This window comes from Pseudomonas laurylsulfatiphila, assembly GCF_002934665.1.
In the GTDB taxonomy this organism is placed as follows: Bacteria; Pseudomonadota; Gammaproteobacteria; order Pseudomonadales; family Pseudomonadaceae; genus Aquipseudomonas; species Aquipseudomonas laurylsulfatiphila.
The window spans coordinates 453,944-508,871 of record NZ_NIRS01000005.1 but is presented as its reverse complement, the minus strand read 5'-3'; the positions used below and the strand labels follow the sequence as shown (position 1 = coordinate 508,871).

The following is a 54,928-nucleotide window of genomic DNA, read 5'->3' as shown; positions in this document are numbered from 1 at the left end:
ATTATTTCCCGGGCATGCGGATCGAAGACGCGATCAACGGCAGAAAGGCCCAGGCCATGCTGGCCAAGGAAGCATTCGACCTGGTTCTGTGCGACTGGGAAATGCCGGAAATGTCCGGCCTGGAACTGCTGACCTGGTGTCGTGAGCAAGACAGCCTCAAAGCCATGCCCTTCGTGATGGTGACCAGCCGTGGCGACAAGGAGAACGTCGTCCAGGCTATCCAGGCCGGAGTATCCGGTTATGTCAGCAAACCGTTCACCAACGAACAGCTGATCACCAAGGTCAAGCAGGCGCTGCACAAGGTCGGCAAACTCGATGCCTTGATCAGCGTAGCTGCGACCAAAACCAGCCCTGCATTCGCCAACGACTCCCTGGCCGCCTTGACCGCTGGCAAGGCGCCTGTCACCACGCCAACAGCCGCGCCCGCACCGTCCAAAGGCTTGCTCAACAGCCCGCCGGTCAAGGCGCCTGCGGCCTCTTCGGCACCTGCCAGCGGACGTGGCCAGGGGCAGCTGCGTTTGCCGAACGGCATCCAGCAGTGCGTGATCAAGGCCCTGAGCCTTAAGGAAGCCCTGTTGGTGGTCAAGCGCACCGAGACCCTGCCGCAGATCCTCGACAGCGCCGTGCTGGACCTGGAGCAGGGTGACAATGCCGAAATCGCCCGCCTCAACGGCTATCTGCATGCCGTCGTGGCCCACGAACCGAAGCCCGACAGCGACTGGCTGCAACTGACCTTCCGCTTTGTCGATCAGGATGCGCAGAAGCTCGATTACATCTCGCGCCTGATTGCGCGGGGGACGGCGCAGAAGCACTTCATTCCTGGCGCTTGATATAGGGTCGCCTGACAGTCCGCTTTCGCGAGCAGGCTCGCTCCCACATTTGTAATGCGTTCTCATGTGGGAGCGAGCCTGCTCGCGAAGGGGCCGACACTGCTACCGCAAATCTGCTGAACACCTTTTCTGAAACATCTGCCGACTACCCGGGTCCATAGCAGCTGCTAGGCTCCATCTCAGTTCCCACTCGACAGATTCCTTGCCCATGTTCACGCGCCTGCTGTTTTTCTGTGGCCTGTTCATGCTCGCCACCTCGGCCGTGGCCATGACCATCTACAAGTCCAAAGACGCCAATGGCGTGGTTTCCTACAGCGACCGCCCCAGCAAAGGCGCCCATGTGTTCGTTTTTCGCGATGGCATGGACGAGCACCTTGAGCGCCAGGTGCGCCTCATCATCACGAAAAAGAACGGCGTGCACAGCGTGTACGTGCGCAATGACCTGTATGCGCCGGTAGAAGTCGAATTGAGTTTTGCCGGGGTGAAGAACGCCAGCGGTGTGCCGGGCAGGACGATTCGGCGCGTGATACCGCTGCGCAGCAGCGTTCGCCTGGCGCAGCTCACGGCGACCAAAGATGGAAGGCCCCTCGCGTACGTCCCGAAGTTCAAGTATTCCCTGGGCGACCCCTCAGGACCCACGGTGGGCTATCGGTACCCGTTGCCCTGGCGTGGCGGCCCGTTCCGGATAAGTCAGGGCGCCAATGGCCCCTATAGCCACTTCGGGCCCAAGAGCCGTTACGCCATGGACATCGCGATGCCCGAGGGCACGCCGATCATTGCCGCGCGAGGCGGGGTGGTGGTGAAGACCGAGAACAGACAGAGCGGGCGTGGTACCGATGCCTCCGGCAATTTCGTGCGGGTGCTGCACGATGACGGGACCATGGGTGTTTACCTGCACCTGAAGAAAGGTTCGGTCTGCGTTCGGGAAGGTCAGCGGGTAACGGTAGGGAGTGCTTTGGCGTTGTCCGGCAACACCGGCAACAGCACCGGGCCGCATTTGCACTTCGTGGTGCAGCGCAACACCGGGCTGGGGCTGGTGTCGATTCCGTATCAGTTCAACCAGCCAGTGGGTGCTTTGCCCAACTTTGTGTTGGGCAAGCAATAAAAGATCGCAGCCTTGGGCAGCTCCTACAGGTGTTCACATCGCCCTGTAGGAGCTGCCGAAGGCTGCGATTTTTCAGGTCAATACGGTTTAATCGAGCATCAACACCTTGGCCAGGACGATCTTCGGCCCCTTCATTTTCTTGATGATGATCCGCAGGCCTTCGACTTCCAGCACTTCTTCCTCTTCCGGAACGCGCTTGAGGCTCTCATAGACCAGCCCGGCAAGGGTTTCGGCTTCGACGTGGTCGAGGTCGATGCCCAGCAGTCGTTCAACCTTGAACAGCGGCGTATCGCCCCGTACCAGCAGCTTGCCCGGCTGGTACGCGAGGATCCCGCGCTCGGCCTTGCGGTGTTCGTCCTGGATGTCGCCCACCAGCACTTCCAGCACGTCTTCCATGGTCAGGTAGCCGATGATGTTGCCGTCGGCCTCTTCGACCACGGCGAAGTGCGAACCGCCCTTGCGGAACTGCTCCAGCAACTGCGACAGCGGCATGTGCCGCGACACGCGCTCCAGCGGGCGGGTCAGTTCGGCGAGGTTGAACGACTCGGGAATGTGGTCCAGCGCCGCCAGTTCCAGCAGCAGATCCTTGATGTGCAGCAGGCCGACGAACTCCTGGCGTTCGCTGTCGTACACCGGATAGCGGCTGAACTTGTGGCGACGGAACATCGCCAGGATCTGCTTGAGCGGTGCGTTGAACTCCAGGGTCACCAGGTCTTCGCGGGAGTTGGCCCAGTCGACCACTTCCAGTTCGCCCATTTCCACCGCCGAGGCCAGCACGCGCATGCCTTGGTCGCTCGGGTCCTGGCCACGGCTGGAATGCAGGATCAGTTTCAGCTCTTCACGGCTGTAGTGATGCTCGTGATGCGGGCCGGGTTCACCTTGCCCTGCAATGCGCAGGATGGTGTTGGCGCTGGCGTTGAGCAGGTAGATGGCCGGGTACATGGCCCAATAGAACAGGTACAGCGGCACGGCGGTCCACAGAGACAGCAATTCGGGTTTGCGGATCGCCCAGGATTTCGGGGCGAGCTCACCGACCACGATGTGCAGGTACGAAATGATGAAGAACGCGGTAAAGAACGAGATGCCTTTGACCACTTCGGCCGATTCAACGCCGACCGCGCTCAACAGCGGCTCAAGAATGTGGGCAAACGCGGGTTCACCGACCCAACCCAGGCCCAGGGAGGCGAGGGTGATACCGAGCTGGCAGGCCGAGAGGTACGCATCGAGCTGACTGTGCACGGTGCGCAGGATGTGCCCGCGCCAGCCGTTTTTGTCCGCGATGGCCTCGACCCGGGTCGAGCGCAATTTGACCATGGCAAATTCTGCCGCAACGAAAAATCCGTTGAGCAAAACCAGGATCAGAGCAAAAAGAATCATGCCGAAGTCGGCGAAAATTGTAGCGAGGGTCAAGCCAGGGGAAGGGTCCATGATGGAGTTTTGCGGGTTCCGTGTATTCGAAAGGGAAGAAAAATCCGCGCCTGAAGCGCAGGCACAAGTCAGCCAATGTAGCGGCTGACTGGTCAGTTGCCTAGTGGCGCGTGCTGGCCGGTATCAGTCGGCGGTGCTGATAGCCCGTGATTGGGTGACCTGAGCCGGCGCAAAGTGGCAGGTAAAGGTACTGCCGTGGCCCGGTACGCTGCTGATTTCCATGCGTGCGCGATGACGTAACAAAACGTGTTTTACGATCGCCAGCCCGAGGCCGGTGCCACCGGTATTGGAATTGCGGCTGGAGTCGACGCGGTAGAAACGTTCGGTCAGGCGTGGCAGGTGTTTGTTATCGATGCCGATCCCGGAATCCTGCACGCTCAGGTGCGCCCCCTGGTCATCGCCCCACCAGCGAATGCGGATGTTGCCTTCGGCCGGGGTGTATTTCACCGCGTTGAACACCAGGTTGGAAAACGCGCTGCGCAACTCCGCCTCGCTGCCCTTGAGCAGAATCGTCGGGTCGGCTTCCAGGGTGATTTTCTGGTTTTTCTGGCCGGACAACTGCTGCGCGTCGCTCTTGATCGATTGCAGCAAGCCGTCGATAGGCACCGGCTGGTTGTCCGACGGGTAGTCGGTGGCTTCCAGCTTGGCCAGCAACAGCAAGTCGTTGAGCAGGGTCTGCATGCGCCCGCCTTGTTGCTGCATCTGCTGCAAGGCACGGCTCCAGCGCGGGTTCACCTCGTCGACGTTATCGAGCAAGGTTTCCAGGTAGCCGCAGATCACCGTCAACGGCGTGCGCAGTTCATGGGACACGTTGGCGATGAAATCTTTGCGCATTTGCTCAAGCTGATGGATGCGCGTCACATCGCGCACCAGCATCAAGTGTTCGTTGTTGCCGTAACGGGTGATGTACAGCTGAATGCGCACGCGGTCGTTGGTCGGTGAAGGAATTTCCAGCGGCTCGGCGTAGCTGTCTTGCTCGAAGTATTCCTTGAAGCGCGGATGGCGCACCAGGTTGGTCACCGGTTGGCCGCTGTCCTGTGGCGTCTTGAGGCCCAGCAGAGTTTCGGCGGCGCGGTTCCACCATTCCAGGTTACCGTCGGTGTCGAGCATGATCACCGCGTCTTTCAGCGCGGCGGTGGATTCCTGAACCCGGTCGATCACTGCTTGCAGGCGCCCGCGTACCCGTTGGTCGCGGCGCTGCAGGTGGTAGATGCTGTCGAACACCTCGCCCCACAGGCCGTAGCCGTCGGGCGGCGCTTCATCGGGTTTGTGCAGGCGCAGCCACTCGTGCAGACGCAGCAATTGCTTGAGGGTCCAGGCCAGGTAAAGACCCAGGCCTGCGGCGAGGCTCCAGCCGTAATAGCCGGTGATCAGGCCGATCACCAGGCAGGCGGTGACCAGTAGCAGCATGTGGCGAATCAGGGTGCCATGCCAGTTTTGGTTCACGTGACGCGCGTCCTTGTCAGCTTGTCGGGCGGTAAGGGTCCGGGTCAGGCTTTGGTAGAAAAGCGGTAACCGGTGCCGCGCACGGTTTGTACCAGATTTTCGTAAGCATCGCCGAGGGCTTTGCGCAGGCGTCGAATGTGCACGTCGACGGTACGCTCTTCGACATAGACGTTGCCGCCCCAGACCTGATCCAGCAACTGGCCGCGCGTGTAGGCGCGCTCCTGGTGGGTCATGAAGAATTGCAGCAGGCGGTATTCGGTCGGGCCCATCTCGGCGGGACGGCCGTCGATGGTCACGCGGTGGCTGATCGGGTCCAGCAGCAGGCCGCCGACTTCGATTGGCGCTTCGCCATCGGTCGGGCCGGCACGGCGCAGCACGGCCTTCAGGCGCGCCACCAGCTCACGGGGGGAAAACGGCTTGGTGATGTAGTCGTCGGCGCCGACTTCCAGGCCCTGGATCTTGTTGTCCTCTTCACCCTTGGCGGTGAGCATGATGATCGGGATGTCCCCGGTCAGTTCATCACGCTTGAGGCGACGGGCCAGCTCGATGCCGGACGTGCCGGGCAGCATCCAGTCGAGCAGGATCAGGTCCGGTTTGCGGTCGACGATAATGGCGTGGGCCTGCTGGGAGTTTTCAGCCTCCAGGCAGTCATAGCCGGCCATTTCCAACGCAACGGCGATCATTTCGCGAATAGGCGCTTCGTCGTCGACGATCAGAATGCTCCTGCCAACCATGCCTTAATCCTCTTGTCATTTAACTGTCTTGCGCCGCATTAGATAACGGAATTATTGCAGTCGTGTGACAGTATTTTAGTTGACCGGCGATTGGCTGGATCCTGGGCTAAGCTCTAATTCCGAATCCTGACAACCACAAAAGGAAGGTTTCCATGAACTACATTGCTCAATCCTGGAAGGCTTTGCTGGTCACTGCTGCGTTAACGCTGCCGACACTGGCCTTTGCCGCCGACCCGGCGATGATGAAAGACGGCATGATGGTCGATCACAAAGGCATGACGGTCTACACGTTCGACAAGGACGCGGGCGGCAAGTCAATGTGCAACGGCGACTGCGCCAAATACTGGCCGCCAATGATGGCGCCGGCGGGTGCCAAGGCCGAAGGTAAATGGACAGTCATCAAGCGTGACGATGGCAAGATGCAATGGGCCTATGACGGCAAGCCGCTGTACTACTACGAGGACGACAAAAAACCCGGAGACATGACGGGTGACAAGAAAAAAGATGTCTGGCACGTCGTTCGCGAGCATATGTAACACCGCCAAAGGATCGCAGCTTTCGGGTAGGAACTGCCGAAGGCTGCGATCTTTTCAACGGTCAACGCAACGCGTAATCCAGCACAATCCCGACGAAAATCGCCAAGCCCGCCCAGTGATTGTGCAAAAACGCCTTGAAGCAACGCATCCGGTCCTTGTCGCGGGTGTACCAGAATTCCCACGCAAAGCAGCCCGCCGCAACCAGTAATCCGAGGTGGAACCAGCCACCCAGGTCGAACTTCGAACCCGCCAGCAACAGGCAACCCAGCGCCAGTCCTTGCAGGGTCAGGATGATCGCCCGGTCCGCGTCACCGAACAGGATTGCCGTGGATTTCACACCGATCTTCAGGTCGTCATCGCGGTCGGTCATCGCGTAATACGTGTCGTAACCCACGGTCCACATCAGGTTGGCGATCCACAGCAGCCACGCGGCAGCCGGCAATTCACCGGTTTCTGCGGTGAACGCCATCGGCATCCCCCACGAAAATGCGGCACCCAGCACCACTTGCGGGTAATAGGTGTAGCGCTTCATGAAGGGGTAACTGAACGCCAACGCCAGGCCGCCCAGCGACAGCCAGACGGTCGCGGCGTTGGTGCACAGCACCAGCAGGAAACTGATGCCCATCAGCAATGCGAAGAACACCAGCGCCTCTTTCGAGCTGATCTTGCCGCTCACCAGCGGGCGCTGCTCGGTACGCTTTACATGACCATCGACCTTGCGGTCCGCCCAGTCGTTGATCACGCAGCCACCGGCGCGGGTCAGCACTACGCCCAGGACGAAAATCACAATGTTGGACAGGGACGGCGAGCCCTTGCCGGCAATCCACAGCGCCCACAGCGTCGGCCAGAGCAGCAGGTAAATGCCGATCGGCTTGTCCATGCGCGTCAGCTGAATGAAGTCCCAGGCCCGAGGGTTCACGCGGTTCAAGGACTGAAGCAGGCTTTGGTACATCAGAGGTTCTCCGATTGGGCGCGTGCGGCGTCCCACAGGGAAGGCAGGAAGATTTCGGCCACCAGTACACTCAACGCACCGCGGTCAAAACGTGAACGGCGGCCCCATAGATCCGACGCCCGCACCTCGCTCGGCAACCATTCTTGGGGATAATGACAAACCTCGATGGCCCGGCGCTGAAAGGCCTGATCGCAGAACAGCAATTCGCCCAGGGAGCGGCTGCCCAATTCGTCCATGTGCAAGCCGTCGCCTTGCAATGCACTGCGTGCCGCGACGCTGCGGGCGAACACCCAGGCTTCACCATGACCGCGCAGATACACCTCGCGCACCCAACCTTCACTACCGTCGGCCAGGTCCAGCGCTGCGCATTCGTCGGCGCGCAGGGTTTGCCAGCCTTCGAACATTGGCGAGACGCTGAAGGCATCATTCGACAGATGAATCAGGCGTCGGGTGAGCGAGCCTTCGTCGAACAGCCAGTCCAGGATGGAAGCACCGGGGAGGGGCGCCAGTTCGCTGCGCGAGAGCCAGAGGGGAGCTGGAGAGGGGGATTCTGTGTGTTGCACAATGAGTCATTATTGGCAGCAAATGAGGCGGCGAGCTTAACATGTCAGCCGCCGATATCGATTGAATTGGCCTGCCGTTGCGCCGAACAGGCTTGCATCCGGCGGCACCGATCAGTACAAAACGCGCTGAGCTGGACGGCAGTGCTACAACCATCGACCGTCCGGCCGACAAAACGCCTGAACCCTGAGGAAGTACCTGATGAAAAAGTGGCAATGTATCGTCTGCGGCCTGATCTACAACGAAGCCGACGGTTGGCCGGATGACGGCATTGCGCCGGGCACCCGTTGGGAAGACGTGCCGGAAGACTGGCTGTGCCCGGACTGCGGTGTGGGCAAAATGGATTTTGAAATGATCGAAATCGCTGCCTGAATAATTGAGGAGTAAGGAATGAACGCACCTGTCGTCATCATTGGCACCGGTCTGGCTGGCTACAACGTCGCCCGCGAGTTTCGCAAGCTCGACAGCGAAACCCCGCTGCTTTTGATTACCGCCGATGACGGGCGCTCCTACTCCAAGCCGATGCTCTCCACCGGCTTCGGTAAAAACAAGGACGCCGACGGCCTAAGCATGGCCGAACCCGGCGCCATGGCCGAACAACTCAAGGCCGAAATACGCACCCACACGCGCATCAGCGGCATTGACCCGGGCCACAAGCGCCTGTGGATCGGTGAAGAAGCGGTGATGTACCGCGACCTGATCCTGGCCTGGGGCGCCGAAACCGTGCGCGTGCCCATTGAAGGTGACGCGGCGGATTGCGTATTCCCCATCAACGACCTGGAAGATTACGCACGTTTCCGTGCCGCAGCCGCTGGCAAGCGCCGCGTGCTGCTGCTCGGCGCCGGCCTGATCGGCTGCGAGTTCGCCAACGACCTGACCCTGGGCGGCTACGAAGTGCAACTGGTTGCACCGTGCGAGCAAGTCATGCCGACCCTGCTGCACCCGGCGGCTGCGGCAGCGGTGCAGGCTGGCCTGGAAAGCCTCGGTGCACGTTTCCACCTCGGGCCGGTGCTCAACCGCCTGCAACGCGTGGCGGACGGTCTCGAAGCTCACCTGTCCGATGGTCAGGTGATCCCGTGCGACGTGGTGGTCTCGGCCATTGGCCTGCGCCCTCGCGTCGACCTCGCGGCTGCGGCCGGCCTGCAGGTCAACCGCGGCATCATGGTCGACCGGCACCTGAAGACCTCCCACGCCAACATCTACGCCCTGGGCGATTGTGCCGAGGTCGATGGGCTGAACCTGCTGTACGTGATGCCCCTGATGAGCTGTGCGCGAGCGCTGGCGCAAACCCTGGCCGGCAACCCGACCGCCGTCACCTATGGCCCGATGCCGATCACCGTCAAAACGCCGGTGTGCCCGCTGGTGGTGTCCCCGCCGCCACGGGGTGCAGAAGGCATCTGGACAGTCGAAGGGCAGGGCGCCGACATCAAGGTTTTATGCCGCGATGCCGCAGGCAAACTGCTCGGTTATGCCCTCACAGGCGCCGCCGTGATGGAAAAACTGGCCCTGAACAAAGAGCTTCCAGCCCTGTTGGCATAAATACCGGTCGTTCTGTCGGAATCACCCCCCTTTTGCCCTAACAATGGCCGCGCCGATACTGGCGCGGGGCCTCACTGCATGCCATCCTCACTCCCGTCTGCCGCAGAGTAGAGCACCTGCGGCGCTTTTGGCGCTGCTCCACAGAGAGCAGCACGGACATAACAACAACAAACCGTCAAAGGGGCTTCACTCACATGCGTAAACCAGACCTCGCTGCAGCCATTGCTGAAAAAGCAGACCTCACCAAAGAACAAGCCAACCGCGTTCTCAACGCCGTTCTTGAAGAAATCACCGGTGCCCTGCACCGCAAAGACAGCGTGACGCTGGTGGGCTTCGGCACCTTCCTGCAACGCCATCGCGGTGCCCGCACCGGCAAAAACCCGCAAACCGGTGAACCCGTCAAAATCAAGGCCAGCAACACCGTTGCGTTCAAGCCAGGCAAATCGTTGAAAGACAGCGTCAATCCGTAAGCCGTTTTCGCCTCTCGCGTAGCGGGGGGTGGAATAAAAAATGGGCACGCCAACCAGGGTTGGGTGCCCATTTTTTGTGGGGTTAACAGAGATTGTTGAAATCCGTCCCCTGAAATCTGGCTTATAGGTCTGAAAAACTGTAGGGCTGAAGCTCGGTTATCTGAGACAGCAGGATCAGATGCTCCACTGCTTTCACCTTCTCTAGATGATCGAGGGTGTCGGGGCCGCCGAACATCAGCGCTGGAACAAAGCCGTACATCTCGTCGTGACGCAGGGTGCCGAGCTTTTTCTTTGCGGGTTGGAACAGGTCGCCATAATCGTTGGAGTCCACATTCCTGGAAAGCAGAAAACCTTGTAGTTCTCTGTCCATCTCTTCACTCGTAATTTCGAAATCATCAAAAACACTTCGAGAAAGCACACTGGTTATTTTAAGTGAGGCACCCGTTTTTTCGCCCCACAGGTACAAGTCACCGAAGGCGCTACGAGCAATCAGGTGGTAAGCATCACGCTCTTCATATTTCGTCCCTTCAAGCCAAGACGCCACTACCCCATCGTATTCCTGGGGATTCACTATCCAAAAAATGCCGTCACCGTATCCGCACCAGCCGTGTTCGGCCCAGTATTCCAGCAACTGATTGGGTAGCTTGCCCCTATAGCGTTCGATACTTGAAACCGGTACCTCTTGACGATCAATGGGGCCGCCAAACGTCTCCAGAAAAATCGAAAATATCTCGTCCATTTAATATCTCCTTAAGAGTTGTGAGGGCACTAGGAGAGTAACCCTGCTCGGAGCGCGGCCTAGGGGGGAAACTACATCCTTTACAAGTCTGAAAAACTATAGGGCTGAAGCTCGGTGATCTGAGACAGCAGAATCAGATGCTCCACCGCCTTCACCTTCTCTAGATGATCGAGAGTATCCGGGCCGCCGAACATCAGCGCTGGAACAAAGCCGTACATCTCGTCGTGACGCAGGGTGCCGAGCTTTTTCCTCGCGGGTTTGAACAGGTCATCGAAATCGTTGTACTCCACCTCCGTAGACAATAAAAAGTTATGAAGTCTCCTATCCATTTGCTCTTTTGGAAGTATGGATGTGTGTGTTATGTAGCGAGAAACGATACTGGTTATTTTTAGTGAGGCACCCGTTTCTTCCCCCCAGAAGTACAGATCGCCAAAGGCGCTGCGAGCAATCAGGTGGTAAGTGTCAAATGCTTCAAGTTTCGTCCCTTCAATCCAGGACGCCACTACTCCGTCGTATTCCTGAGGATTCACTATCCAAAAAATTCCATCACCATATCCGCACCAGCCGTGTTCAGCCCAGTACTCCAATAACTGATTAGGCAGCTTTCCCTTATATCTTTCGATACTTGATGCCGGCACTTCCTGTCGATCAACAGGCCCACCAAACTTCTCTATAAATCTAGCAAATACTCTGTCCATGCAATGCCTTCTTAATTAACATTTGTGTAATTTTACGTTGAGAAAAGTTGATTTTCGCATTGGTGATGGGACATTTTCAGCGGCAGCCTTCAAATTTGTGATCTTCGGTCCCCACTGAGGACCGATACTGGAGTTCACTTGTCGATCACCAAAGTCTGCAATGATGTCCTTGCCGCCAGCGCGCAAATCAGGATTATGCAACCCCGCAAGGTTTGACATCGTTTCCTTGGCTTTTTTAATGGCAGCGACTTCAGCGTCGAGTGTGTCCATGGTTTGTGAGAGTTCATCTTGAAACCGTGTTCGCAACTTGATTTGTAAATCTTTACGAGCCAGCCTGGCCGCCGCCGGACTACGCTTCACCGGATTAGCAATATTCTCCAGATACTCATCAACCGTCAGCCGATTCAGCCCGTCCTCTTGCCCCTTCAACTGCCGCTCGAACTCTCCGATTTTAGACGCCGGCATCTTGTCCGCTTTAAAACATTCGACTTTATGAAGCGGCATGGCGTTCGGTTTGACACGAGACGAGTCCTTGTCTTTTCCAGGTGGGCGATTTGCTGGAGGCGCAGGCTCCTGCGGGCCAAGTGCACCTCTGCGCGGCTCTGCGGTTTGCAGGTCTGGTCGTTTTTTCAGTGCCTCCTCATGCTTGAGCATCCATTCGCCAAGCCGTGCCCCTTTGGGGCTTGCTCGCATTTCCTGGGCGAGGACATTTGCATTACCTCGACCACGCGTAATGTAAGCGACGATGGCTCCCAGCAGCAGGACGACAACCTCCACATGCCCCAGTGCGATGTGATGGGAGGCTCTTTTTTCGGCAAAAGGCTGAACGGGTTCAACCCTCTCTCGCCACGAGGGCCACTCCACGCGATGTTGATGCCCGTCAGGTAATACTCGCCAATGCGCGGCAATCCCTCGACGAAAAACTCGGCGATGGTCGTCAGGCCAAGTATCCCTAATATCCAGGTGCTGACTTGCAATCCCATTGCGGCGCCAGCGGCTCCCATGGGAATGGCACCTGCCCCTCCGAGGAATGCGCCCACTCCCGCGCCAATTGCCCCTCCGGTCAGCACACTGCCGGCGACGATCATTGCCATTTGAGTAACGACTTCGATCAACTCGTTGAGGATGCTGGAGATGTCGAGGTCAGAGAACCGTTGCCTCAATAGGCGGCCGGCTTCCCACTCGGCTTGGTTGAATGCGTAGCGGACACTGTTGATCCGTCGGATGTTCAGAGAAATGGAGGGGGCAGGTTCGTTGAAATGCGTTCGAAAGCTGGCTCCTCCCTGGTAACCCATTTCATGGGTTATGCGTTTTTCAATCTCGTGCCACGTGGGCACGATTTGCCATAAAAACATTCGAGTGTCTCCCTGACAGTTCGCCCGTTCGTGGACTGGTAACTCCGGTGTCCATGACCGAAATACGCTAACAAGAAGTTGGAGGAGGTGATGTAGGAAGACTCTCCTTCAGCGATCAGAAACTTCCTGCATTTCAGAATGTTGCATGTCTCAAAGCGGAACGACCCAAGCTGGCACCTGGATTTTTGCCTGGAGCCGTGGCGTGGGTGAATTTGATGGCGAACAACGTGATACGCAGTCAGAGAAGCCCCCGAATGTGCGTTGCGAAGGAAATGTCCAAGAAGTCTGCTGGGTGCAAGATCAAAAGATCGCAGCCTGCGGCAGCTCCTACAGGAATGTGTTTCTGCAGGTGTTGTTGCTTGGCGATCATTGCCGGCATTTCCGGTTCGCTGAAATGGTCGCGGCGTTCTTTCTCACGATGGCTTCTCGAAAAATGATCGTTTTCGAGAGCGTCAGCGCGTGCCAATGGTTTAGCGTGATTGAATTCCGTTTTCTAAGGCGACCTCAGGTTTTGCTAGTGAATTTTACGGTGCGCCGCATACCGTTCTCTCCGTCAACCGGCTCAGGATTATTCTAAATGGGTCTTACCAACTGTCAGTTATGACAGTTAAAAGGGGGCGGTCGATTTTTTATAAAAGAGTCTCCTTAAATACTGGCAAGGTGACCGACATGACCTCGTACACGGCAACTGCAAAGGCTTTTACCCCTGTGAAAATCCCGGCGCCGATCAAGACTCTCTTTGACGACATTTCATTTGCGCGCGTGGCGGCCGAGCATATTTCAAAAGCCACGGGCACGCCGGTGACTATCGAAGACACGGTGACACAGGACACGCTGGATAAAGTGACGGCGTTGAGAGTGTTGAGCGGGGAACCGCTAAAAATCACCAACTTGCGAGGCATTGGGCATTTGCGCAACTTGGAGGATGTGATGATAGAGCGCCAACTTATCACCCGTCTGCCTGAAGACTTCGGGACGTTGGCAAAGTTGAAGTCGGCGTACTTCATCAACTGCTCACTCAAATCAATTCCAGACTGGATCTGCAAACTCGAAAGCCTGATTAGCCTGAACCTGAGTTCTCAATCACCGCTGGGCATTTTGAGGGGCAGTATTCCGGAGTCGATTGGCAATCTGATAAAACTGGAACGCTTCGACGTGGGTAACAACAATAACCTGTGCGGAAAGCTGCCGGATTCCTTTGCCAGGCTGACCGCCCTCAAAAACCTGTTGGTTCAGAGCAACGGGTTTGAAGACCTGACCGTCCTGAATGCCATGCCTTCGACCACCACCATCAATGCCCGCAATCAAGCCTTGGGCATTTTTGAGCTGGGCAATGTGGCGCAAAACAGTTTGCTGCCCATCAGGCTGCCCGAAGTATTTGTGCAGGCCCAGACACCGGGTGACGTCCTGTATGAACCGGGCGGTGTCCAAATCGTGGGCAGTCCGGATGCTTATCTGGATGAAAACCTGCGCTATGTGCATTTGCCGACCCGCACACCTGGCACGTTCGAGGTGATGCTGGCTATTCATGGGCGGCTGACCAATGTGAGTTATCGCTATACGGTGACCGCGTAACGGCCAGCCATCAGATGAATTGACCTGATATAAGCCGTGCGCTGGAACGCGACAGCGTTATCCGCGCACGGCTCATTAACCTGGAAAGGGGGGCGGCGGGCAGGTGTGTGGGCACGCCCAATTCGATTTTTGTCATTGCGACTGACATCCACAACGAAACGCTATTTTGGGTCAGACTGACTCGGGTTCTGGATAATAGCGGGTTCCTGATAATGCGTAATCGAGTAGAAAAACACCGCCTGCCGAAGTCTCTTGTGCAGAAGGATCGTCAATGACTTGGTAGTCATCGGCGTCAAAATTGGCACCATCTTCTCCAAAACCCAGCAGATGCTGGCGTTCTATGTTTTAGCCGTTACACTGCCCCCGCCGTTCATTTTCCTTCTGAGGCTGTGCGCATGAAATTTCGTTTTCTGCTGTGGATGCTGGGTTTGTTGATGGGTAAGGCCAGCCGGACCAATCCGGCGTTTCAGCAGCAGTTGGGTGACAAGGACCTAGTGTTCCAGCTGCAGACACTGGACGGGAAAGTGGCGCGGCATTTCCGCGTGAAGGACCAGCGCATCACCAGCCAATCGGGTGTGCATGCCGAGCCTGCGTTTGCGATTGCCTTCAAAGACGCCGCGTATGGCTTTGCCACGATGCAGGCGAAGAACAAGCAACTGGCGTTCATGACCGGGATTCAGGACAAATCGATTCAGATCAAGGGCAACCCGGCGCTGGTGATCTGGTTCCAGGGGCTGACCAAGTATTTGAAGCCGAAGAAGGCGAAGCCCAAGGCTTGAGGTTTTTCAGTTAGACCGAGTGATATTCATCGCGGGCAAGCCCGTTCCCACAGGATTTAAGCGATCCCTGTGGGAGCGGGCTTGCCCGCGATGCTGTTCAGCTTTGGCTGAATTGCGACGCCAGTTCACGCAGCAGCACTTCAGCTTCCAGCACTTTGCTGACCACGTCTTCGGCTTTGGCGCGGCTCAGGCCGAGGCGTTCCAGCAGGGCGTCGGGGATGTCTTCGTCGGGGCCGGAGCCGATGCCTCGGCTGCGTAGCAGGCGCACCGACAGGCAGACCAGGTTCGGGTATTCGGCGTAGGTACTGTCGTAGGCCGGGTCGTGCTGGAAGCGCAGGGCGGTAGACAGCTCTTCGGGCATGTCCCAGTAGCGCATCAACCACGAGCCGATCTGTTCACGGCTGATGCCCAGCAGGTGTTGTTCCACGAAACTGTGGCACAGATGCGGGTTGACCTCCAGGTGGCGGCAGATCAGCGAGAAGTGTGGCGGGAACACGTGGGCCAGCAGCAGGTAGCCAAAGTTGTGCAGCAGGCCGGCCAGGTAGGTTAGGCCTGCTTCCGGGCGCTGGGCGCGCGGCATGGCGCGGGTCAGGCCTTCGATGACGGCGGCGGTGTAGATGGATTGCTGCCAGTACGGCGTGGTTTGTTGCGGGTGGTCCTTGGGCAGGCTCAGGGTTTTACCCAGGGCCAGGCCCAGCGCCAGGTTGATCACCAGGTCGAAGCCCAGCACGCGCACGATGGCGTCTTCCACGGAGCGGATCTTGCCCGGTGAGGCGTAGTACGGCGACGCCGCCCAGCTCACGACTTGCGCGGCCAGCGCCGGGTCGGTTTCGACCACGCCGGTAATGTCGTCGATGGTGGCGTTGGGGTCGACACGCAGCTTGATGATCTTTTGCGCGGTTTCGGCCAGCGGCGGAATCTCGATGGTCTCTTCCAGGCGCTGCTGGATGCGCCGCGCGGTAAATGCCTGGACGGCCTGGGTGATTTCCTCGCGGTCGTCATCGGGGCGGTCGAGGTTCGGACGGATGCTGGTCAGGTTTTCGCCGAAGTTGGCGGCGCTGGCCTTGGTCAGCATGGTCTTGAAGTCTTCGCTGGAGACTTCCAGCAGCACGCCCGGCTCGCCAGAGTTGATCAGCAACTTCGGCTCACGCAGCAGGCTTTCGTCGTACAGGCAGGGTGAACTGGTCAGCGCCGGCAGACCAGGCAGCAAGCTGAGGTTGTGCTTGCCGAGCATTTTTGTCAGGCGTTCGGTGGGTACGGCAGTGAGGCGGCGACCGGTGAGTTCGGTCAGGCGATTGAGGTCCAGCAACTGGCTCTGCGGGAACAACACCATCAATGCGCCGACGCTGTCATCGAGCAGAACGGCCTGTACTTTGCGTGCGGCATTGAGGCCGTGATGGTCCAGCACTTCTTCGTAGGCAATGCCCAACTTGCCCAGCATCAGCCGAATAACCGACGGAGCGTGCGGGGTATCGGGTGCGAAGGCAACTTCGGTCATGGTCTGTATCCGTGATTAAACAATTGCAGGAGTATAACCAGCTTGCCTAAAGCCACGCCTCAGAAACTGTGACGGTTGTCACACTTGGCCGTATTGTTGGCCATGACGCAGCCAACGGTCGAGTAGCGGGCTGACATGGGTCGGCCAGCGTTCGAGCAATGCCTGGGCCGCATCCCGTACGGCAGGCAGCAAATCGGCATCGCGCATCAGGTCGGCGACCTTGAATTGAAGCAGGCCGGTTTGGCGGGTGCCGAGCATTTCGCCGGGGCCGCGCAATTCCAGGTCCTTTTCGGCGATGACAAAACCATCGTTGGTTTCGCGCATAATGCCCAGGCGCTGGCGGCCGATCTGCGACAGCGGCGGATGGTAGAGCAGCACGCAATGGCTGACGGCGCTGCCCCGACCGACGCGGCCGCGCAACTGGTGCAATTGCGCCAGGCCCAGGCGCTCGGGGTTCTCGATGATCATCAGGCTGGCGTTGGGCACGTCCACGCCCACTTCGATCACCGTGGTCGCGACCAGCAGTTGCAGGTTACCGGCCTTGAACTCGGCCATCACCGCGGCTTTTTCCGCAGGTTTCATGCGGCCGTGAATCAGGCCGACCTTCAGCTCGCCGAGGGCGGCGGTCAGGTCTTCGTATGTGGTTTCGGCGGCCTGGCAGGTCAGCTCTTCCGACTCTTCGATTAGCGTGCACACCCAATAGGCCTGACGCCCTTCGGCGCAAGCGCTACGCACCCGCTCGATGACTTCGACCCGCCGGGTGTCGGTGATCAGCACGGTGTTGACCGGGGTTCGGCCGGGGGGTAGCTCGTCGAGGATCGAGGTGTCGAGATCGGCGTAGGCGCTCATGGCCAGCGTGCGCGGAATCGGCGTGGCGGTCATGATCAGCTGGTGCGGACACATGCGTCCGCCGACGCCTTTCTGCCGCAGGGCCAGACGCTGCTGCACGCCGAAACGGTGCTGTTCGTCGATGATCACCAGCGCCAGGTTCTTGAATTGCACTTCGTCCTGGAACAGCGCGTGAGTGCCGACCACCATGGGCGTGCCATTGGCGATTTGCTCCAGCGCGGCGGTGCGGTTCTTGCCCTTGAGCTTGCCGGCGAGCCACGCGACTTCGATGCCGAGCGGTTCGAGCCAGCGCTTGAACGTGATGAAGTGCTGCTCGGCGAGAATCTCGGTGGGTGCCATCAGTGCGACCTGATAACCGGCTTCCAGCGCTTGCAGCGCGGCAAGGGCGGCGACCACGGTTTTGCCGGCGCCGACGTCGCCCTGGATCAGCCGCAGCATCGGTTCGTGCTGGCTGAGGTCGTAGGCGATTTCGTTGCCGACCCGTTGCTGGGCGCCGGTCGGGTTGAAACCGAGATTGGCCAGGTATTTGGCCGGCAGTTGGGTGGCTTTGGGCATCGCCGGCGCGCGCAGGGCGCGCATGCTCTCTCGAAGGCGCTGTTGCGACAGTTGATGGGTCAGCAGTTCTTCGAAAGCCAGGCGGTGCTGCGCCCAGTGATGGCCGAGGGCGAGTTCATCGACGTCGGCATCGGCGGGCGGGTTGTGCAGGTAGCGGATTGCGTCGGCCAGCGGTGCCAGTTGGTAGTCGCGGGCCAGCTCGTTGGGCAACCAGTCGGGCAAGCTGCTGGGGCCGAGCAGGGTGAGGGTCTGCATACACAACTGGCGCAGGCGCTGTTGGGTCAGGCCTTCGGTGAGCGGGTAGACCGGAGTCAGGGTTTCATCCACTGGCGGTGGTTCGTCGCCAGTGATGGCGCGATATTCCGGGTGGTAGATTTCCAGCCCCGAGGCACCGGGCCGTGCCTCGCCGTAGCAGCGAATCCGCGTGCCGCGTTTGAGGCCTTCCTTCTGCGCATTGCTGAAATGGTAGAAGCGCAGGCTGAGTCCGCCAGTGCCGTCCTGCAAGCGCACCACGAGGCTGCGCCGACGGCCCATGACCACATCGGCGCCGCTGACCGTGCCTTCGATGACCGCATCCTGCCCAGGTCGCAGCGCACCAATCGGGACCACGCGGGTGCGGTCCTGATAGCGCAGGGGCAAGTGAAACAACACGTCCTGGAGGTTTTCCAGGCCGACCTTGGCCAGTTTCTCGGCCATGGCTTCACCGACACCCTTGAGTGCCGTCACCGACACTTGCGACAACTCGCTCATGACCGTCGCTTAGCCCGCAGCGACCTGCGCCGCTGGCTTGGCCACCGAGCACAGGCGAATGGAGTCGGCGAGTATTTCAATCGCCTTCGGACGCGGGAAGCTGGCTCGCCAGGCAATGGCCACGGTGCGGAACGGTACGGGTGCCGACAACGGACGCACTTCGATCACGCCGGGGGCGTAGTGGTGGCTGTCCACCGCGGACAACGGCAGGATCGAAATCCCCAGGCCGGAAGCGACCATGTGCCGAATGGTTTCCAGGGAGCTGGATTCCACCGTGGTGTGCTTGGCGCCGTCGTTGCCTTTGGTCAGGGTCGGGCAGGCTTCCAGTACCTGATCGCGGAAGCAGTGGCCTTCGCCGAGCAGCAGCAGGCTCTTGTCGTTGAGCAGGCTGGCGTCGATGGATTCTTTTTGCGTCCACGGGTGCTGGGCTGGCATCAGCACGTAGAACGGCTCGTCGTAGAGCTGCAGGGTCAGCACGTCGGCTTCGCTGAACGGCAGGGCGATGATGATCGCGTCGAGTTCACCGTTGCGCAGTTTGTCGCGCAGCACGTGGGTGAAGTTTTCTTCGATGTACAACGGCATCTGCGGGGCGACCCGGTGCAGTTGTGGAATCAGGTGCGGGAACAGGTATGGCCCGACGGTGTAGATCGCGCCGACTTTGAGCGGGGCCGTCAGCTGGTTCTTGCCGGCCTGGGCCAGTTCGCGGATGCCCTGGGCCTGTTCCAGTACCTTTTGCGCCTGGGCCACGATGCCTTCGCCGACCGGCGTCAGGCGCACGGCGCTTTTGCTGCGCTCGAAAATCAGCACACCGAGTTCGTCTTCAAGCTTTTTCACGCCCACCGAAAGGGTCGGCTGGCTGACGTGGCAACGCTCGGCCGCGTGGCCGAAGTGCTGCTCTTGGGCGAGGGTAACGATGTAGCGTAATTCTGTGAGGGTCATAGCAAGCGTCCATGAAGTTGCGGGCCAAGCATACCGGCTGCAATCGATAGACGCACGTTATCAGACTGAACGTGTCGGGTGACACCGGGCAATGCCGGTTTGCCGCTGGCAGATAAGACAAAGGCACCTTTCGGTGTCTTCTTGGCTTGGAACGCGACCTTCCTGCTGGCAGAAATCTCTGTGGGAGCGAGCTTGCTCGCGATGAGGGCCCAACATTCGACATCTACGTTGAATGTTAGACCGCTATCGCGAGCAAGCTCGCTCCCACATAGGGCGGTGGTGCGTTTACCGACGGCGTTTTTCCAGCGAATACACAAAGGGTGCAACGATTTCGATGGAGCCATTGGTCAGCATGTCGGTCGGCGGCTTGGGCAGCGGTTGGGCGCGGCGGATCATTTCCAGGGTGGCCCGGTCCAGATCGGCAGTGCCCGAGGCGCCTACCAGCTCAAACGACAACACATTGCCTTCGGCATCCACGACGAAACGCAGGCGGTTCATGCCTTCCTTGCCCCGCGCCTGTGCACTGGCAGGGTACTTTTTGTACTTCTGCAAATGCGCCAGCAGCGTGCCTTGCCAGCTGGCCTTGGCCGCCAGTTGAGCCGGCGAAGGACCCGGCGCAGGCTGAGCGGATTTCTCCGTAGGCGCCTGAGTCTGTTGCGTTTCGGCAGGCTTTTCTTCGGCCGGTTTTTCCTTCGGCGGTTCGGGTTTCTTCTCTACCGGCTTGGGCGGCTGTGGCTTCGGCTTCGGCTTGACGGGCTTGGGCACGGCAATTTCAGCTTTCGGCGCTTCGGCGAGCTTGGGGATCGGCAGTTCTTCAACCGGAGCCGGTGGCTGCGGTGGGGTGACGACCTTCGGCGGAGCAGGCGGTGGCGGGGCAGGGACCGGTGCCAGTTCGACCATCATTGCCTGGGGCGGCAATTCGATGGGCGGGCGGGCGGACCAGTTCAGCGCCAGCGCGATGGCCAGCGCGTGAACGCCCAGCACCACAGCCAGGCTACCGCTGTAACGCGTCAGCTTATGGCGCGTCGTGATCATTTCTTGGCTGCCGTCTCGAGTCCGACCAGACCTACCTTCAGGTAACCGGCCGATCGCAGGTTGTCCATCACGCTCATCAGGTCGCCGTAATCCACGCCTTTGTCGGCCTGGAAGAAGATCGTCGTGTCCTTCTTGCCCTGGGTCCTGGCGTCAAGCGTGGCGCCGAGTGCTTCGGCTTTCACTTCGTCTTCACCGAGGAACAGGCGCTGGTCCGCCTTGACGCTGAGGAACACCGGTTTCTCTGGCCGCGGCGCCGGTTTGGCGGTGGAAGCGGGCAGGTCGACCTTGATGTCCACGGTGGCCAGCGGGGCCGCCACCATGAAGATGATCAACAGCACCAGCATCACGTCAATAAACGGCGTGACGTTGATTTCGTGGTTTTCGGACAGATCGTCGTCTGCCCCTTCTTTCAAATGCAGGCCCATGGCCGATTACCCCACTTTCACCATGTGCGGTTGCGAGCTGCGCTCAGGCTGGTGGTCGAGGTCGCGGCTGACCAGCAGCAGGACCTGTGCCGACGCATCGGACACCTGAGCCTTGTAACCGGCGATGGAGCGGGCGAAGACGTTGTAGATCACGACCGCAGGGATCGCGGCAACCAGGCCCAGTGCGGTGGCCAGCAGGGCTTCGGCGATGCCGGGAGCGACGACGGCGAGGTTGGTGGTCTGGGTCTTGGCGATGCCGATGAAGCTGTTCATGATGCCCCACACGGTACCGAACAGACCGACGAAGGGCGCGGTGGAACCGATGGTCGCCAGCACGCCGGTGCCGCTGCTCATGTTGCGACCGCAGGCCGCGACCAGGCGCTCAAGGCGGAAGCTGACACGCTCCTTGATGCCTTCTTTCTCGCGGCTGTTGACCGACAGGCGCATCTCTTCGAGAGCATCGTGCACCAGCAGGTTGGCGAGGGTGCCGTCCTTCGCCGCCGTGGCGCTGGCTTCCTTGAGGGAGGCGGATTTTTTCAGTTGGGCGATTTCACCGCGCAGGCGACGCTTGGCGCCCATCAGCTCAAGACCCTTGGCGATCCAGATGGTCCAGGTGATGATCGAGGCGATGGCCAGGCCGATCATCACGATTTTCACGATGATGTCGGCATTCTTGTACATGCCCCACGGCGACAGGTCATGGGCCATGCCCAGGGTATTGTCGGCTTCGAGGACTTCAGGAACGTCTTCACCCAGGGTTTCTGTCGGCGCTGCCTGGGCAGGATCGGTCGCGGCGGGAGCAACGGCCGGGGCGGCGTGATCAGCCGGTGCAGGGGCTGCGGCGGCGGCCGGAGTAGCGGGCGCCTGGGCATCGGCGAAAGCGGCGACTGGCGCGAGCATCAGGCTGAGGAGCAGGGCGGCCACCGCGCTCCAGGCGCGAGGTCGTTTGGTTGGCGAAGCGGAGAGTTGATTACGTGTCATGCTGGCCGGACCTGAGAGAAAAAACGGGTGATGTTCTTCCAGGCCTCGAAGGGCCGAGAACAAAAGTGGGGCGTATTATTGCAAGTAATTCTTGTTAACAGAAGTAATAGCGTCTCTTTTTTTCCTGCATTGCTAGCCGCCTGTCTGTTGCCGGCGCTAGTCTGTGGCTTTGCGATGGGAGTTTTCTGATGTCTGCGCCTACTGTTTTGATCGCCGGCTGCGGTGATGTTGGCAGCCGCCTGGCCACACAACTGCTGGCGGCGGGATGGGAGGTTCATGGCCTGCGGCGGGATGTTGCTCGCCTGCCCGCGGGCGTCATCGGCGTTGCCGGTGATTTGTTCAACAAGGACTGCCCGGCCACTTGGCCGATCGGTGCCGTGGATTACCTGGTGTATTGCGCGGCAGCCACCGATCACGACGAGGCCGGCTACCGTGCTGCCTATGTCCAGGGGCTGGAGCATGTGCTGGAGTGGCTGAACGACTACGGTCAGGTGCCCAATCGCCTGTTATTTGTGTCCAGCAGCAGTGTTTACGAGCAGCAGGATGGGGAGTGGGTCGATGAGCGTTCGTCTGCGGTGGCGTCCGGTTATTCTGGGCGTGTGATGCTTGAGGCCGAGCAGATCGCGCTCAAGAGCGGTATCCCGGCCAGTGTCGTGCGCCTGACCGGCATCTACGGCCCGGGACGTGAGAGGTTGCTGACTCAGGTCCGCCAGGGTTATCGCGTGGCGGTCGAACCACCGTTGTATGCCAACCGGATACATGCGGACGATGCCGCAGGGTTGATGGCGTGCCTGCTTGAGGCGGACCGGCGTGGTGTGGCGCTGGAGGATGTCTACATCGGCGTCGATGACGAACCTGCAGCGCTGGCCGATGTGGTGGACTGGTTGCGCGGGTATCTGGGCGTGACCGAATGGGACGAGGATTCAAGCGTGCGGCGCACCGGCAGCAAGCGTTGCAGTAATGCGCGGGCCAAGGCCTTGGGCTGGACGCCGAAGTATCCGAGTTTTCGTGAGGGGTATGCGGCGATTCTCGAGGGGTGCTGCTGAGTCACAGTCAGCCGAAAACCTGTAGGAGCCGGCTTGCCGGCGATAGCGGTGTCAAATTCAACGTGGATGTTGAATGTGACGGCCCTATCGCCGGCAAGCCGGCTCCTACAGAGGGTGGCGCTTTTATGGATTGGCTACTGTTTTTCCAGCAGCCACTTGCGATCACCGGGCGTGTACTGAGGCATCTCGTCCGCCTGCGCCGTGTTCACGGTCTGGAAAATCTCCAGCTCTTTGCCCTTGCGCGCAAAGATCCAGGCATTTCCTTGCCCATTGAGTTGCAGCCACATGTTGTCGTTGCCACCACTCATCGAGGCGCAGTCGCCGGCCAGGCACAGTGCATAACGGTCAGTACCCGGCAGACCGGTTACCTGGCCGTCGGCCTGGAATTGAACCGTGTTGCCTTCGCCGGTACCGCTGACGATTGTCCAGTTGCCGCCCATGTAGGCTGAATACAGCGCACGTTCGAAGCTGGCGCCGATTGGGGCGCCGTCCGGCACCGGAATAAGGGCGCGGTCGAAAACCTGCTCGGGCTCGTTGTCGCTGGCGGACTGGCTGAGTTGCTTGCCGTCACGCTTCAGCTCGCTAGCCGAGCTGCCATAAAAGTCGATTTTCCAGGCGCCGGATTCTTCACCCAACAGCTTGCCGTCGACATTTTCAAAACCATTGGTGTAGCGGGCCTGGCCGGCCTTGGTGTTGATGTCCCATTCCAGGTTCGGGCCATAGGCCTGGAGCGCTTCACGCAGGGGGACGCCTTTGGCGGCAGCATCGATCGCCACCTGATTGATCCAGGTGCCGCTGATATCGCGATCGGCAGGGTTGCTGGCACATCCGCCCAGGAGCAGGGCGAGCAGCGAGAGAGCAAGCGCATTGCGCATGGTGGAATCCTTTCAAACTTTCTTTACAGCAGAGCAGTCGGCGCAGCCCCAGGCTGCGCCGTGCACATTACTCGATGACCAGGATGGCATCCATTTCAACCTGCGAACCCTTTGGCAGGGCTGCAACGCCGATGGCGGCGCGGGCTGGGTAAGGCTGGTCGAAGTACTTGCCCATGATCTCGTTGACCTTGGCGAAGTGGCTCAGGTCGGTGAGGAAGATGTTCAGCTTGACGATGTCCTTGAACGAACCACCGGCCGCTTCGGCTACGGCCTTGAGGTTCTCGAACACCTGGACGGTCTGGGCTTCGAAGCCTTCGACCAGTTCCATGGTTTTCGGGTCCAGGGGAATCTGGCCCGACATGTAGACGGTGTTGCCAGCCTTGATCGCCTGGGAGTAAGTACCGATGGCGGCCGGGGCCTTGTCGCTGGTGATAACAGTCTTGGTCATGAATGACTCCTTGTAAGTGGGCTTAAGCGCGCATGCGGGTGATGCGGATCACCCCGGTCAAGGCGCGCAGTTTTTTGATCACGCGGGCCAGGTGCACGCGGTCGTGCACGCTGACCACCAACTGGACCACGCTGATGCGACCATCACGTTCGTCCATGCTGATTTTCTCGATGTTGCCGTCGGCGGCATTGACGCTGCTGGCCAGCAGGGCAATCAGGCCGCGCTGGTGTTCCAGTTCGACGCGCAGTTCGACGTTGAATTCGCCGGTGACATCCTTGGCCCACGAGAGCTGGATGCATTTTTCCGGGTTGTGGCGGATTTCGCTGATGTTGCGGCAGTTGTCCAGGTGCACGACCATGCCTTTGCCCGCGGACAGGTGTCCGACAATCGGGTCGCCCGGGATCGGCGTGCAGCACTTGGCGTAGCTGAGTACCAGGCCTTCGGTACCGCGAATCGCCAGCGGGCCTTCCGGACTTGGCAGCTGTTCGCCTTCGCCGAGGAGTCGGCGAGCCACCACATAGGCCATGCGATTGCCCAGGCCGATATCCTCGAGCAAATCCTCGATCAGTTCGAGGCGGTACTCGGCGAGCATCGCCTTGACGCGTTCGGCCGGGATTTTCTCCAGCGCGCTGTCGAATCCGTTGAGGACCTTGTTCAGCAGGCGTTCGCCCAGGCTGATGGATTCGGAGCGGCGTTGCAGCTTCAGGGCATGGCGGATGTGCGTGCGCGCCTTGCCGGTGACCACGAAGTTGAGCCACGCCGGGTTCGGCCGTGCGCCAGGAGCGCTGACGATCTCGACCGTGGAGCCGCTTTGCAGCGGTTCGGACAGCGGTGCGAGACGACGGTTGATCCGGCAGGCAATGCAGCTGTTGCCCACGTCGGTATGCACCGCGTAAGCGAAGTCGACCGCCGTGGAGCCCTTGGGCAGCTCCATGATCCGGCCCTTCGGCGTGAACACGTAGACCTCGTCCGGGAACAGGTCGATCTTCACGCTTTCGATGAATTCCAGCGAGTTGCCGGCGCGTTGCTGCATTTCCAGCACGCCCTTGACCCACTGGCGGGCGCGGGCATGGGTGCCTTTTGGCTGCTCGTCGCCGCTGGATTTGTACAGCCAATGGGCGGCGATGCCGTTGTTGGCCATCTCCTCCATTTCACGGGTGCGGATCTGGATCTCGATCGGAACACCGTGCATGCCGAACAGCGTGGTGTGCAGCGACTGGTAGCCGTTGGCCTTGGGGATCGCGATGTAATCCTTGAAGCGCCCCGGCAGTGGTTTGTACAAGTTATGTACAGCACCCAGCACGCGGTAGCAGGTATCGACCTTGTCGACGATGATCCGGAACGCATAGACGTCCATGATCTCGTTGAAGGCCCGACGCTTGCCGCGCATTTTCGTGTAGATGCCGTAGAGGTGTTTCTGGCGACCGCTGACCTCGCCCTGGATGCCATCGATGGCCAGGCAGTGGCTTAAGGATTCTTCGATTTTGTTGACGATTTCCTTGCGGTTGCCCCGGGCGCGTTTGACCGCCTGGTAGATCCGCGCGGAACGCATCGGGTGCATGGCCTTGAAGCCGAGGTCTTCGAATTCTATGCGGATGGCGTGCATGCCCAGCCGGTTGGCGATGGGCGCATAGATTTCCAGGGTTTCCTTGGCGATGCGCCGGCGCTTTTCGCCTGACAGCACTTCCAGGGTGCGCATGTTGTGCAGGCGGTCGGCCAGCTTGACCAGGATCACGCGAATGTCGCGGGCCATGGCCATGGCCATTTTCTGGAAGTTTTCGGCCTGGGCTTCGGCCTTGGTCTCGAAGTTCATCTGGGTCAGCTTGCTGACCCCGTCGACCAGTTCGGCCACGGTTTCACCGAACTGCGCTTGCAGCGCTTCCTTGGCAATACCGGTGTCTTCGATCACGTCATGCAGCATGGCCGCCATCAGGCTCTGATGGTCCATGTGCATGTCGGCAAGAATATTCGCCACCGCGAGTGGGTGCGTGACGTACGCCTCTCCGCTACGGCGGCGTTGGCCGTCGTGGGCTTGTTCGGCGTAGAAATACGCTCGGCGGACCAGGTTGACCTGGTCCTTGCCGAGGTAGGTCGATAAGCGATCGGCGAGGGCGTCTATGCTCGGCATGATGTCTCCTGCCGTAAGCTGTGTTCCCGCGCCGTGCTACGTCGACCAGGCATAGGCTTAGACGGCCTCGTTGGACTCGTCCTCGAATGCAGCAAAAAGCGGTTCATCTTCAACGATTTCGGCTTCGGCGATAGCTGCGTAGTCGATCAGGCCTTCAGCGATTTCGCGCAGGGCGACGACGGTAGGCTTGTCGTTTTCCCATGCTACTTTCGGCTCTTTGCCGCCGGTGGCCAGTTGACGGGCACGCTTGGTAGAGAGCATGACCAGCTCAAAGCGGTTATCCACGTGTTCTAGGCAGTCTTCAACGGTTACGCGGGCCATGGTCTTCCTCGTAGCAAATGCAATATGCGCGCTGCCCGGATGGGCGAGCGGACTCAACAGTTTAAAAAATCACCAGCGATTAGGGAAGCGCTGATTTTTTGACCAAGCCCTTCAACGCGCTGCAAGTGCCAATGTAAAGCCCTTGCAGCGGTTTTGGGAAGAGCTGATTAACCGAGCAATTCAGCCAGCAATTTGCCGTGACGCTGCTGCTGACGCTTCTGAATCAGCTGATTGGCGCGGAAAATCGCCTTCAGGTCGTGCAGTGCGTGGGCGAAATCGTCGTTGATGATCAGGTAATCGTAGTCGACGTAATGGCTCATTTCGCTGACGGCTTCGCGCATGCGGCCATCAATGATCTCGTCGCTGTCCTGGCCACGGTTGGTCAGACGCTGGTGAAGGGCCTGCAATGATGGCGGCAGAATGAAGACCGAACGGGCCTGAGGCATCAGCTTGCGCACTTGCTCGGCACCTTGCCAGTCGATTTCCAGGATCAGGTCGTGGCCTTGGTCCAGGGTCTGCTGCAGATGGCTTTGCGAGGTGCCGTAGAGATTGCCGAACACTTCGGCGCGCTCGAGGAAGTCGCCGTGTTCGATCATCTTCACGAACTCTTCGCGCGAGACGAAGTTGTAGTTTACGCCGTCCACTTCGCCCGGGCGCATGGCACGGGTGGTGTGGGAGACCGACACGCGGATCTCCGGGTTGGCGTCGGTCAAAGCCTTGACCAGGCTGCTCTTGCCCGCGCCCGAAGGGGCGGAAATGATGTAAAGGGTGCCAGTGCTGTGGGTCATGTCGGGGTAGCCTTACTCAATATTCTGCACTTGTTCGCGCATCTGCTCGATCAACACCTTGAGGTTGACCGCAGCCTGGGTGCTGCGCGGGTCGAAGGCTTTGGAGCCCAGTGTGTTGGCTTCGCGGTTGAGTTCCTGCATCAGGAAGTCCAGGCGCCGACCGGCAGCGCCGCCGGATTTGAGTACCCGGCGAACTTCGATGATGTGAGTGCTCAGGCGATCCAGTTCTTCGGCGACGTCGCTTTTCTGCGCGAGCATGACCATTTCCTGCTCCAGGCGCTGCGGGTCCATCTCGGCCTTCATGTCGGCGAAACGGTCGAGGACTTTCTGGCGCTGGGTGGCGAGCATCTGCGGGACCAGTTCGCGCAGGGTCACCACGTCTTCTTCGATGGAGGTCAGGCGCTCGTTGATCAAACGTGCCAGCTCCGCACCTTCGCGCTCGCGGCCGGCCTTGAGTTCCTTGAGGCCCTGGTTGAACAGTGCCAGCGCTTCGGCGTTCAAGGCTTGCGGGTCGGTGGCGTCGCCCACCAGTACGCCGGGCCAGGCCAGGACTTCCAGCGGGTTCAGCGCGGCCGGGTTCTTGATCAGGCCGGCGATGGTCTCGGCGGCGGCGACCAGTTGCGCGGCGCGCTCCTGATCGATCTGCAGCGCCTTGCCGGTGTTTTCTTCGGTGAAGCGCAGGGTGCATTCGAGCTTGCCCCGCGATACACCTTGGCGCAGGGCTTCGCGTACCGCGCCTTCGAGGTCGCGAAAGGACTCCGGCAGGCGCAGGTGGGGTTCCAGGTAGCGGCTGTTGACCGACCGCAGTTCCCAGCTCAGGGTGCCCTGGACGCCGGCTTTTTCGACGCGGGCGAAGGCGGTCATGCTGTGCACCATGGCGGTACCTCGCAAGGCAGATCGGCGCAGAACCTTGGTTCCGGGAATCCGATATCAATGAATTAAAGCCGACTGGCAGCAAAGGCGCAGGATTGTAGCGCAGTGGCGCGGATGCGCCCAAACACAGGGTGTGACAAAGAGCGGCAGGCCTGCGCCGGCGTGCAGTGCAGAGCCTTCGGTCGTCGGCGGATTTTTTTAGAAGTGCCCAGTGGCGGCCGTCGGCTCTATAATGCTCCGCAGTTTTCCGTCCCCCGTACAGGTATTCCCTATGATACGTCCAAGTGGTCGCGCTGCCGATCAGCTCCGCTCGATCCGCATCACCCGCAACTACACCAAACACGCCGAGGGTTCTGTGCTGGTCGAGTTTGGTGATACCAAGGTCATCTGCACCGTCAGCGTTGAACCGGGCGTACCGCGTTTCCTGAAAGGCCAGGGCCAGGGTTGGCTGACCGCCGAGTACGGCATGCTGCCACGTGCCACCGGCGAGCGTAACCAGCGTGAAGCCAGCCGTGGCAAGCAAGGCGGCCGTACCCTGGAAATCCAGCGTCTGATCGGCCGCTCCCTGCGCGCTGCGCTGGACATGACCAAGCTGGGCGACGTCACCCTGTACGTCGACTGCGACGTGATCCAGGCAGACGGTGGCACCCGTACGGCATCGATCACCGGTTCCATGGTCGCGCTGATCGATGCCTTGAAAGTGATCAAGAAGCGTGGCGGCCTGAAAGGCGGCGACCCGGTCAAGCAGATGATCGCTGCTGTTTCCGTGGGCATGTACAAGGGCGAGCCTGTGCTCGACCTCGACTACCTGGAAGACTCGGCGGCCGAAACCGACCTGAACGTGGTGATGACCAGTGCCGGCGGTTTCATCGAAGTCCAGGGTACTGCCGAAGGCGCGCCGTTCCAGCCTGAAGAGTTGAACGCCATGCTTGAGCTGGCGAAGAAAGGCATGAACGAGATCTTCGAACTGCAAAAGGCCGCATTGGCTGACTGACCGGACGCTCCAGGCAAGGAGGACACCATGAGTGACGAACAACTGCCGCTGCCCACGCCGAGCCAGGAGGTGCGTCAGTGGGCGATGTTCTGTCACCTGTCCGCCTTGCTGGGAATCTGGATTCCGTTTGGCACGCTGATCGGCCCGCTGATTCTCTGGCAAATGAAGCGCGAGATGGACCCGTTCATCGATGCCCAGGGCAAAGAGGCATTGAACTTCCAGATCACCGTCGCCATTGCCTCGGCCATCTGCTTCCTGCTGATGGTGGTGATTGTCGGCTTCTTTCTGTTCGGGCTGATCGCTATCGGCGCGCTGGTCCTGACCATCATCGCTGGCGTGAAGGCCAACGAGGGTTTTCCTTACCGGTACCCGTTTACCTGGCGACTGATCAAATAACGATCAATCTTCATTTGCAGGAACGAGCCTGCGCGCACCCACAGAAGCAAAGCAGAAGCAGCGTCAGCCAAGGTAATAAGCAAATGCCCCGATCATTCGGGGCATTTTCGTTTGTCACATCAAATAAATGTTTCAAGCTGTAATTTATATTTACTAGTTGTAACGACTATTATGGCAAGTGCCGCCGAGCTAATACATTTTTAGTCACAACTGTAAAGTGTCGATATTGCCCTTATGCTTGGCAATAAGTCAGGGTGATTGATAAAGTTGCCCCCACGAAATATTTCAAGAAATATTTTGATATATTCAGACCATTGAAGGTCCTTGAATTCACCATCAATCAGTGTTGAGAAATTCAACCTGTTCAAGAGGCGTGTCCAGGTAAAAAGTTCGCCCCTGAATATATATCCAAGAATAAGTGCAAAATGATTCAGCTCGATTTTTATGGAACATTAGTCGCCGCCTCCCTGGTGCTGTTATTGGGTCGCGGGCTTGTCACACGTGTCGGTTTTTTACGCGCCTACAATATCCCCGAACCTGTAGCGGGTGGCCTGGTGGTTGCCCTGGTTCTCCTGGCCTTGCGCAGCTTCGATGTTCAAGTCCGGTTCGACACTTCGTTGCAGACCCCCTTGATGCTGGCGTTTTTCGCCACCATTGGCTTGAGCGCCGACTTCGCCAGCCTGAAGAAGGGCGGGCGCGTCGTGGGGATTTTCATTCTTGCAGTCACCGGGCTTCTGCTGGTCCAGAATGCTATGGGCATCGGTCTTGCCAGCCTGCTGGGGCTTGATCCTCTGATGGGCCTGCTGACTGGCTCGGTGACCCTGGCGGGTGGTCACGGCACAGGCGCTGCCTGGAGCGCGACATTCAGTGAGAAATACGGCCTGGCTTCGGCTTCCGAGCTTGCGATGGCCTCTGCAACCTTCGGCCTGGTGCTGGGCGGTCTGATTGGTGGGCCGGTCGCCCGCTTGCTGATCAAGCGAGTACAGGTACCCGGTTGTGTTGAGCAAGCGAAGCCGCGCGCGCCAAAGGGCTTTGAGCAACCGAACAAGGAACGCTCGATCACGCCCTTTTCGTTTATCGAGACACTCGCGCTGATCGCCGTCAGCTTGCTGGCAGGTAATCTTCTCAATGGGCTGTTGCTTGGCAGTGCATTCGAGTTGCCGACTTTCGTTTGTGTGTTGTTCGTCGGTGTTGTTCTGCGCAACGGGCTTTCGGCATTTGGCTTGTATCAGGTGTTTGAGCGCGAAGTCTCGGTACTGGGGAATGTAAGCTTGTCGCTGTTCCTGGCAATTGCCCTGATGTCCCTCAAACTATGGGATCTGGCATCGCTGGCTTTGCCGATCTTTATCATTCTGGCTGTGCAAACAGTCGTCATGGCGCTGTTTGCGATATTCGTGACGTTCAGAATAATGGGGAGCAACTACGATGCGGCAGTACTGGCGGCAGGACATTGCGGTTTCGGGCTGGGTGCCACGCCAACAGCCATCGCTAATATGCAGGCCGTGACACAACGCTACGGACCTTCGCAGATTGCGTTTCTGGTGGTGCCAATGGTGGGCGCATTCTTTATCGATATCATTAACGTCATCGTGATCAAGTTGTTCCTGGCGCTGCCATTTTTCGTCGCTGTCTGAAGTTCAGCCGGCTTGCCCCATAAAAAATGCCCGTATCTTGCGATACGGGCATTTTTTTGACTGGCCTGGGCGTCTGCGAAACGACGCCTCAGATGGTCAGCGTCCAGTCGTAGTCCACGATCAACGGCGCGTGTTGCGAGAACCGCGGCTGGCGTGGCAAGCGTGCACTGCGTACGAAACGGCGCAGGCCCGGGGTCAGCAGTTGATAGTCGAAGCGCCAACCGAGGTTGAGCATCTCCGCCTGTTCGTTATCCGGCCACCAGCTGTACTGGTCGCCTTCGCGGCTGACTTCGCGCAGGGCGTCGACATAGCCCATGTTGCCGACAATCTCGTCCATCCAGGCACGTTCAGGTGCCAGGAAGCCCGGAGATTGCTGGCTATCGCGCCAGTTCTTGATATCCAGCTTCTGTTGCGCCACGTACAGCGAGCCACAATAAATGTACTCGCGACGTTTGCGCCGCTGTTTATCCAGATAACGGGCGAAGTCGTCCATTAGCTTGAACTTCTGGTTCAAGTCTTCATCGCCGTTCTGCCCCGAAGGGAGCAGCAAGGTCGCGATGCTGACCTTGTCGAAATCGGCTTGCAGGTAGCGCCCGTAGCGGTCGGCCGTCTCGAAACCGAGACCGCTGATGACAGCCTTCGGTTGCAGCCGCGAATACAAAGCCACGCCACCTTGGGCGGGGACTTCGGCATCGCAGGCATAAAGGAAGTATCCATCCAGTTGGAAGGCTGGATCGTCCAGTTCAAAGGCGGAGGCGCGGGTGTCCTGCAGGCAGATGACGTCGGCATTCTGTGCCTGCAGCCAACTGAGCAAACCACGCTCGACTGCAGCCTGAATACCATTGACGTTCACACTGATGATCCGCATAAATGGCCCCAAAAATCGCGTGCGTGTATGATACACGGCGTCAAGCTAATTAGCTAAATCCGTGGTATTTGGGGTTTTTCATGCAAGCGTATCAGCGCGATTTCATCCGTTTTGCCATCGATCGCGGCGTTTTGCGCTTCGGTGAGTTCACCCTGAAGTCCGGGCGCACCAGTCCTTACTTCTTCAATGCGGGGCTGTTCAACTCGGGTTCGGCCCTAGCGCAGCTGGGTCGTTTCTACGCCGCTGCCATTGCCGAGAGCGGCATTGCGTTCGACGTGCTGTTTGGCCCCGCCTACAAGGGCATCCCGTTGGCGGCGACTACCGCCGTGGCCCTGGCCGAGCATCACAACCGTGACCTTCCATGGTGCTTCAACCGCAAGGAAGCCAAGGCCCACGGCGAAGGCGGCAGCCTGGTCGGCGCACCTTTGACCGGCGAAGTGCTGATCATCGACGACGTGATCACCGCCGGTACCGCGATCCGTGAAGTGATGCAGATCATCGCCTCCCAGGACGGCGCCAAGGCCGCCGGCGTGCTGATCGCCCTGAACCGTCAGGAGCGCGGCAATGGCGAGTTGTCGGCGATCCAGGAAGTCGAGCGTGACTTCGGCATCCCGGTCATCAGCATCGTTTCGCTGAACCAGGTGCTGGAATTCCTGGCGGATGATCCGCAGCTCAAGCAGCACCTGCCAGCCGTCGAAGCCTACCGCGCCCAGTTCGGCGTCTGACCCCGGTTCTTCGTGGCGCGGGCTTTTGTGGCGAGGGAGCTTGCTCCCGCTTGAGTGCGCAGCGCTCATAAGATCTTGGGTCTGCTACGCAGCCCAGCGGGAGCAAGCTCCCTCGCCACAAAAAGCAGTTTTCTACAGGGATTGCAGGCAAAAAAAGACCCCGCTCAGCCTGGCTGAGCGGGGTCTTTTTCATTGCGCTATCGCTTAGGGACGCTTGCGATTGCTGATCAGAGTGCCCACGCCGGTATCGGTGAAGATTTCCAGCAGGATCGCGTTCGGCACACGACCGTCGATGATCAACGAGCTGCCTACGCCGCCCTGGACCGCTTCCAGTGCGCAGCGGATCTTCGGCAGCATGCCGCCATAGATGGTGCCGTCGGCGATCAGTTCGTCGACCTGTTGAGTCGTCAGACCGGTCAGGACTTTGCCTGACTTGTCCATCAGGCCGGCGATGTTGGTCAGCAGCATCAGCTTCTCGGCCTTCAGCGCCTCGGCGACTTTACCGGCCACCAGGTCAGCGTTGATGTTGTACGACTCACCGTTGGCGCCGACGCCGATTGGCGCGATAACCGGGATGAAATCGCCTTTGACCAGCAGGTTCAGCAAGTCGGTATTGATCCCGACCACTTCGCCCACATGGCCGATGTCGATGATTTCCGGGGTGGTCATTTCCGGGGTCTGGCGGGTGACGGTGAGCTTCTTCGCACGAATCAGCTCGGCGTCTTTACCGGTCAGGCCGATGGCGCTGCCGCCGTGGCGGTTGATCAGGTTGACGATGTCCTTGTTGACCTGGCCGCCGAGGACCATTTCCACCACGTCCATGGTCGCGGCGTCGGTGACGCGCATGCCGTCGACGAAATGACTTTCGATCGACAGGCGCTTGAGCAGGTCACCGATTTGCGGGCCGCCGCCGTGAACCACCACCGGGTTGATGCCCACGGCTTTCATCAGCACGATGTCGCGGGCGAAGCCGGTTTTCAGCTCCTCGCTTTCCATCGCGTTGCCGCCGTATTTGATCACCAGTGTCTTGCCGACGTATCGGCGGATATAAGGCAACGCTTCGGACAGGACCTTGGCGGTGTTGGCGGCGGCTTCGCGTTCGAGGGTCATTCAGGGCTCCGGGTGAATCAGAACGGTAGTTGGAGATCAGGTGCAACGCGCTTCAACTGGACTTTGAAAACGTCCTTGATGCGCTGCAATTCAGCCTCGTCATCGGCCTCGAAACGCAGCACCAGCACCGGTGTGGTGTTGGAGGCGCGTACCAGGCCCCAGCCTTTGGCGTAGTCGACTCGCACGCCGTCAATGGTGGTCAGGTCGGCGCCTGCGCCCCACTGTGCGTCGTGCAGTGCATCAATGATGCTGAATTTGCTCTCTTCGGTCACATGGATATTGATTTCCGGCGTAGAAATATCGTTCGGGAAGGTTGCGAACAGCTCTTCCGCCGAGGATTTTTCCTTGCTGAGGATCTCCAGCAACCGCGCGGCGCTGTAGATGCCGTCGTCGAAACCGAACCAGCGTTCCTTGAAGAAGATGTGCCCGCTCATTTCGCCGGCCAGCAAGGCGCCGGATTGTTTCATTTTCTTCTTGATCAACGAGTGACCGGTTTTCCACATTAACGACCGGCCGCCGTATTCCTTGATCAGCGGAATCAGGCGTCGGGTGCATTTGACGTCGAAGATGATCTCGGCGCCCGGGTTGCGCGCTACGACGTCGCGGGCGAACAGCATCAGCAGGCGATCCGGATAGACGATACTGCCGGTGTTGGTCACCACGCCGACACGGTCGCCGTCGCCGTCGAAGGCCAGGCCGATGTCGGCATTGGTTTCCTTGACCTTGGCGATCAGGTCGACGAGGTTTTCAGGCTTGCCCGGGTCCGGGTGGTGGTTCGGGAAGTTGCCGTCGACTTCGCAGAACAGCGGGATGACTTCGCAGTTCAGCGCTTCGATCAGCTGCGGGGCAATCACGCCGGCTGCGCCGTTGCCGCAGTCGACAACCACTTTCAGGCGACGGGCCAGCTTGATGTCCTGGACGATTTCGGTGGTGTAGCGGTCGAGGATTTCGACCTGGGTGATGCTGCCCTGGCCGCTGCTCAGGTTGTTGGTCTTGAGGCGGTCGTGCAGGGCCTGGATCTGTTCGTTGGCCAGGGTGTCGCCGGCAATGACGATTTTGAAGCCGTTGTAGTTCGACGGGTTGTGGCTGCCGGTGAGCATCACACCGGATTTGCCGGCCAGCACGTTGGCGGCGTAGTACAGCGCCGGCGTCGGGACCAGGCCGACATCGCTGACGTGGCAGCCGCTGTCGGCGATGCCTTTGATCAATTGCGCGACCAGCTCCGGGCCGGACAAGCGACCGTCGCGACCGACGGACACATTTGGCTCGCCCTGGGCCAGGCTTTGGGAGCCGACGGCGCGGCCAATCCAGTAAGCGGTCTCGGCGTTCAGGAATTCCGGGACGGTGCCGCGGATGTCGTAGGCGCGGAAGATGCTGTCAGGGAACTTGGGTGCAATTTTGGCCGGGGTGTTCATCTGTGGAAATGCTCCATCTCGAAAGTGACTGGACAGGCCGCCGAGTCATTCAGCGACAGGTTCAAACTGAAGGGTATGACGGCGTTTTCCACAGAGAGTTCGTGGTATGAAAGGGCCATGACGCCCCTGATGGCAGGGGTTTGGCCGGGCAATGCCTTGATTTTCGGTGCTAAACGTTGCAGATGACAATTTGAATTTTGTGGCGAGGGGGCAAGCTCCCCCGCCACGATGGATCCCTATCAACGGGTACCGGTATGGCCGAAACCGCCAGTGCCGCGCTCGGTTTCAACAAACTCTTCAACCATCTCGAAGTGAGCCTGCACCACTGGCACCAGCACCAGTTGCGCCAGGCGCTCGCCGACCGGCATGGTGAATTCGGTCTGGCCACGGTTCCAGCAGGAGACCATCAACGGGCCCTGGTAGTCGGAGTCGATCAGGCCGACCAGATTGCCCAGCACGATGCCGTGCTTATGGCCCATCCCCGAGCGCGGCAGAATCAGCGCCGCCAGGTTCGGGTCACCGATATAGACCGACAGGCCGGTAGGGATAAGCACGGTTTCACCCGGCTTGATCACGGTGTCCTGCTCCAGCATGGCGCGCAGGTCGAGGCCGGCGGAGCCCGGTGTGGCGTATTGCGGCAGCGGGAATTCGGTACCGATGCGGGGGTCGAGGATCTTGGCTTGCAAAGCGTGCATGTAAATTAAACCTGGTTCAGACGTTCGGCGATAAAAGTGATCAGCTGGCGAGCAATCTTGCTCTTGCTGGTCTGGGCGAAAAGTGTGGCGTGAAGCTCACGATCGATGACGCTGCAGGCGTTTTCTTCGCTGTTGAAGCCAATGCTCGGGTTGGCGACGTCGTTGGCGACGATCAAATCGAGGTTCTTGTCTTTCAACTTGCGCGCAGCGTAATCGAGCAGGTGTTCGGTCTCGGCGGCGAAACCGACACTGAACGGGCGGTCGGGGCGGGTGGCGATGGTGGCCAGGATGTCCGGGTTACGCACCATCTGTAGCAACAAGCCGTCGCCGTTCGTAGGATCTTTCTTGAGTTTCTGTGGGGCGACGACTTCCGGACGGTAGTCCGCGACGGCTGCCGAGGCGATGAACAGGTCGCAAGGGATGGCTGCTTCGCAGGCGGCGAGCATGTCGCGGGCACTGACCACGTCGATGCGAGTGACGCGATCCGGGGTCGGCAGATGCACAGGGCCGGTGATCAGGGTCACGCGGGCACCGGCTTCCACGGCGGCTTCGGCCAGGGCAAAGCCCATTTTTCCGGAGCTGTGGTTGGTGATGTAGCGCACCGGGTCGATGTTTTCCTGGGTCGGGCCGGCCGTGATCAGTACGTGCTTGCCGGTCAGGGCCTGACGCTGGAAGCAGTCAGCCGCGCACTGGACCAGCTCAAGGGCTTCGAGCATGCGCCCCAGGCCGACGTCGCCGCAGGCCTGGCTGCCGGAGGCCGGACCGAAGACCTTGAGGTCGCGGCTCTCGAGGGTTTGCAGGTTGGCCTGGGTGGCCGGATCGCGCCACATGGCCTGGTTCATGGCCGGGGCAACGGCGACCACCGCGTCGGTGGCCAGCACCAGCGTGGTCAACAGGTCATCGGCAATGCCTTGGGCCAGGCGGGCAATCAGATCCGCCGTGGCGGGGGCGATCAGCACCAGGTCGGCCCATTTCGCCAGTTCGATGTGGCCCATGGCCGCTTCGGCCGCCGGGTCCAGCAGGTCCAGATGGACCGGGTGCCCGGACAGGGCCTGCATGGTCAACGGGGTGATGAACTCTGCGCCGCCACGGGTCATGACCACGCGCACTTCGGCGCCCTGGTCGATCAGGCGGCGAACCAGGTCGGCGCTCTTGTAGGCAGCGATACCGCCGCCGACGCCCAGAACAATGCGTTTCCGATACAGCCGCTGCATAGGCCTGCCTTTCAATTCGTTGGTGACATACGTGGCGAAACCCCCTCCCCAGGGTGAATTCGCCCGCAAAAAAGATGGGCTACGATATCACAGCGACCGCTACGGAACAGCGGCGCCCACAGACAGGGAGGTGTTATGAGTATTCGCGATTGGCCGGCGGCGGAACGGCCGCGGGAGAGGTTGCTTGAACAGGGCTCGGGAAGCCTTTCGGACGCCGAATTGCTGGCGATATTTTTACGGACGGGTGTGGTCGGTAAAAGCGCCGTGGATTTGGCACGACACCTGTTGAATCAGTTTGGCAGCCTGCGTTTGCTGCTTGAGGCCGATCAGGAAGCGTTCAGCAAGCAGTTGGGGCTGGGGCCGGCTAAATTCGCACAGTTGCAGGCTGCGCAAGAAATGAGCAGGCGCCACCTGGCCGAGCGGGCGCGTCAAAAATCGGCACTGGAGAATCCGCAGGCGGTTCGCGAGTACCTGAAATCAATGCTGCGCCACGAGCCACACGAGGTGTTTGGTTGCCTGTTTCTCGATTCCAGGCATCAGGTGCTGGCGTTTGAGACGCTGTTCCGCGGCTCCATTGACAACACCAGCGTTCATCCACGAGAGGTGGTCAAGCGTGCCTTGGCCAACAACGCAGCGGCATTGATCCTCTGTCACAACCACCCTTCGGGCAACAGTGACCCCAGTCAGTCCGACCGGGTGCTGACCAAGCGTCTGCAAGAGGCGCTGGAGTTGATTGATGTGCGGGTGCTCGACCATTTCATCATTGGCGATGGCGATCCGCTGTCGATGGCTGAGTATGGGTGGATGTAGTGCGCGGCCCCTGTAGGAGCGAGCTTGCCCGCGATGACGGCGGTACATTCAGCACAAATGTTGTCTGAAAGTCCGCTATCGCGGGCAAGCCCGCTCCCACAGATTTTGTGTTGTGTCTGATTATTTGAGGTTTACCTTGGAATAGTCTTGCCGCCCGAACGGGCTGACCGAATACCCCTCGACATCCTTGCGCGTCAGCGCGAAGGCCGTCGGGTGGGCCAGGGGCAACCACAACGCCTGTTGCTGGATCTGCGTCTGCGCCTGTTCGTAGAGCTTGGTGCGCACGCCTTGCTCGCCGGTGGTCTTGCCGGCGCTGATCAGTTTGTCCAGGTCCGCATTGCAGTAGCGGGCGAAGTTGGTGCCGGATTTGACCGCGGCGCAGGAAAACTGCGGTGTGAGGAAGTTGTCCGGGTCGCCGTTGTCACCGGCCCAGCCCATGAACAGCAAGTCGTGTTCACCGGCCTTGGCGCGGCGGATCAGTTCGCCCCATTCGATCACGCGGATTTCGGCCTGAATGCCGATTTCCGCCAGGTCGGACTGCAGCAGTTGAGCGCCGAGGCTCGGGTTGGGGTTGAGAAGACTGCCGGAAGGACGGGTCCAGATGGTGGTCTGGAAGCCTTCCTTGAGCCCGGCCTTGGCCATCAGCGCCTTGGCCTTCTCGACGTCATGCGGATACCCCGGAAGGCTTTTCGCATAGCTCCAGGTGTTCGGCGGATACGGACCATTGGCCGCTTTGGCGGTGTCTTCGAACACGGCTTTGATGTAATTGGCCTTGTCGAAGGCAAGGTTGATGGCCTGACGCACTTCTGGCTTGTCCAGCGGTGGGTGCTGGCTGTTGATGCCGACGAATGCGGTCATGAATGCGTCAGTCTTTTCGACTTTCAGGGTCGGCTCTTTCAGCGCTTCCTGTACGTCCAAGGGCTTGGGCGACAGGGCGATCTGGCATTCATTGCGACGCAGTTTCTGCAGGCGGACGTTGGCATCCGGGGTGATCGCGAAGATCAGCGGGTCCACCGAAGGCTTGCCGCGGAAGTAGTCCGGGTTGGCCTTGTAGCGAATCGAAGCGTCTTTCTGAAAGCGCGTGAACACGAACGGCCCGGTGCCGATGGGCTGGCTGTTGAGCTTCTCCGCGGCGCCGGCCTTCATCAGCTTGTCGGCGTACTCGGCGGAATAGATCGAGGCGAAGCCCATGCTCAGGGTGGCCAGGAATGTCGAGTCCGGGTGGTCGAGGGTAAAACGCACGGTCAGCGGGTCCAGCGCGTCGATCTTCTTGATCAGCGCCGGCAATTGCATCGATTGCGCGTGCGGGAAGCCGCTCTGGGCAACTTTGTGCCACGGATTGGCCGGGTCGAGCATGCGCTCAAAGCTGAAGATTACGTCTTCAGCGGTCAGTTCGCGTGTCGGGCTGAAGTATTCAGTATTGTGGAATTTTACGTCCGGACGCAGTTTGAACACGTACGTCAGGCCGTCGGGCGTAACTTCCCAGCTGTCCGCCAGGCTGGCGACCACTTTGCCGCTGGCCGTGTCGAAATCCACCAGGCGGTTCATCAGCACGTCGGCCGAGGCGTTGGTGGTGGTCAACGAGTTGTACTGCACCACATCGAACCCTTCAGGGCTGGCCTCGGTGCAGACGCTCAGGGCGGCGGCAAAGGCTTGTGGGCTCAGCAGAAGCGGGGCGAGCAACAGCGGTAGGGCAGCGAGGCGCATGGTCGGCTTCCTTTACAGATCGAAGGCCCATCTGCAAGTGCAGTCTGGAAAAGCCTTACCCTAGTGGGCTCTTTTGCAAATGACTATCCCCTTTTTCATTTTGAGAGGACTATAGGCGACTGATTTTGCTGTGCAGCGGTTGAGAAACCTCCTTGGTTGGTCCAATGTCCGATTCTCTGCGACGAGCGGTCGCCATCGGCGATAGCCTTTGTCCAAAGCGCTCGGAGCCCGGAAAACGGGGATTTTGTGAATTCAACGCACACTGAATGTTGTTGCTCTCCAGTCTTTCTGGTATAAAGCAGCGCTCTTTTCTAGGGGCCCGGTTCCTTCACTGTAGGTGTAGCCGGTAAGACCTCTAAAGAAACGCGGCGCCTGGCGCCAAATGACTGAGAGATTAAGCGGCCAACCCATGCCGGGTTGGGCATGTGGTTTTAGAGGGCTGAGGCATGTCTAGAGTATGTCAAGTTACCGGTAAGGGTCCGGTAACCGGGAATAACATTTCCCACGCAAACAACAAAACCCGTCGTCGTTTCCTGCCGAACCTGCAGCATCACCGCTTCTGGGTTGAAGAAGAGAAACGTTTTGTGCGTCTGCGCGTATCTGCCAAAGGCATGCGTATCATCGACAAGCGTGGCATCACTGTCGTGCTGGCCGAACTTCGCCGCGATGGCAAGGTTTAAGGGAGCTAATCATGCGTGAATTGATTCGTTTGATTTCGAGCGCCGGTACTGGTCACTTCTACACTACCGACAAGAACAAGCGTACTACCCCGGACAAAATCGAGATCAAGAAATATGATCCGGTTGTTCGCAAGCACGTGATCTACAAAGAAGGCAAAATCAAGTAATTGATTTTTCTCTCTTACGAAAAAGGCCCGTATCGCGAGATACGGGCCTTTTTTGTTGTCTGATGGTTATGCGCTGCCTGTCAGGGCCTCATCGCGAGCAGGCTCGCTCCCACAGGTTTGTGGTCACCACAGATCCCTGTGGGAGCGAGCTTGCTCGCGATAGCGTCGGCCCGGACAGCGATATTGTTCAGGCCTTCTGTTCAAACGCTACGTAGATCTTGCGGCACGGCTCCAGCACTTCCCAGGTACCGCGAAAACCTGCCGGGATCACAAAGCGATCGCCTGCGCGCAGGGTCTTGGCATTGCCGTCGTTGTCACGCAGCACCGAAACTCCCTGTTGGATCTCGCAGTACTCGTGCTCGGTGAAATTCACTGTCCACTGTCCGACTTCACCTTCCCACACGCCAGCATTCAACTGACCGCAAGGGCTGTTGTAGTGGTTGTACACCGCTTGTTCCGGGTCGCCCTTGAGCACTTTGGCCGGATCCGGGCGGTAGCGCTCGGCGGCGGTGGTGGCCTGGCTGAAGTCGACGACGTTCTGGATGTTCATTGTTGTTATCTCCCCGTGATTGCGGCGCGGTTGGTTGATGAGCCCAAAGTCTATGTTTATTAAAATGAACATCGCAAGGCCGTTTGCCGGCGTTATGTCAAATATATTGAAACTTCATGTGCGGCTGGTTTAGGGTGGTGGATGCCTTGGGCCGATAAGCAGGCTGGCCGGGCAGAATTCCTGACAGCGCCCGCGAAGAACGCGGGTGTCGTTTCAATAAGAGGAGGACACTCGCATGACCACCCTGACCCGTGCCGACTGGGAACAACGTGCCCGCGATCTGAAAATCGAAGGCCGCGCCTATATCAATGGCGAATACACCGACGCCGTTTCCGCCGAGACCTTCGAATGCATCAGCCCGGTCGATGGCCGTCTGTTGGGCAGGATTGCCAGCTGTGACGCCGCCGATGCCCAGCGCGCCGTGGAAAACGCCCGCGCCACGTTCAATTCCGGTGTCTGGTCGCGCCTGGCGCCGACCAAGCGCAAAGCCACCATGATCCGTTTCGCCGGCCTGCTCAAACAGCACGCCGAAGAGCTGGCGCTGCTTGAAACCCTGGACATGGGCAAGCCGATCAGCGACTCCCTGTACATCGACGTCCCTGGCGCGGCGCAAGCCCTGAGCTGGAGCGGCGAAGCCATCGACAAGATCTACGACGAAGTCGCCGCCACCCCGCACGATCAATTGGGTCTGGTAACCCGTGAGCCGGTCGGCGTGGTCGGGGCCATCGTGCCGTGGAACTTCCCGCTGATGATGGCATGCTGGAAACTCGGTCCGGCGCTGTCCACCGGTAACTCGGTGATCCTCAAGCCGTCGGAAAAATCGCCACTGACTGCCATCCGCATCGCTGCTCTGGCCGTCGAAGCCGGCATTCCGAAAGGCGTGTTGAACGTGCTGCCAGGTTACGGCCACACCGTCGGCAAGGCTCTGGCCCTGCACAACGACGTCGACACCCTGGTATTCACCGGCTCTACCAAAATCGCCAAGCAACTGCTGATCTACTCCGGCGAGTCGAACATGAAGCGCGTCTGGCTCGAAGCCGGCGGCAAGAGTCCGAACATCGTCTTCGCCGATGCGCCGAACCTGCAGGAAGCTGCCGAAGCCGCTGCTGGCGCCATCGCCTTCAACCAAGGCGAAGTCTGCACCGCCGGTTCGCGTCTGCTGGTGGAGCGTTCGATCAAGGATACATTCCTGCCGCTGGTGATCGAGGCGCTGAAAACCTGGAAGCCGGGCAACCCGCTGGATCCGGAGACCAATGTTGGCGCGCTGGTCGATACCCAACAGATGAACACCGTGCTGTCCTACATCGAGTCCGGTCATGCCGACGGCGCCAAGCTGGTGGCCGGTGGCAAGCGTACCCTCCAGGAAACTGGCGGCACTTACGTTGAGCCGACGATTTTCGATGGCGTGAGCAATGCGATGAAAATCGCCCAGGAAGAAATCTTCGGCCCGGTACTGTCGGTCATCGCATTCGACAGCGCCGAAGAGGCCATCGCGATCGCCAACGACACGCCGTACGGCCTGGCCGCGGCGGTCTGGACTGCCGACATTTCCAAGGCTCACCTCACCGCCCGCGCACTGCGTGCCGGTAGCGTGTGGGTCAACCAGTACGATGGCGGCGACATGACCGCTCCGTTCGGTGGCTTCAAACAGTCCGGCAACGGTCGCGACAAGTCGCTGCACGCGTTCGACAAGTACACCGAGCTGAAGGCGACCTGGATCAAGCTGTAAGTCTTTAAGGGAGGCCTGTTGTAGAACCGGCCTCTCGAAACGACGCAGATCCCTTGTGGGAGCGAGCCTGCTCGCGATAGCGGTGTGACAGTCGACGAAAATGTTGAATGTTGCTCCGTCATCGCGAGCAGGCTCGCTCCCACAGTGTTTTGTGTTGTCTGTAAAAACAATAAATCCACAGGAGCGTGGAACATGCGTTGGGCGACTTATTTCGCCGTATTGGCATCTGTCCTGAGTGTCGGCCTGGCCCTGGGCGTCAGCATGCCGCTGGTGTCGTTTCGCCTGGAGAGCTGGGGCTACGGCTCGTTTGCCATTGGCGTCATGGCCGCGATGCCGGCCATCGGCGTCCTGTTGGGCGCGAAAATCTCCAGCCATCTGGCGGCGCGATTCGGTACCGCCAATCTGATGCGCCTGTGCCTGTGGGCCGGGGCGGTTTCGATCGGATTGCTGGCGCTGTTGCCGAGTTATCCGGTCTGGTTGGTGCTGCGGTTGATGATCGGGGTGATCCTGACCCTCGTATTCATCATCGGTGAAAGCTGGATCAATCAATTGGTGGTCGAGGAGTGGCGCGGGCGGCTGGTGGCGCTGTATGGCAGCAGCTATGCGCTGAGTCAGCTGGCAGGCCCGGTGTTGCTGGGCTTTATCGGTACCGAACACGATTATGGCTTTTGGGTGGGAGTCGGTTTGCTGATGGCGGCTCCGTTCCTGTTGCTGGGCCGCAGTGGTGCACCGAGCAGCGAAGCCAGCAGCGTGACCTTGAGTGATTTACTCGCTTTCTGTCGTGGCCTGCCGGCGATTGCCTGGGCGGTGTCGCTGTTCGCCGCGTTCGAGGCGATGATTCTGACCCTGCTGCCGGTCTATTGCCTGCGCCAGGGCTTCACCACGGAGATTGCCCTGGCGATGGTCAGTACGGTGGTGGTCGGCGATGCGGTGCTGCAATTGCCGATTGGTGCGTTGGCCGATCGCTTGTCGCGCCGGGCATTGTTTACCGTCTGCGCAGTCGTCTTGCTGGTGTCGAGCCTGGCGATTCCGATGCTGATCGATACGCTGCTGATCTGGCCGCTGTGGGTCTTGTTTGGCGCCAGTGCCGGTGGCTTGTTTACCTTGTCACTGATCCTCATCGGCGAGCGTTATCGCGACGATGCGCTGGTGCGGGCCAACGCGCACATCGCCCAGCTGTGGGGCATCGGTTGCCTGGTCGGGCCGCTGCTGGCGGGCGCCGGCAGCCAGTGGATCAGCGGGCATGCGTTGCCGTTGCTGATGGCGGTCGGGGCCTTGGGCGTGTTGATCGTGGTGTCGCGGCAGGGGGCGTTTGGTGCTGCGCAACCGGCATAGATCAAAAGATCAAAAGATCGCAGCCTTCGGCAGCTCCTACAGGGTTGCGATCTTTTGAGGGGGCTACAACATCCGCTCCAGCCCAACCGTGTTGCTCAGCCACGCATTGAAACGACGCCACCAGCTCCCTGGCTCCTTGGTCAGGGTGTGCATTTTTCCGTCGTCTTCCGTGCTCCAGACAATCTGACCGTTTTCCAGCTCCACTTGATAGCTCAGGGCTGGTGCCATGCCCTGCAGCGCCAGTTCGCGGACCCGTGCAGCCAATTCCGGGCTGTCCACCAGCACGCCGACCTCGGTGTTCCACAGCACTGAGCGCGGATCGAAATTGAACGAGCCGATAAAGGATTTCTGCTGGTCGAAGATCATCGCCTTGCTGTGCAGGCTGGAATCGGAGCCGCGATAGGAACTGCTGGAAAACAGATGCGGCCCGCTACCGCTGCCGCCTCCCTCGCCGGGTTGGCGACGCAATTCGTACAGCTTCACGCCGTGTTCCAGTAATGCCCTGCGATAGGGCGCGTAACCGCCATGAACCGCGGGAACGTCCGTGGCTTCCAGAGAATTGGTCAGCAAACGCACCGAAACGCCGGCATCGGCGCGCCCGGTCAGGTACACCAGCCCCGGTTGGCCAGGCACGAAGTAAGCCGAAATCATGATCAGCTCTTTACGGACGCCGTCGAGTTCAGGCGCCAATTGCGTGGTCAGCAGCAACTGCGGATCGGGCTCGCCTTTGGCCAGTACCTTGCTCGGCGCATCCCACAATGCCTGGTTCCAGGCCCAGATCAGTTTGCGGCGCCAGATGTCCAGGCGCGGATGGGTGGCGAAGGTCATCAGGTGTTTGTAGAGTGCATGATTCTGTTTGCGCGTTTCCGCCAGGGACTCCTCCAGTCGGGTGCGGGTGTTTTCCAGGTCGCGGGGGGTGGGCTTGCTCGACAGGAATTCGTCGATCGGCTTGCTCAGGGCGCAGTTCCAGTATTGGTCGAAACTGTGCCCGAGTTGCTCGGCAACCGGGCCGACACCGAGCAAGTCGATGTCAGTGAAATTCATGTTGGGCTCGGCATCGTAATACTCATCCCCCAGATTTCGCCCGCCGACGATGGCCATGCTGCTGTCCGCCAGCCACAACTTGTTATGCATGCGTCGATGCTGTTGCGACAGGTTGAGCAGTCGGCCTACGGTCCGTGTCACCCCCGTACTGCGGCCCAGGTTCAGCGGATTGAACACGCGGATCTGGATTTGCGGGTGCGCGGCGAGGGTGGCAATGACGCGGTCCAGGCCGTCGCTGGTTGTGTCATCAAGCAGTACCCGTACCCGCACGCCCCGGTCGGCGGCCTTGAGCAATTCCTCGATCAACATGCGCGTGCTGATGCCGTCGTGCACGATGTAATACTGCAAATCGAGGCTGCTTTGGGCATTGCGGATCAGTTCGGCACGGGCGGTGAAGGCCTCGGTGCTGTCCGATAGCAGGCGGAAGCCCGATTGTCCCTTGTAAGGCGCGGCCTGTGCCTGGACCGAGCGGCCGAATGCGGAGTCTGAAGCCGGCAGCGCCTGGCTCGGTATACGCTGTACGTCGAGGCTGGCGCACCCGCCCAGGAACGCGGCGAGTAGCACAAGAGCAAGCAGGGGCTGTCTGACTCTCACGTAGGGTCGTTCCGTTTGGCGGCATAGTCAGGCATATGGACGCTAAATCCAGAATAAAAGTCAGTCGCTGAGCTGATCGGTGTCCGCCAGCAGTTTGATCGCTGTCGCACCGACCTTGCGCACTGCGTCTTCGATCTGCGGTGTTGGCTTGGCAGCGTAGTTCATGCGCAGGCAATTGCGGTATTTGCCGGAGGCGGAAAAAATACTGCCCACGGCAATCTGTACGCCCTGGTCGTGCAAGGCGCGATTCAGTCTCAGGGTGTCGAAGCCTTCCGGCAGTTCGACCCACAGCATGAAGCTGCCTTGTGGGCGACTGGCGCGGGTGCCGGCCGGGAAGTAGCGGGTTACCCAATCGATCATCAGGTCGCGATTGCGCTGGTATTGCGTGCGCATCCGCCGCAAATGCGGTTCGAAATGGCCGCCCTTGAGGAATTCGGCGATGGCGATCTGTGGCTGCGGCGCGGTGGAGCCGGTGCTGATGTATTTCATGTGCAGCACCCGTTCCAGATAGCGGCCGGGCGCGACCCAGCCGATGCGCAGGCCCGGGGCCAGGGTCTTGGAAAACGAACTGCACAACAGGACGCGACCGTCCTCGTCGAAGGACTTGATCGTGCGCGGGCGCGGATAGGTGTAGGCCAGTTCGCCATACACATCGTCCTCGATGATCGCCACGTCAAACCGCTGCGCAAGCGTCAACAACGAGCGTTTGCGCGACTCGGGCATGATGTAGCCCAGCGGGTTGTTGCAGTTGGGCGTCAGCTGTATGACCTTGATCGGCCACTGCTCCAGGGCCAGTTCCAGCGCTTCGAGGCTGATGCCGGTCAGTGGGTCGGTGGGGATTTCCAGGGCCTTCATGCCCAGGCCCTTGAGGGTCTGCATCGCACCGTGAAAGCTCGGCGAGTCCACCGCCACAATGTCTCCCGGTTCGCAGATCGCGCGAATGCTGGTGGATAGCGCTTCGTGGCAACCGGTGGTCACTACCAGGTCGCCGGCGCCCAACTGGCAGCCGGAATCGAGCATCAGGCGGGCGATCTGTTCGCGCAGTTCGAGGTTGCCGTGGATGTTGTCGTAATACAGGCCGGGCATGTCCTGCCGCCGGCTGATCCGTGCCAGGTCGCGCAACAGTGGCTTCATGGTTGGACTGGTGATGTCCGGCATGCCGCGACCCAGTTGCACCACGTCTTTGCGCGGCACGGCGCGAATCAACTCCAGCACCTGATCCCACTGGGAGATGTCCACCGGCCGTTGGGCCGGGCGGCCGACTCCCGGCAAATCCGGCAGTTCGCGGCTGGCCGGGACGAAGTACCCGGACTTGGGACGTGGCGTGGCCAGCCCGCTGTCTTCGAGCACCCGATAGGCCTGCTGCACCGTGCTCAGGCTGACGCCGTGCTCGACGCTCAGCGCTCGTACCGAGGGCAGCCGGTCACCAGGGCGATAGAAGCCCTGTTCGATACGCGTGCCGAGCAGTTCGGCCAGGTTGACGTAAAGGGTCATGGTGCAGCCTCGATAGGGATGATTCGGTTAACCAGTACAGATCAGACGAAAAATCGGGATTCAGTGGCGGAATCGGCAAAACTGTATGGAGTTAATACAGTTGCTTTGAATCTGTAATGCTTTTCCCCGCCCGCGCATCATGGAACCTCTGGCTACCCAAGTAAACAGGAGCATCCAAGATGAACGGTTTGAGCGATGTGCGGCTGACATTACACAGTCAGGAACTGGCGACAGGGCAGAACAACGGCGCGCGGGAGGCGGGCATGCACGATGCGTCGTCCGGCCAGAGTCGTTGGGATCAGTTCTGGCGTCGGCTGCACACGCGCAAGGCGTTGCTGGCGCTGACACCGGATCAGCTCAAGGATGTCGGACTGACACGGGAGCAGGCGTTGGATGAGGGGCTGAAGCCTTTCTGGCGGATCTGAGCTTTGCAGTGTTCTTCAGGGCCTCATCGCGAGCAAGCTCGCTCCCACAAGGAGCGGTGGTGAACACAAATCTTGTGAACACCGCCAAACACTGTGGGAGCGAGCTTGCTCGCGATGGCGCCGGTACAGGCCCCGCCAAACCTTCAGACCAACTCTTTCAGCCGATGCCACAACATCCCCAGCGCCAGCAACGGCGAGCGCAAATGCTTGCCGCCGGGGAAGGTGATGTGCGGGACCCGGGCGAACAGATCGAAGCCGCCGCTGTGCTGGCCGCTGATGGCTTCGGCCAGCAGCTTGCCGGCCAGGTGCGTGGCATTCACGCCATGACCGGAATAGGCCTGGGCGTAATACACGTTCGGCTGGTCCTTGAGTCGCCCGATCTGCGGCAGGCGGTTGGCGCCGATGCCGATCATGCCGCCCCATTGGTAATCGATCTTCACTGCGCTCAATTGCGGGAAAACGTCGAGCATTTTCGGACGCATGTACGCGGCGATGTCTTTCGGGTCGCGGCCGGAGTAATGGCAGGCGCCGCCAAACAACAGGCGCCGGTCCGCCGAGAGCCGGTAGTAGTCCAGCGCCACCCGTTGGTCACAGACCGCCATGTTCTGCGGCAGCAGGGCGTGGGCCTGTTCTTCGCTCAGTGGTTCGGTGGCGATGATGTAGCTGCCGGCGGGCAGGACTTTACCGCTGAGTTCCGGGTTGAGGTTATTGAGGTAGGCGTTGCAGCCCAGCACCAGGGTTTTGGCGCGCACCGAGCCCTCGGCGGTATGGACCTTGACCTCGGGGCCATAGTCGATGCGAGTCACGGCCGACCGTTCAAACAGTCGGACCCCCAGTTGTTGCGCCGCCGCCGCTTCACCCAGGACCAGATTCAGTGGGTGCAGGTGCCCCGAGCCCATATCGATCAGGCCGCCGACGTACCGTGTGGAGCCGACCACGGTGTGCATCTCATGGGCTTGCAGCAAACGGGTCTCGTAGCGATATCCGAGGCTGCGCAGTTCTTCGGCATCCTCGGCGAACCCTTCAAGGTCGCTGGGCTTGTTGGCGAGGTCGCAGTAACCCCAGGTCAGGTCGCAGGGGATCTGGAAGCGCTCGACCCGTTGCCGGACGATTTCCACGGCTTCCAGGCCCATGAGTTTCATTTGCCGCACGCCTTCGGCACCGATGACGTTGGTGAATTGATCGAGGCCGTGGCCGACGCCGCGAATCAGCTGCCCGCCATTGCGTCCGCTGGCGCCCCAACCGATTCTGTGGGCCTCAAGCAACACCACGCTGAGGCCGCGTTCGGCCAGCTCAAGCGCCGTGTTCAACCCCGAAAACCCGCCACCCACGACACAGACATCGGCCCGCACTTCGCCTTTGAGCACCGGAAGTTCGGGCTGCGGCAGGCTGGTGGCGGCGTAGTAGGACGCGGTGTGGTTCAGAGCAGGCTGTTGAGCACGTGGGGTCATGTGCGTGTTCCTGATTCTTGCGTTTAGAAAATTTGACGGAGCATAAGCCGGACCTTCCCGGACGGGCAACATTGGTCGGCTGGTGCTGTCTGGATCGGGGCTTTTGCGTCAGAATCGCGCTCTATTCCGCTTTGGGTCACCGCTGCAATGAGCTGCAACAGCCAGACAATCCGCACATTGCGCCAACAGATTCCCTCATTCGAGTGCGTGCCCGGCTGCCATGACTGCTGCGGGCCGGTGACCACCTCGCCGGAAGAAATGTCGCGCCTGCCGCGCAAGACGCGCGCCGAACAGGATGCCGCCATGGAAGAGCTCAACTGTGTGCATTTGGGGCCCAATGGCTGCACGGTGTATGACGAACGGCCACTGATCTGCCGGTTGTTCGGCACCACCAAGACCTTGCCATGCCCCAATGGGCGCGGGCCGGTGGAGTTGATTCATCCGCGGGTGGAGAAGCAGGTGTTCGAGTATATGGCCAGCACCCGGCAGGTGCTGGTTTAAAAGATCGCAGCGGACCACGCGCTCCAATGTAGGAGCTGCCGAAGGCTGCGATCTTTTGATCCATTGCTCCTCAATCCGGAATCGGCAAAGTCAAACTCTCCTTCACCTCTTCCATCACGATATAGCTCTTGGACTCCCTCACATGGGGCAGCTTGAGCAGGATGTCGCCCAGCAACTTGCGGTACGAGGCCATCTCGGAAATCCGCGCCTTCACCAGGTAGTCGAAATCCCCTGACACCAGATGACACTCCAGTACATGGGGCAATTTCAGCACCGCACGTCGGAACTCTTCGAACGTATCGCCGGATTTGTAATCCAGGCTGATCTCGACGAACACCAGCAGACTACCCTTCAGGTGTTGCGGATTTAGCCTGGCGTTGTAGCCCATGATGATCCCCTCGCGCTCCAGACGCCGGACCCGCTCAGTACAGGGCGTGGTCGAGAGCCCGACCTTTTCCCCCAGCTCGGTAAAGGAAATCCGCCCGTCCGCTTGCAGGATCCGCAGGATGTTGCGGTCGATCTTGTCCAGCTCACGTTTGGTCTGAGTGTTGGTACGCATAGGGGATGCGCCTCCGTGAAAAGGGTTTTTGCCGAGAATTGTCGCCAAATATAGGCGCTTATATAGTGAAAAGCACTGGCAAATCTTTTTTACACTGCGCGCATCTAAAGCTCTGAACAACAAACGTCAGCGGTTAGCCGCGATGAGGGATATGAAAATGCGCGTCATGGTCTTGGGCAGCGGCGTCATCGGTACCACCAGTGCTTATTATCTGGCCCGTGCCGGGTTTGAAGTGGTGGTCGTCGACCGGCAGCCGGCTGCTGCCATGGAGACCAGTTTCGCCAACGCCGGGCAGGTCTCGCCGGGTTATGCCTCGCCGTGGGCCGCACCGGGTGTGCCGCTCAAGGCCATCAAGTGGCTGTTGCAGCGCCACGCGCCCCTGGCAATCAAGGCCACTGCCGACATCGACCAGTACCTGTGGATGGCACAGATGCTGCGCAACTGCACCGCCAGCCGTTATGCGGTGAACAAGGAGCGCATGGTCCGTCTGTCCGAGTACAGCCGTGACTGCCTCGATGAACTGCGTGCCGAAACCGGCATCGCCTACGAAGGCCGCAGCCTCGGCACCACCCAACTGTTCCGCACCCAGGCTCAACTGGACGGCGCCGCGAAAGACATCGCCGTGCTGAAAGAGTCCGGCGTGCCGTTCGAACTGCTCGACCGTGAAGGCATTGCCCGCGTTGAGCCAGCGCTGGCCAGCGTGACTGACATCCTCGCCGGTGCCCTGCGCCTGCCGAACGACCAGACTGGCGACTGCCAGATGTTCACCACCAAGCTCGCAGAAATGGCCGCGAACCTCGGTGTGCAATTCCGTTTCGGTCAGGACATTCAGCGCCTCGATTTCGCCGGTGACCGCATCAACGGCGTATGGATCGACGGCAAGCTGGAAACCGCCGACCGCTACGTGCTGGCCCTGGGCAGCTACTCGCCGCAACTGCTCAAGCCGCTGGGGATCAAGGCGCCGGTGTACCCGCTTAAGGGCTACTCCCTGACTGTGCCGATCACCAACTCGGCGATGGCCCCGACCTCCACCATTCTCGACGAGACCTACAAGGTCGCGATCACCCGTTTCGACAACCGCATCCGCGTCGGCGGCATGGCCGAGATTGCCGGTTTTGACCTGTCGCTGAACCCGCGTCGCCGGGAAACCCTGGAGATGATCGTCAACGATCTTTATCCTCAGGGCGGCGATCTGGCCCAGGCCAGCTTCTGGACCGGCCTGCGTCCGACCACTCCGGACGGCACGCCGATTGTTGGTGCCACGCCGTTCAAGAACCTGTTCCTGAACACCGGTCACGGCACGCTCGGCTGGACCATGGCTTGCGGCTCCGGCCGTTTGCTGGCCGACCTGATGGCGAAGAAAAAGCCGCAGATCAGCGCCGAAGGCCTCGATATTTCCCGTTACGGCAACAAAACCCAGGAGTCTGCAAAGCATGTCAGTCCAGCGCCAGCTCACCAATGAGCGCATGAGTCAGATCGTCACCCATAACGGCACGGTTTACCTGGCCGGACAGGTAGGCGACGACATGAACGCCGGGATTGAACAGCAGACCCGTGAAACCCTCGCCAACATCGAGCGCTTGCTCGATCTGGCCGGCACCGACAAGCACAACCTGCTGTCGGTGACGATTTACCTGAAAGACATCGATGCACATTTCGAAGGCATGAACGCGGTATGGGACAACTGGCTGCCAAAAGGCGTCGCCCCGGCCCGTGCCACCGTTGAAGCGAAATTGTGCGAACCGGAAATCCTGGTCGAGCTGTCGGTTGTAGCCGCTCTGCCATAAGCCTGTAAGAAAAGATCCCTCTCCCGGTGCTGTTGGTGGTTCACGCTGTCAGCCAGCGCCGGTTTTTCTTCCCGATAACCCGACCAGAAGTCTGCCGCCATGCGTCCTGCCCGTGCCCTGATCGACCTTCAAGCCCTGCGCAACAACTACCGAATCGCCCGTGAGCTCACGGGGGCCAAAGCCCTCGCGGTGATCAAGGCCGATGCCTATGGCCATGGCGCGGTGCGTTGCGCCCAGGCGCTGGAAGCCGAGGCGGACGGGTTTGCCGTGGCCTGCATCGAAGAGGCGCTGGAGCTGCGGGCGGCGGGCATTCGTGCACCGGTCTTGTTGCTGGAAGGTTTTTTCGAAGCCGATGAGCTGGCGCTGATCGTCGAGCATGATTTCTGGTGCGTGGTGCATTCGCTGTGGCAACTCGAAGCCATCGAGAAAGCGGCGTTGAGCAAGCCGATCACCGTGTGGCTGAAGCTCGATTCGGGCATGCACCGCGTGGGGCTGCACCCGGCGGATTATCAGGTTGCCTATCAACGGCTGCTGGCCAGCGGCAAGGTCGCGAAGGTCGTGCTGATGAGCCACTTTGCGCGTGCCGATGAACTGCACGAACAGGCCAGTGCCGATCAGGTGGCGGTATTTGAAGCGGCGCGCAAGGGCTTGACCGCCGAGGTCAGCCTGCGCAACTCGCCGGCGGTGCTCGGTTGGCCACAGATTCCAAGCGATTGGGTACGTCCCGGCATCATGCTCTATGGTGCCACGCCGTTCGAAGAGGCCAACGAAGTAGCCTCACGCCTGCAACCCGTGATGACCCTTGAGTCGAAAGTCATCAGTGTCCGCGAACTGCCGGCTGGCGAGCCAGTCGGTTACGGCGCCAGGTTCATCACGCCCAAACCGATGCGCATCGGTGTGGTGGCCTTGGGTTACGCCGACGGCTACCCGCGTCTGGCACCGACCGGCACCCCCGTGCTGGTTGCCGGGCAACGCAGCCAGTTGATCGGCCGGGTGTCGATGGACATGCTCTGCATCGACCTGACCGATGTACCGCAGGCCGGTCTCGGTTCGACCGTCGAGTTGTGGGGCAAAAACATCCTCGCCAGTGATGTAGCCATGGCTGCCGGCACGATTCCGTACCAGATTTTCTGCAACCTGCGCCGGGTGCCACTGCTCTATTCCGGGGCTTAGTGCACAAGGCTCCAGACCGGAAGTCGCCTCGCTGAGCAGGATTCAGGTCAAGGTGTTGTAAATACTGAACGCTGTCGCCATGATAACGTCCACTATTCCAACAATCTTGAATCCTGGAGGCGCAAGCTTTGGACGTCGGTGAACGACTGCAATCCATCCGTAGGCTCAAAGGCCTTTCCCAGCGTGAGCTCGCCAAAAGGGCGGGCGTCACCAACAGCACCATTTCGATGATCGAAAAGAACAGCGTGAGCCCTTCGATCAGTTCGTTGCGCAAGGTGTTGGGCGGGATTCCCATGTCCATGGTCGAGTTCTTTTCCGAAGAAATCCTGCAGGAAAAGCCGACCCAGATCGTCTACAAGGCCAACGAGCTGATCGATATTTCCGATGGCGCCGTGACCATGAAATTGGTCGGTCGGGCCCACCCGAGCCGGGCTATCGCATTCCTCAATGAAATCTATCCGCCAGGCGCCGACACCGGTGACGAGATGCTCACCCATGAGGGTGAGGAAACCGGCATCCTGGTCGAAGGAAAACTGGAGCTGGTGGTCGGTCTCGAAACTTTTGTCCTCGAAGCCGGTGATAGCTACTACTTTGAAAGTACCAAGCCACACCGTTTCCGGAATCCGTTCGATGCGCCTGCGCGACTAATCAGCGCAGCCACGCCGGCGAATTTCTAAGAAAAGAGGCGTCCTGCCAGCATCGCAGAGGCGCCCGGGCCGTTTTTCCGCCGCAGCCTAAGACCCTTGCGACTTTGGGGTTGTTTCAGTGCGACGGGCTTACCGCTATACTTGCGCCCGCCTGCGAACCGTGGCCGTAGGCGTGACTAGCCACCATTGAGGGTGAACGCGTGAACCTAATTATGAAAATGCTGGCTGCACCAGCAACCGTATTGGCCCTATGGGCTGTCAGTGTCAGCGCTCAGGCTGCGACCAACGACGATATCGCCAAACGCCTTGAGCCAGTCGGCCAGGTTTGTGTTCAGGGCAAAGAGTGCAAGGGCATGGAAGTGGCCACTGCTGCTGGCGGCGGTGGCGGTGCAAAAACCCCGGATGAAGTGATTGCAAAACATTGCAATGCTTGCCACGGTTCAGGCCTGTTGGGCGCACCGAAAATCGGTGATGCTGGCGCCTGGAAAGAACGTGCCGATCACCAGGGCGGCCTCGACGGCATCCTGGCCAAAGCCATTACCGGTATCAACTCGATGCCGCCTAAAGGCACCTGCGCCGACTGCTCCGATGCTGAGCTCAAAGGCGCCATCCAGAAGATGTCCGGCTTGAAGTAAGCGCCAGATCTTCCGCAAAAAACCGTCTTCGGACGGTTTTTTTGTGCCCCCAATCCCTGTAGGAGCGAGCCTGCTCGCGATGAATTCGAAGGCGCCGTGGGGTGTCAGGCTCGCCGCGTTATCGTTGACGACCATCGCGAGCGAGCTCGCTCCTACAAGGTTTTTGTGTCGGGCGGTTGGCCGATACAGGCTGTTCATTGCAGCAAAGACCCGGCAAGCTCGGTCAAAGCCCAAGTCATGGAACGTGAGGGAGAATCCGATGGTTCAGCTGTGTTCTATCGAGCGGGCAGTCGATGACGTCTTGGCAAGGCTGCCGGCACATATCCACATG

At 59.9% G+C, this 54,928-nt stretch carries 57 protein-coding genes and 2 pseudogenes (2 of these 59 cut by a window edge); 27 read left to right on the top strand and 32 right to left on the bottom strand.

The annotated features are described in order from the left end of the window. Positions 1-830, top strand: the 3' portion of a protein-coding gene (locus tag CD175_RS20945; RefSeq protein ID WP_104450299.1) for a response regulator. 73 nt of this gene lie to the left of the window's left edge; 830 of the gene's 903 nt are visible here — the last part of the coding sequence; the start codon falls outside the window, past its left edge; the stop codon is at positions 828-830. A gap of 208 nt (positions 831-1,038) precedes the next feature. Continuing rightward, positions 1,039-1,935 carry a peptidoglycan DD-metalloendopeptidase family protein gene (locus CD175_RS20940; protein ID WP_104450298.1) on the top strand — a complete coding sequence of 299 codons (897 nt, stop codon included), beginning with the start codon at positions 1,039-1,041 and terminating at the stop codon, positions 1,933-1,935. A gap of 87 nt (positions 1,936-2,022) precedes the next feature. On the opposite strand, the gene CD175_RS20935 is transcribed toward CD175_RS20940, so the two are convergent. From CD175_RS20935 to phoB, 3 genes are all read right to left on the bottom strand, one after another. Further along, positions 2,023-3,363 carry a hemolysin family protein gene (locus CD175_RS20935; RefSeq protein WP_104450297.1) on the bottom strand — a complete coding sequence of 447 codons (1,341 nt, stop codon included), beginning with the start codon at positions 3,361-3,363 and terminating at the stop codon, positions 2,023-2,025. A 123-nt stretch (positions 3,364-3,486) separates the two neighbouring features. After that, the gene (gene phoR, locus CD175_RS20930) at positions 3,487-4,773 is read right to left on the bottom strand and encodes a phosphate regulon sensor histidine kinase PhoR (protein ID WP_240629021.1); all 1,287 of its coding nucleotides are present in this window, start codon (positions 4,771-4,773) and stop codon (positions 3,487-3,489) included. A gap of 80 nt (positions 4,774-4,853) precedes the next feature. Further along, a complete protein-coding gene (gene phoB, locus CD175_RS20925; RefSeq protein ID WP_003229608.1) occupies positions 4,854-5,543 on the bottom strand; it encodes a phosphate regulon transcriptional regulator PhoB in 690 nt (229 codons plus the stop codon). A gap of 152 nt (positions 5,544-5,695) precedes the next feature. Here phoB and CD175_RS20920 point away from each other — a divergent pair, with 152 nt between their 5' ends. Next, positions 5,696-6,079 (top strand): COG4315 family predicted lipoprotein, encoded by a 384-nt coding sequence (locus CD175_RS20920; protein WP_104450295.1) that lies wholly within the window; start codon positions 5,696-5,698, stop codon positions 6,077-6,079. A 61-nt stretch (positions 6,080-6,140) separates the two neighbouring features. On the opposite strand, the gene ubiA is transcribed toward CD175_RS20920, so the two are convergent. Both ubiA and CD175_RS20910 read right to left on the bottom strand, forming a co-directional pair. Continuing rightward, positions 6,141-7,031 (bottom strand): 4-hydroxybenzoate octaprenyltransferase, encoded by an 891-nt coding sequence (gene ubiA / locus CD175_RS20915; RefSeq protein ID WP_104450294.1) that lies wholly within the window; start codon positions 7,029-7,031, stop codon positions 6,141-6,143. Beyond that, positions 7,031-7,594: a chorismate--pyruvate lyase family protein gene (locus CD175_RS20910; RefSeq protein ID WP_104450293.1), complete on the bottom strand. Its 564-nt coding sequence runs from the start codon at positions 7,592-7,594 to the stop codon at positions 7,031-7,033. The genes ubiA and CD175_RS20910 overlap by 1 nt, the downstream gene beginning before the upstream one ends. Before the next feature lie 199 nt (positions 7,595-7,793). Between CD175_RS20910 and CD175_RS20905 the strand changes: the two genes are divergently transcribed. From CD175_RS20905 to CD175_RS20895, 3 genes are all read left to right on the top strand, one after another. Beyond that, positions 7,794-7,964 carry a rubredoxin gene (locus CD175_RS20905; protein ID WP_007975200.1) on the top strand — a complete coding sequence of 57 codons (171 nt, stop codon included), beginning with the start codon at positions 7,794-7,796 and terminating at the stop codon, positions 7,962-7,964. Positions 7,965-7,982: 18 nt separating this feature from the next. Further along, positions 7,983-9,131 carry an NAD(P)/FAD-dependent oxidoreductase gene (locus CD175_RS20900; protein ID WP_007975199.1) on the top strand — a complete coding sequence of 383 codons (1,149 nt, stop codon included), beginning with the start codon at positions 7,983-7,985 and terminating at the stop codon, positions 9,129-9,131. A 194-nt stretch (positions 9,132-9,325) separates the two neighbouring features. Next, entirely contained in the window at positions 9,326-9,601 is a 276-nt protein-coding gene (locus CD175_RS20895; RefSeq protein WP_003195589.1) for an HU family DNA-binding protein, read from the top strand. Positions 9,602-9,722: 121 nt separating this feature from the next. Here the strand turns inward: CD175_RS20895 and CD175_RS20890 are convergent, their stop codons facing one another. From CD175_RS20890 to CD175_RS32255, 4 genes and pseudogenes are all read right to left on the bottom strand, one after another. Continuing rightward, positions 9,723-10,340: a GAD-like domain-containing protein gene (locus tag CD175_RS20890; protein WP_104450292.1), complete on the bottom strand. Its 618-nt coding sequence runs from the start codon at positions 10,338-10,340 to the stop codon at positions 9,723-9,725. Positions 10,341-10,420: 80 nt separating this feature from the next. Beyond that, positions 10,421-11,038 carry a GAD-like domain-containing protein gene (locus CD175_RS20885; RefSeq protein ID WP_104450291.1) on the bottom strand — a complete coding sequence of 206 codons (618 nt, stop codon included), beginning with the start codon at positions 11,036-11,038 and terminating at the stop codon, positions 10,421-10,423. A gap of 15 nt (positions 11,039-11,053) precedes the next feature. Further along, positions 11,054-11,692 carry a polymorphic toxin type 15 domain-containing protein gene (locus CD175_RS32260; protein ID WP_476748387.1) on the bottom strand — a complete coding sequence of 213 codons (639 nt, stop codon included), beginning with the start codon at positions 11,690-11,692 and terminating at the stop codon, positions 11,054-11,056. Positions 11,693-11,737: 45 nt separating this feature from the next. Then, positions 11,738-12,333, bottom strand: a pseudogene (locus tag CD175_RS32255) (DUF6861 domain-containing protein); the annotation flags it as partial. 205 nt (positions 12,334-12,538) lie between these two features. Between CD175_RS32255 and CD175_RS20875 the strand changes: the two are divergent. From CD175_RS20875 to CD175_RS20865, 3 genes are all read left to right on the top strand, one after another. After that, on the top strand, positions 12,539-12,970 hold the full coding sequence (locus CD175_RS20875; protein ID WP_146094596.1) for a hypothetical protein: 432 nt from the start codon (positions 12,539-12,541) through the stop codon (positions 12,968-12,970). 92 nt (positions 12,971-13,062) lie between these two features. Continuing rightward, positions 13,063-13,968, top strand: a complete 906-nt coding sequence (locus CD175_RS20870) for a leucine-rich repeat domain-containing protein (RefSeq protein WP_104450289.1) — start codon at positions 13,063-13,065, stop codon at positions 13,966-13,968. A gap of 395 nt (positions 13,969-14,363) precedes the next feature. Further along, the gene (locus CD175_RS20865) at positions 14,364-14,747 is read left to right on the top strand and encodes a hypothetical protein (RefSeq protein WP_008018281.1); all 384 of its coding nucleotides are present in this window, start codon (positions 14,364-14,366) and stop codon (positions 14,745-14,747) included. A 97-nt stretch (positions 14,748-14,844) separates the two neighbouring features. Here CD175_RS20865 and CD175_RS20860 read toward each other — a convergent pair whose 3' ends face one another. The 6 genes from CD175_RS20860 to exbB all read right to left on the bottom strand — a co-directional run bounded on the left by CD175_RS20860 (position 14,845) and on the right by exbB (position 21,779). Beyond that, positions 14,845-16,245 (bottom strand): aminoacyl-tRNA deacylase and HDOD domain-containing protein, encoded by a 1,401-nt coding sequence (locus CD175_RS20860; RefSeq protein WP_104450288.1) that lies wholly within the window; start codon positions 16,243-16,245, stop codon positions 14,845-14,847. Between the two features lie 78 nt (positions 16,246-16,323). After that, entirely contained in the window at positions 16,324-18,399 is a 2,076-nt protein-coding gene (gene recG / locus CD175_RS20855) for an ATP-dependent DNA helicase RecG (protein WP_104450287.1), read from the bottom strand. Positions 18,400-18,408: 9 nt separating this feature from the next. Then, the gene (locus CD175_RS20850; protein WP_007975189.1) at positions 18,409-19,338 is read right to left on the bottom strand and encodes a hydrogen peroxide-inducible genes activator; all 930 of its coding nucleotides are present in this window, start codon (positions 19,336-19,338) and stop codon (positions 18,409-18,411) included. 285 nt (positions 19,339-19,623) lie between these two features. Beyond that, positions 19,624-20,373 (bottom strand): energy transducer TonB family protein, encoded by a 750-nt coding sequence (locus CD175_RS20840; RefSeq protein ID WP_104450286.1) that lies wholly within the window; start codon positions 20,371-20,373, stop codon positions 19,624-19,626. Beyond that, on the bottom strand, positions 20,370-20,798 hold the full coding sequence (gene exbD, locus CD175_RS20835; protein ID WP_007975187.1) for a TonB system transport protein ExbD: 429 nt from the start codon (positions 20,796-20,798) through the stop codon (positions 20,370-20,372). The genes CD175_RS20840 and exbD overlap by 4 nt, the downstream gene beginning before the upstream one ends. 6 nt (positions 20,799-20,804) lie before the next feature. Next, positions 20,805-21,779, bottom strand: a complete 975-nt coding sequence (gene exbB, locus CD175_RS20830) for a tonB-system energizer ExbB (RefSeq protein ID WP_104450285.1) — start codon at positions 21,777-21,779, stop codon at positions 20,805-20,807. A 188-nt stretch (positions 21,780-21,967) separates the two neighbouring features. On the opposite strand from exbB, the gene CD175_RS20825 reads away from it, so the two are divergent. Continuing rightward, complete coding sequence (locus CD175_RS20825) at positions 21,968-22,825, top strand: SDR family oxidoreductase (protein WP_104450284.1); 858 nt, start codon at positions 21,968-21,970, stop codon at positions 22,823-22,825. Positions 22,826-22,959: 134 nt separating this feature from the next. On the opposite strand, the gene CD175_RS20820 is transcribed toward CD175_RS20825, so the two are convergent. The 6 genes from CD175_RS20820 to CD175_RS20795 form a co-directional block, all read right to left on the bottom strand. Next, a complete protein-coding gene (locus tag CD175_RS20820; protein ID WP_104450283.1) occupies positions 22,960-23,700 on the bottom strand; it encodes a hypothetical protein in 741 nt (246 codons plus the stop codon). Between the two features lie 67 nt (positions 23,701-23,767). Continuing rightward, entirely contained in the window at positions 23,768-24,148 is a 381-nt protein-coding gene (locus CD175_RS20815) for a RidA family protein (RefSeq protein ID WP_003229509.1), read from the bottom strand. A gap of 22 nt (positions 24,149-24,170) precedes the next feature. Next, positions 24,171-26,276: a bifunctional GTP diphosphokinase/guanosine-3',5'-bis pyrophosphate 3'-pyrophosphohydrolase gene (gene spoT, locus CD175_RS20810; RefSeq protein WP_104450282.1), complete on the bottom strand. Its 2,106-nt coding sequence runs from the start codon at positions 26,274-26,276 to the stop codon at positions 24,171-24,173. A gap of 57 nt (positions 26,277-26,333) precedes the next feature. Then, positions 26,334-26,597, bottom strand: coding sequence for a DNA-directed RNA polymerase subunit omega (gene rpoZ, locus CD175_RS20805; protein ID WP_007921129.1), 264 nt, complete (start codon positions 26,595-26,597; stop codon positions 26,334-26,336). A gap of 167 nt (positions 26,598-26,764) precedes the next feature. Further along, entirely contained in the window at positions 26,765-27,385 is a 621-nt protein-coding gene (gmk, locus tag CD175_RS20800) for a guanylate kinase (protein ID WP_102700102.1), read from the bottom strand. Positions 27,386-27,397: 12 nt separating this feature from the next. Next, positions 27,398-28,261: a YicC/YloC family endoribonuclease gene (locus CD175_RS20795; protein ID WP_007975180.1), complete on the bottom strand. Its 864-nt coding sequence runs from the start codon at positions 28,259-28,261 to the stop codon at positions 27,398-27,400. A gap of 268 nt (positions 28,262-28,529) precedes the next feature. Here CD175_RS20795 and rph point away from each other — a divergent pair, with 268 nt between their 5' ends. The 3 genes from rph to gltS all read left to right on the top strand — a co-directional run bounded on the left by rph (position 28,530) and on the right by gltS (position 31,282). Then, positions 28,530-29,252 (top strand): ribonuclease PH, encoded by a 723-nt coding sequence (gene rph / locus CD175_RS20790; protein ID WP_007975179.1) that lies wholly within the window; start codon positions 28,530-28,532, stop codon positions 29,250-29,252. A gap of 27 nt (positions 29,253-29,279) precedes the next feature. Beyond that, complete coding sequence (locus CD175_RS20785) at positions 29,280-29,648, top strand: DUF4870 domain-containing protein (RefSeq protein WP_104450281.1); 369 nt, start codon at positions 29,280-29,282, stop codon at positions 29,646-29,648. Between the two features lie 425 nt (positions 29,649-30,073). After that, entirely contained in the window at positions 30,074-31,282 is a 1,209-nt protein-coding gene (gene gltS / locus CD175_RS20780; protein ID WP_104450280.1) for a sodium/glutamate symporter, read from the top strand. 88 nt (positions 31,283-31,370) lie between these two features. Here gltS and CD175_RS20775 read toward each other — a convergent pair whose 3' ends face one another. Beyond that, positions 31,371-32,150: a catabolite repression control protein Crc gene (locus CD175_RS20775; protein WP_003176915.1), complete on the bottom strand. Its 780-nt coding sequence runs from the start codon at positions 32,148-32,150 to the stop codon at positions 31,371-31,373. Positions 32,151-32,230: 80 nt separating this feature from the next. Here CD175_RS20775 and pyrE point away from each other — a divergent pair, with 80 nt between their 5' ends. Continuing rightward, a complete protein-coding gene (pyrE, locus tag CD175_RS20770; protein WP_007975175.1) occupies positions 32,231-32,875 on the top strand; it encodes an orotate phosphoribosyltransferase in 645 nt (214 codons plus the stop codon). A gap of 204 nt (positions 32,876-33,079) precedes the next feature. Here the strand turns inward: pyrE and argB are convergent, their stop codons facing one another. The 4 genes and pseudogenes from argB to coaBC all read right to left on the bottom strand — a co-directional run bounded on the left by argB (position 33,080) and on the right by coaBC (position 37,309). Continuing rightward, positions 33,080-33,985, bottom strand: coding sequence for an acetylglutamate kinase (gene argB / locus CD175_RS20765; protein WP_015097366.1), 906 nt, complete (start codon positions 33,983-33,985; stop codon positions 33,080-33,082). Between the two features lie 17 nt (positions 33,986-34,002). Then, positions 34,003-35,379, bottom strand: a pseudogene (locus CD175_RS20760) (phosphomannomutase/phosphoglucomutase); the annotation flags it as partial. 260 nt (positions 35,380-35,639) lie between these two features. Then, complete coding sequence (gene dut, locus CD175_RS20755) at positions 35,640-36,095, bottom strand: dUTP diphosphatase (protein ID WP_007975171.1); 456 nt, start codon at positions 36,093-36,095, stop codon at positions 35,640-35,642. A gap of 5 nt (positions 36,096-36,100) precedes the next feature. Further along, positions 36,101-37,309 carry a bifunctional phosphopantothenoylcysteine decarboxylase/phosphopantothenate--cysteine ligase CoaBC gene (coaBC, locus tag CD175_RS20750; protein WP_104450279.1) on the bottom strand — a complete coding sequence of 403 codons (1,209 nt, stop codon included), beginning with the start codon at positions 37,307-37,309 and terminating at the stop codon, positions 36,101-36,103. A gap of 135 nt (positions 37,310-37,444) precedes the next feature. Between coaBC and radC the strand changes: the two genes are divergently transcribed. Next, positions 37,445-38,119 carry a RadC family protein gene (gene radC / locus CD175_RS20745; protein ID WP_095964333.1) on the top strand — a complete coding sequence of 225 codons (675 nt, stop codon included), beginning with the start codon at positions 37,445-37,447 and terminating at the stop codon, positions 38,117-38,119. A gap of 120 nt (positions 38,120-38,239) precedes the next feature. Here radC and CD175_RS20735 read toward each other — a convergent pair whose 3' ends face one another. Next, positions 38,240-39,826, bottom strand: coding sequence for an ABC transporter substrate-binding protein (locus tag CD175_RS20735; protein ID WP_104450278.1), 1,587 nt, complete (start codon positions 39,824-39,826; stop codon positions 38,240-38,242). Positions 39,827-40,272: 446 nt separating this feature from the next. Between CD175_RS20735 and rpmB the strand changes: the two genes are divergently transcribed. Further along, the gene (gene rpmB / locus CD175_RS20730; RefSeq protein ID WP_007975166.1) at positions 40,273-40,506 is read left to right on the top strand and encodes a 50S ribosomal protein L28; all 234 of its coding nucleotides are present in this window, start codon (positions 40,273-40,275) and stop codon (positions 40,504-40,506) included. An 11-nt stretch (positions 40,507-40,517) separates the two neighbouring features. Then, the gene (gene rpmG, locus CD175_RS20725; protein ID WP_003177274.1) at positions 40,518-40,673 is read left to right on the top strand and encodes a 50S ribosomal protein L33; all 156 of its coding nucleotides are present in this window, start codon (positions 40,518-40,520) and stop codon (positions 40,671-40,673) included. Positions 40,674-40,860: 187 nt separating this feature from the next. Here the strand turns inward: rpmG and CD175_RS20720 are convergent, their stop codons facing one another. Next, complete coding sequence (locus CD175_RS20720) at positions 40,861-41,223, bottom strand: cupin domain-containing protein (protein ID WP_104450277.1); 363 nt, start codon at positions 41,221-41,223, stop codon at positions 40,861-40,863. Positions 41,224-41,458: 235 nt separating this feature from the next. Here CD175_RS20720 and CD175_RS20715 point away from each other — a divergent pair, with 235 nt between their 5' ends. Then, complete coding sequence (locus CD175_RS20715; RefSeq protein WP_104450276.1) at positions 41,459-42,952, top strand: aldehyde dehydrogenase; 1,494 nt, start codon at positions 41,459-41,461, stop codon at positions 42,950-42,952. Between the two features lie 192 nt (positions 42,953-43,144). Continuing rightward, a complete protein-coding gene (locus tag CD175_RS20710; protein WP_104450275.1) occupies positions 43,145-44,287 on the top strand; it encodes an MFS transporter in 1,143 nt (380 codons plus the stop codon). 63 nt (positions 44,288-44,350) lie between these two features. On the opposite strand, the gene CD175_RS20705 is transcribed toward CD175_RS20710, so the two are convergent. Continuing rightward, positions 44,351-45,925, bottom strand: a complete 1,575-nt coding sequence (locus CD175_RS20705) for a phospholipase D family protein (protein WP_104450274.1) — start codon at positions 45,923-45,925, stop codon at positions 44,351-44,353. A 60-nt stretch (positions 45,926-45,985) separates the two neighbouring features. Next, a complete protein-coding gene (locus tag CD175_RS20700; protein ID WP_104450273.1) occupies positions 45,986-47,419 on the bottom strand; it encodes an aminotransferase-like domain-containing protein in 1,434 nt (477 codons plus the stop codon). A 179-nt stretch (positions 47,420-47,598) separates the two neighbouring features. On the opposite strand from CD175_RS20700, the gene CD175_RS20695 reads away from it, so the two are divergent. After that, positions 47,599-47,844, top strand: coding sequence for a DUF1127 domain-containing protein (locus CD175_RS20695; RefSeq protein ID WP_104450272.1), 246 nt, complete (start codon positions 47,599-47,601; stop codon positions 47,842-47,844). A gap of 143 nt (positions 47,845-47,987) precedes the next feature. Here CD175_RS20695 and CD175_RS20690 read toward each other — a convergent pair whose 3' ends face one another. Beyond that, positions 47,988-49,295: an NAD(P)/FAD-dependent oxidoreductase gene (locus CD175_RS20690; protein WP_104450271.1), complete on the bottom strand. Its 1,308-nt coding sequence runs from the start codon at positions 49,293-49,295 to the stop codon at positions 47,988-47,990. 147 nt (positions 49,296-49,442) lie between these two features. Between CD175_RS20690 and CD175_RS20685 the strand changes: the two genes are divergently transcribed. After that, positions 49,443-49,796, top strand: a complete 354-nt coding sequence (locus tag CD175_RS20685; protein WP_007975156.1) for a YkgJ family cysteine cluster protein — start codon at positions 49,443-49,445, stop codon at positions 49,794-49,796. A 70-nt stretch (positions 49,797-49,866) separates the two neighbouring features. On the opposite strand, the gene CD175_RS20680 is transcribed toward CD175_RS20685, so the two are convergent. Continuing rightward, positions 49,867-50,355 (bottom strand): Lrp/AsnC ligand binding domain-containing protein, encoded by a 489-nt coding sequence (locus CD175_RS20680; RefSeq protein WP_007975155.1) that lies wholly within the window; start codon positions 50,353-50,355, stop codon positions 49,867-49,869. A 157-nt stretch (positions 50,356-50,512) separates the two neighbouring features. Between CD175_RS20680 and dadA the strand changes: the two genes are divergently transcribed. From dadA to CD175_RS20650, 6 genes are all read left to right on the top strand, one after another. Further along, a complete protein-coding gene (gene dadA / locus CD175_RS20675) occupies positions 50,513-51,817 on the top strand; it encodes a D-amino acid dehydrogenase (protein WP_007975154.1) in 1,305 nt (434 codons plus the stop codon). Further along, positions 51,789-52,142: a RidA family protein gene (locus CD175_RS20670; RefSeq protein WP_007975152.1), complete on the top strand. Its 354-nt coding sequence runs from the start codon at positions 51,789-51,791 to the stop codon at positions 52,140-52,142. Before dadA ends, CD175_RS20670 begins: the two co-directional genes overlap by 29 nt. 99 nt (positions 52,143-52,241) lie before the next feature. Further along, the gene (gene alr, locus CD175_RS20665) at positions 52,242-53,315 is read left to right on the top strand and encodes an alanine racemase (RefSeq protein WP_104450270.1); all 1,074 of its coding nucleotides are present in this window, start codon (positions 52,242-52,244) and stop codon (positions 53,313-53,315) included. 128 nt (positions 53,316-53,443) lie between these two features. Further along, a complete protein-coding gene (locus CD175_RS20660) occupies positions 53,444-53,992 on the top strand; it encodes a cupin domain-containing protein (protein WP_007975150.1) in 549 nt (182 codons plus the stop codon). Between the two features lie 182 nt (positions 53,993-54,174). After that, positions 54,175-54,597 (top strand): c-type cytochrome, encoded by a 423-nt coding sequence (locus tag CD175_RS20655; protein WP_104450269.1) that lies wholly within the window; start codon positions 54,175-54,177, stop codon positions 54,595-54,597. A 259-nt stretch (positions 54,598-54,856) separates the two neighbouring features. After that, a protein-coding gene (locus tag CD175_RS20650) for an acetyl-CoA hydrolase/transferase C-terminal domain-containing protein (RefSeq protein ID WP_104450268.1) crosses the window boundary here: on the top strand, positions 54,857-54,928 show its start. The gene runs 1,851 nt beyond the window's last position; only the first 72 of its 1,923 coding nucleotides appear in the window; it begins with the start codon at positions 54,857-54,859; the stop codon falls past the right edge of the window.

Bases quoted from the DNA above. Each gene is read 5' to 3' on its own strand.
- CD175_RS20940 (WP_104450298.1), top strand. From the start codon at position 1,039: ATGTTCACGCGCCTGCTGTTTTTCTGTGGCCTGTTCATGCTCGCCACC.
- CD175_RS20935 (WP_104450297.1), bottom strand. From the start codon at position 3,363: ATGGACCCTTCCCCTGGCTTGACCCTCGCTACAATTTTCGCCGACTTC.
- phoR (WP_240629021.1), bottom strand. From the start codon at position 4,773: ATGCTGCTACTGGTCACCGCCTGCCTGGTGATCGGCCTGATCACCGGC.
- phoB (WP_003229608.1), bottom strand. From the start codon at position 5,543: ATGGTTGGCAGGAGCATTCTGATCGTCGACGACGAAGCGCCTATTCGC.
- CD175_RS20920 (WP_104450295.1), top strand. From the start codon at position 5,696: ATGAACTACATTGCTCAATCCTGGAAGGCTTTGCTGGTCACTGCTGCG.
- ubiA (WP_104450294.1), bottom strand. From the start codon at position 7,031: ATGTACCAAAGCCTGCTTCAGTCCTTGAACCGCGTGAACCCTCGGGCC.
- CD175_RS20905 (WP_007975200.1), top strand. From the start codon at position 7,794: ATGAAAAAGTGGCAATGTATCGTCTGCGGCCTGATCTACAACGAAGCC.
- CD175_RS20900 (WP_007975199.1), top strand. From the start codon at position 7,983: ATGAACGCACCTGTCGTCATCATTGGCACCGGTCTGGCTGGCTACAAC.
- CD175_RS20895 (WP_003195589.1), top strand. From the start codon at position 9,326: ATGCGTAAACCAGACCTCGCTGCAGCCATTGCTGAAAAAGCAGACCTC.
- CD175_RS20890 (WP_104450292.1), bottom strand. From the start codon at position 10,340: ATGGACGAGATATTTTCGATTTTTCTGGAGACGTTTGGCGGCCCCATT.
- CD175_RS20885 (WP_104450291.1), bottom strand. From the start codon at position 11,038: ATGGACAGAGTATTTGCTAGATTTATAGAGAAGTTTGGTGGGCCTGTT.
- CD175_RS32260 (WP_476748387.1), bottom strand. From the start codon at position 11,692: ATGCTCAAGCATGAGGAGGCACTGAAAAAACGACCAGACCTGCAAACC.
- CD175_RS20875 (WP_146094596.1), top strand. From the start codon at position 12,539: ATGTCTCAAAGCGGAACGACCCAAGCTGGCACCTGGATTTTTGCCTGG.
- CD175_RS20870 (WP_104450289.1), top strand. From the start codon at position 13,063: ATGACCTCGTACACGGCAACTGCAAAGGCTTTTACCCCTGTGAAAATC.
- CD175_RS20865 (WP_008018281.1), top strand. From the start codon at position 14,364: ATGAAATTTCGTTTTCTGCTGTGGATGCTGGGTTTGTTGATGGGTAAG.
- CD175_RS20860 (WP_104450288.1), bottom strand. From the start codon at position 16,245: ATGACCGAAGTTGCCTTCGCACCCGATACCCCGCACGCTCCGTCGGTT.
- recG (WP_104450287.1), bottom strand. From the start codon at position 18,399: ATGAGCGAGTTGTCGCAAGTGTCGGTGACGGCACTCAAGGGTGTCGGT.
- CD175_RS20850 (WP_007975189.1), bottom strand. From the start codon at position 19,338: ATGACCCTCACAGAATTACGCTACATCGTTACCCTCGCCCAAGAGCAG.
- CD175_RS20840 (WP_104450286.1), bottom strand. From the start codon at position 20,373: ATGATCACGACGCGCCATAAGCTGACGCGTTACAGCGGTAGCCTGGCT.
- exbD (WP_007975187.1), bottom strand. From the start codon at position 20,798: ATGGGCCTGCATTTGAAAGAAGGGGCAGACGACGATCTGTCCGAAAAC.
- exbB (WP_104450285.1), bottom strand. From the start codon at position 21,779: ATGACACGTAATCAACTCTCCGCTTCGCCAACCAAACGACCTCGCGCC.
- CD175_RS20825 (WP_104450284.1), top strand. From the start codon at position 21,968: ATGTCTGCGCCTACTGTTTTGATCGCCGGCTGCGGTGATGTTGGCAGC.
- CD175_RS20820 (WP_104450283.1), bottom strand. From the start codon at position 23,700: ATGCGCAATGCGCTTGCTCTCTCGCTGCTCGCCCTGCTCCTGGGCGGA.
- CD175_RS20815 (WP_003229509.1), bottom strand. From the start codon at position 24,148: ATGACCAAGACTGTTATCACCAGCGACAAGGCCCCGGCCGCCATCGGT.
- spoT (WP_104450282.1), bottom strand. From the start codon at position 26,276: ATGCCGAGCATAGACGCCCTCGCCGATCGCTTATCGACCTACCTCGGC.
- rpoZ (WP_007921129.1), bottom strand. From the start codon at position 26,597: ATGGCCCGCGTAACCGTTGAAGACTGCCTAGAACACGTGGATAACCGC.
- gmk (WP_102700102.1), bottom strand. From the start codon at position 27,385: ATGACCCACAGCACTGGCACCCTTTACATCATTTCCGCCCCTTCGGGC.
- CD175_RS20795 (WP_007975180.1), bottom strand. From the start codon at position 28,261: ATGGTGCACAGCATGACCGCCTTCGCCCGCGTCGAAAAAGCCGGCGTC.
- rph (WP_007975179.1), top strand. From the start codon at position 28,530: ATGATACGTCCAAGTGGTCGCGCTGCCGATCAGCTCCGCTCGATCCGC.
- CD175_RS20785 (WP_104450281.1), top strand. From the start codon at position 29,280: ATGAGTGACGAACAACTGCCGCTGCCCACGCCGAGCCAGGAGGTGCGT.
- gltS (WP_104450280.1), top strand. From the start codon at position 30,074: ATGATTCAGCTCGATTTTTATGGAACATTAGTCGCCGCCTCCCTGGTG.
- CD175_RS20775 (WP_003176915.1), bottom strand. From the start codon at position 32,150: ATGCGGATCATCAGTGTGAACGTCAATGGTATTCAGGCTGCAGTCGAG.
- pyrE (WP_007975175.1), top strand. From the start codon at position 32,231: ATGCAAGCGTATCAGCGCGATTTCATCCGTTTTGCCATCGATCGCGGC.
- argB (WP_015097366.1), bottom strand. From the start codon at position 33,985: ATGACCCTCGAACGCGAAGCCGCCGCCAACACCGCCAAGGTCCTGTCC.
- dut (WP_007975171.1), bottom strand. From the start codon at position 36,095: ATGCACGCTTTGCAAGCCAAGATCCTCGACCCCCGCATCGGTACCGAA.
- coaBC (WP_104450279.1), bottom strand. From the start codon at position 37,309: ATGCAGCGGCTGTATCGGAAACGCATTGTTCTGGGCGTCGGCGGCGGT.
- radC (WP_095964333.1), top strand. From the start codon at position 37,445: ATGAGTATTCGCGATTGGCCGGCGGCGGAACGGCCGCGGGAGAGGTTG.
- CD175_RS20735 (WP_104450278.1), bottom strand. From the start codon at position 39,826: ATGCGCCTCGCTGCCCTACCGCTGTTGCTCGCCCCGCTTCTGCTGAGC.
- rpmB (WP_007975166.1), top strand. From the start codon at position 40,273: ATGTCTAGAGTATGTCAAGTTACCGGTAAGGGTCCGGTAACCGGGAAT.
- rpmG (WP_003177274.1), top strand. From the start codon at position 40,518: ATGCGTGAATTGATTCGTTTGATTTCGAGCGCCGGTACTGGTCACTTC.
- CD175_RS20720 (WP_104450277.1), bottom strand. From the start codon at position 41,223: ATGAACATCCAGAACGTCGTCGACTTCAGCCAGGCCACCACCGCCGCC.
- CD175_RS20715 (WP_104450276.1), top strand. From the start codon at position 41,459: ATGACCACCCTGACCCGTGCCGACTGGGAACAACGTGCCCGCGATCTG.
- CD175_RS20710 (WP_104450275.1), top strand. From the start codon at position 43,145: ATGCGTTGGGCGACTTATTTCGCCGTATTGGCATCTGTCCTGAGTGTC.
- CD175_RS20700 (WP_104450273.1), bottom strand. From the start codon at position 47,419: ATGACCCTTTACGTCAACCTGGCCGAACTGCTCGGCACGCGTATCGAA.
- CD175_RS20695 (WP_104450272.1), top strand. From the start codon at position 47,599: ATGAACGGTTTGAGCGATGTGCGGCTGACATTACACAGTCAGGAACTG.
- CD175_RS20690 (WP_104450271.1), bottom strand. From the start codon at position 49,295: ATGACCCCACGTGCTCAACAGCCTGCTCTGAACCACACCGCGTCCTAC.
- CD175_RS20685 (WP_007975156.1), top strand. From the start codon at position 49,443: ATGAGCTGCAACAGCCAGACAATCCGCACATTGCGCCAACAGATTCCC.
- CD175_RS20680 (WP_007975155.1), bottom strand. From the start codon at position 50,355: ATGCGTACCAACACTCAGACCAAACGTGAGCTGGACAAGATCGACCGC.
- dadA (WP_007975154.1), top strand. From the start codon at position 50,513: ATGCGCGTCATGGTCTTGGGCAGCGGCGTCATCGGTACCACCAGTGCT.
- CD175_RS20670 (WP_007975152.1), top strand. From the start codon at position 51,789: ATGTCAGTCCAGCGCCAGCTCACCAATGAGCGCATGAGTCAGATCGTC.
- alr (WP_104450270.1), top strand. From the start codon at position 52,242: ATGCGTCCTGCCCGTGCCCTGATCGACCTTCAAGCCCTGCGCAACAAC.
- CD175_RS20655 (WP_104450269.1), top strand. From the start codon at position 54,175: ATGAAAATGCTGGCTGCACCAGCAACCGTATTGGCCCTATGGGCTGTC.